The organism is Variovorax sp. SPNA7, from assembly GCF_033807855.1.
Taxonomy (GTDB): Bacteria; Pseudomonadota; Gammaproteobacteria; order Burkholderiales; family Burkholderiaceae_C; genus Variovorax; species Variovorax beijingensis.
In genome coordinates this window covers 673,482-728,844 of record NZ_CP138513.1, presented here as the reverse complement: position 1 = coordinate 728,844, position 55,363 = coordinate 673,482, and the positions used below count along the sequence as shown (strand labels likewise).

Sequence of the window (55,363 nt, the reverse complement as noted above, 5' to 3'; positions counted from 1 at the left end):
TCCAGGTGAGCGACGACACGCTGCAGCGGCTGCAGGAAGAGCGCCGCCTGATGTACGTGGGCATCACGCGCGCGCAGCGCAGCCTGGCGGTGAGCTGGACCAAGAAGCGCAAGCAGGGCCGCGAGATGGTGCCCTGCGTGCCGAGCCGCTTCATCGCCGAGATGGGCCTGGACAAGACCACCACCCGCGAAGACCCGCGCGAGAAGCTCAAGGCGCTGCGCGCCGAGTTCGCGCGCAAGGCGCAGGACAGCGCGGCCGCCAAGGCCGCGGCTGCAGCGGCACCATGACAAGGCTGCTGCCCGCCTTCCTCGCCGTTCTCGTTGCCGCCACGGGCTGTGCCACGGCAACGCAGGGCGGCAGTGCCGGCTGCCCTGCCGATGCGCGCGAGCTGCCGCTGCAGTCGCTCTACGGCCGCTGGGAGGCACGCTTCGACGGCGCCCCCGCCGCGGCCATCGTGCAGCTGGGCAGGCACCCCGACTACGCCGGCGTGCGCGGCACCATCACGCGCCACGCCGCGGACGGCAGCGCCCGGCCCGAGGTGGCGCAGCTCGCGGGCGACGTCGACGACGACGGCGCCCTTTCCATCGACGAATCGCTGGACGGCCGCGCGATCAGCGGCGTCTGGGCCGGCACACTGCAACCCGGCTCCTGCGGCCGGGAATTCAGGGGCACGTGGCGCAACGCCGCGGACGAAAGCACGCATCCGTTCGTGCTGAAAAAAGAGGGGGGGATGCAAGGAAACCAATGACCCAACGTACACACGCCATCTTCTCCGTCTCCGGGCTGGCGGCCCTCGCGGCCTGCCTTGGCGGCGCCGCTGCCGCGCATGCGCAGGCTGTCGACCAGCCGCGCAGCCCGCTGGCCGACGCGCAGCTGACGTGGCAGCAATGCACCGCGCTCGGCAACAGCAACGAAGCGCGCCTGGCCTGCTTCGACCGCTGGGCGCAGCAGCAGACGCTGCCTTCGGTCTCGGTGCCCGTGGCGCCGCCGGTGCTGGCCAACACGCAGCCGGCGCCGCCGGTGGACGCCTCGATACCGGCCACGCGCGTGATTTCGGTCGACACCAACGAAGGCTGCCGCGACCGCCAGTACTCGGCGCTGTCGCGCTTCTGGGAACTGGAGAACGGCACCGATTGCGGCACCTTCGGCTTCCGCGGCTACCGGCCGCTGAACGTGTCGGCCTCGGCCGCCAGCAGCAAGCCCGACACGCCCACCTCGCCGTCCGAAGGCCATACCGGCACGCCCGTGGCCTACCAGGCCAACGAGATGCGCATCGGCCTGTCGGTGCGCACCAAGATCGCGCAGGGCCTGCTCACGCAGAACGAGCCGGCCAAGAAGGACTCGCTGTGGTTCGCGTACTCGCAGCAGTCGACCTGGCAGCTGTTCAACGGCTCGATCTCGCGGCCGTTCCGCACCACCGACCACGAGCCCGAGCTGATGTATGTCTATCCGCTGGACTTCAACCTGCCCGGCGGCTGGCGATGGCGCTATGCGGGCGTGGGCGTGGTGCACCAGTCGAACGGCCAGAGCCTGCCGCTGTCGCGCAGCTGGAACCGCGTCTACCTGATGGGCGGCGCCGAACTGGGCGACCGCTTCACCATCACCGGTCGCATCTGGCAGCGCATGTCGGAAGAGGCCGCGAAGGACGACAATCCCGACATCTCCAACTACATCGGCCGCGCCGAAGTCACGGGCCGCTGGAACTTCAACCGCGACAACACCCTGGGCATCACGGTGCGCAACAACCTGCGCGAGAGCGGCCGCGGTTCGGTGCGGCTCGAATGGCTCAAGGCCATCGGCGATTCGACCCGGAGCAACCTGCGCTTCCATACGCAGCTGTTCCATGGCTACGGCGACACGCTGGTGGACTACAACCGCAAGCGCACCGTGCTCAGCATCGGCCTGAGCCTGGTGGACTTCTGACTTTTCCGAACCACACCATGACCCACGACCTGTCTCCCGTCGACGCCACGCAGCGCGAGATCATCGCGGCGCTGCATGTCGCGCCCGTCTTCGATGCCGCAGCGGAAATCGAGCGGCGCACCGCGTTTCTCGCGGACTACCTGCAGCGCACCGGGCTCAAGGCGCTGGTGCTCGGCATCAGCGGCGGCGTCGATTCGCTGACCGCCGGCTGCCTGGCGCAGCGCGCCGTCGAGAAGCTGCGCGCGCAAGGCTACGGCGCCACCTTCATCGCGATGCGCCTGCCCTACGGCGTGCAGAAGGACGAGGACGAGGCGCAGGCCTCGCTCGCGGTGATCAGGCCCGACCGCATCCTGACCGTCGACATCCGCCCGGCGGCCGACGCCATGCTCGCGGCGCTCAAGACCGGCGACCTGGCCTTCCGCGACGCGGCGCATGAAGACTTCGTGCTCGGCAACATCAAGGCCCGCCAGCGCATGATCGCGCAGTTCGCGGTGGCCGGCGCGCACGACGGCATCGTCATCGGCACCGACCATGCGGCCGAGGCGCTGATGGGTTTCTTCACCAAGTTCGGCGACGGCGCGGCCGACGTGACGCCGCTCACCGGCCTCGACAAGCGCCGCGTGCGCGCCCTCGCGCAGCGGCTCGGCGCGCCCGACGAACTGGTGTTCAAGGTGCCCACGGCCGACCTCGAATCGCTGGTGCCGGGCAAACCCGACGAGGACGCCTTCGGCGTGAGCTACGAGCAGATCGACGATTTCCTCGAAGGCAAGCCGGTGGCCGCCGCGGCGCGCGAGATCATTCTTGCCACGCATCGCAAGAGTGCCCACAAGCGCGCGCTGCCGGTGGAGCCGCCGCACCCGGCCTAGCTTTCCAGTCCGGCTCTGCGACGCGGCTCTACGCCGCCTTGAACCGAGGCGGCTCCAGCAGGCCCTCGAGCAGCGCCGAGAGCTTGTCGACATCGACCGGCTTCGTCAGATGGGCCCGGAAGCCGGCCTCCAGGCTGGTATCCCGGTCGCTGGCCTGCCCGTAGCCGGTGACGGCGATCAGCGGCGGCGGGTTGACCATCTCCGCGCGAACGCGGCGCGCGACTTCATGGCCGCTCAGGTCGGGCAGGCCGATGTCCAGCAGCACCACATCCGGGTCCTGCGCCTTCACCGCCTCGATGGCGGCCAGCCCGCCATGCACGACGCTGGATTTGTAGCCCAGCGCCTCCAGCAGCATGGCCATGGTCTCGGCCGCATCCACGTTGTCGTCCACCACCAGCACGCGCTGCTCGCCGACCGGCCGCGGCTGCGCCTCGAGCATGGCGACCGGCGCCTGGGTGATCGGGAACTGCACCACGAATTCGCTGCCCTCGCCCGGCCGGCCGGTGCTGAACGCGCTGACGCGCCCGCCGTGCAGCGTGGTGAGCTGCTGCACCAGGCTCAGCCCCAGGCCCAGCCCGCCCTGCGTCCTGGCCAGGTTCTGCTCGCCCTGCACGAACAGGTCGAAGATCCGCTGCAGGTCCTGCGGCGGTATGCCGGGCCCGTCGTCGCGCACGCTGATGTCCGCATCCGCTGCAGTCCGCGAGAGCGACACGTGGATGTTGCCGCCGTTGCCGGTGAACTTGGCGGCGTTGTGGATCAGGTTGCTCACGATCTGGATGACGCGCGCGCTGTCGCCGGCGATCCAGGGGTCTGCGTCCTGCGCCTGCAGGTGCAGGGTCTGCGACTTGCCGTCGATCAGCGGTCGCACCGCCTCGATGGCCTCGGCGATGGCGTCGCGCAGTCGGACCGGCTTGTTCTCGAGCTGGATCTTGCCGCTGGTGATGCGGCCGACGTCGAGCAGGTCGTCCACCAGCCGGGTCATCTGGCGCAGCTGCCGGCCGATGATGTCGCGGGTGTGCACGACCGCAGCCGACTCCGTCTTCTCCCGCTTGAGGAGCTCGAGCGCGTTGGAGATCGGCGCCAGCGGATTGCGCAGCTCGTGCCCGAGCATCGCAAGGAAGTTCGTCACTCGGCGCCCTTCGTCCTCCAGCGCGGTCACGCGGCGGCGCTCCGTGAGGTCGCGCGTGACCTTGGCAAAGCCGCGGTGCCTGCCGGTGGCATCGTGCAGCGCGGTGATCACCACGCTGGCCCAGAACCGGCTGCCGTCCTTGCGGATGCGCCAGCCCTCGTCCTCGAAGCGGCCGTCGCGCAGCGCGTTGCGCAGCGCCTGCCCGGGCCAGCCGGTGGCGGCGACCTCCGGCGGATAGAACCTGGAGAAGTGCTGCCCGATGATCTCCGAGGCCTCGTAGCCCTTGTTCTTCTGCGCGCCGAGATTCCAGCTCACGACGTGGCCGCCCGGGTCGAGCATGAAGATCGCATAGTCCTTCACGCCCTCGACCAGCAGCCGGAAGCGCTCTTCGCTCATGCGCAGCATCTCGTCCTGGCGGCGGATCTCGCTGCGGTCCCTGGTGATCAGCGAGAAGCCGCGGACTTCCCCGCCCGCGCCGGTGATCCGCGTGATGACCACGCTGGCCCAGAAGCGGGTGCCGTCGCTGCGCAGGCGCCAGCCTTCCTCCTCCAGGCGGCCATCCCGGCGCGCCGTTTCGAGTGCCTGCTCCGGCCGGTTCTTCTCGAGCAGCTCGGTCGGATAGAAAAGCGAGAAGTGCCGCCCCAGGACTTCGGGGGCGTCGTACCCCTTGAGCTGGCGGGCGCCCTCGTTCCAGCTGATGACGATGCCGCCAGGATCGAGGACGATGATGGCGTAGTCGGTGACCGAATCGACCATCAGCCTGAAATCGGCGTCGGTCAGAGTGCGTTGGTTCAGGGGTGCACTCCCAGCGCCGTGATCTGCCATTGCTCTTTTCCCTTCAGTGGCCGCGCGATCGATGCCACGGCATGCGGTGCCCGCCGTAAAACGGTGGTGCCAATTTAGGCCAGCAATGGTTACTTTTCGCGTAGGACAAGGTCCAGATTGCGCACCGCAGGCGCGGTCCTGCGGGCCTCAGGCGCTGGAAGGCTCTTCGCGCGGCCACGACGCGCCGCCGGGCTTTCCGGATCGGGGCGCCGCCATCATGAAGCGGTTCTTTCCCTCTTTCTTGGCCGCATAGAGCGCGGTGTCGGCGCGCACGAACAAGGACGGGAAATCCTCGTCGTCCTCCGAAATCGCGACGCCGATGCTGGTGGTGGCCTGCAGCGTGCGGCCGGGCAGATGGAAAGCCGGCCGCATGGCAGCCAGCACCTTGCCGGCCACCACCTGCGCCTCGGCGGCGCCGCTGGCGCCTTCGAGAAGGATCACGAACTCGTCGCCCGCGTAGCGCGCCGCCATGTCGGTTTCGCGCACGCTCTCCTTGAGCCGGCGGCCGAATTCCCGCAGCACCGCATCGCCCGCCGCATGGCCCAGCGAATCGTTGATGGACTTGAAGTAGTCGATGTCCAGGAACAGCAGGCAGACCGGCAGGCCGGCGCGCCGGGACCTGGCCATGGCATCGCGCGCGTGCTCATCGAACGAGCGGCGGTTGGGCAGGCCGGTGAGCGCGTCCTCGCGTGCGAGGGCGTCCAGCTTCATCTGCTTCTGCTTGAGCTCGGTGACGTCGTTCGACAGGATGTACAGGCCGGTGACCGCACCTTGCGCGTTGCGCTGGGGCAGATAGGTGGTCTGCAAGGTCCGCTCGCCGATCAGCAGGCTGGCGGCCTGCTCGAAGGAGACCACCTCGCCCGCGAATGCCCGCGCCAGCAGCGGCCTGCGGATTTCGTAGTGCGCCTCGCCGATGGCCTCGTGGATGGGGCGGTCCGTCATGGCATCCGGCGAGACCCCGAGCCAGGCCTGGTACTTGCCGTTGCAGAAGACCACGCGTTCCTCGAGATCCAGCTCGGCAAGAAGCGCCGGCACGTTGTCGGTCAGCCCGCGCAGGCGCCGCTCGCTTCCGGCGCTGTGCATTTCGGCCTGCTTGCGCTTGCTCACGTCGAAGGTCATCACGTAGAAGCCGGCCAATACGCCGTCGTCGCGGAGGTCGGGCGCCAGGTGGCATTCGAAGAAGCCCAGCTTGCCGTTGCGCTCGTAGGTGCCTTCGGTGCGCGTCGGCGTTCCCGCGAGCACCTTGGCGATGCCCGGCACGAGCTGCTGGTAGACGTGGTCGGGCAGCGACTCCTGCATGGTCATGCGCCCGATGTCGGCCACGCTTCTGCCGCGCATGCCGAGCCCGGCCTTGTTCGCGAAAAGGCAGCGCTGGCTGCTGTCGAAGTAGGCAACCACGGCCGGCAGGTTGTCGGTCACATCGCGCAGGAATCTCTCGCTGGCGGCCAGCTTCTCGTTGGCGGCCTGCCGCTCCGTCATCAGAAGGTCGAAGGTTCGCGAGAGATCGCCGACCTCGTCGTCCGGCGGCGCCTCCTGCATGGGCGCATAGGCGCTGGCGGCGCGCGAGACCTGCATGTGCTCGCGCAGGCGCGACAGGGGAGCGAGCTGCGCCCGCGCGGTCATGAAGGCCAGCCCCCCGGCCAGCAGCGTCAGCAGCAGTGCGCCGGCCCAGGCGTAGCGCTCGATCCGGTCGATCCGGGCAAAGGCCTCGTCGCGCGGGTACATCGCACCCAGCACCCAGTTGGTCTGGCCGATGCGCTTGAAGGCGTAGAGGCCGTGGACGCCCGTGGGATCGACGGCCTCCATCGTGCCCTCGAAGCCGGCGATGGCGCGCTCTGTGGCAGGGTTGGCCCCGCCGGCGTCCGCGCGCTGGAGCAGCCGCGACCTGTCGGGATGGTCGATCACGATGCCGTCCGTGTCCGTGATGAACATGTACCCGCTCTTGCCGAACTTCACGTTGGCAAGCTCGCCCAGGAAGTTCTGTTCCTTGAGGTTGACGAAGGCGGAAATGACATAGGCGACGTTGCCGCCGCGATCGAGCACGGGCTCGGTCAGGGCAATCTGCGCCAGGCCGCTGACGCGGTTGCGGAAGGGCTTGGAGATGACGCCCGCGCGGGCGGCGACCGTGCGCTGGAAATACTCGCGGTCCTTGATGTTGACCTTGCCGATCGGTTGCGTGCCATTGAGGTTGGCCACGAGTTCGCCGTCCATGCCGGTGAAGGCCACGTTGTCGAACGCCTCCCTCAGCGACTGGTGCTGCATGACCAGCTCCTGCAGTCCCTCGGGGCCGGCCAGGTTGCGGCTCTCGACGCCGTCGCCAAAGGTCTTGAGCAGGGTGCGCCGGCTCAGGAACTTCTGGTCCACGGCGCCGGCAATGGCGGAGATGCGTTCGAATTCCTCGCTCGCGATGGCCGCCTCCATGCTGCGCTTGAGGAAATGGAGCGCAGCGGCGGTGACTCCCATCGCCGTCAGGAAGACGATCGCCAGCACGCCGGCGGACAGGCGGGCGCGCAGGCTCAGGCGGGGGACGGCGGGGAGTGGAAGGCGCATCGCAGTGGCCTGGTGAGCGCGGCGCGGGTTCAGTTCGCCATCTCGACATCCAGCTGGGCGTCGAACTGTTCGAGCGGCACCGGCCTGCTGAACAGGTAGCCCTGGCACAGCATGGCGCCGTGCGCCTGGAGGAATTCGTACTGTTGCTGCGTCTCGACACCTTCCGCCACGATCTCGAGATCGAGGTTGCGGGCCATGCCGATGATGGCCTGGATGATCAGTTCGACCTTCGGATCGATGCCGATGCTCTGCACGAAGAACTTGTCGACCTTGATCTGGTTCAGCGGCAGCTGGGTCATGTAGGAGAGCGACGAGAAGCCGGTGCCGAAGTCGTCCATGGAAAAGCGCACGCCCAGCGTCGCAAGCGACTGCATCTTGGAGATCGTTTCGCTCACCTTGTCCTGCAGCAGGCTCTCCGTGAGCTCGAGTTCCAGCCGCGTCGGGTCGGCGCCGGTTCTCTCGAGCACGCCGCGCACGCGGTCCACGAAATCGTCGGTGCGGAACTGGCGCGCGCTGACGTTGACCGCCAGCCGCAGGTGCCGGCGCCTCGCGTCGTGGCTCCAGCGCTCGAGCTGGATGCAGGCCGTCTCCAGCACCCACAAGCCGATCGGCACGATCAGCCCGGTTTCCTCCGCCAGCTCGATGAAGCCGCCGGGCTGCACCAGGCCCCGCACCGGATGCTGCCAGCGGATCAACACCTCGGCGCCCACGATGCGGCCTTCCGAGGCCACCTGGGACTGGTAGTGCAGCACGAACTGCCCGCCTGCCAGCGCCGCGTGGAGCTCGCTCTCCAGCGTTGCGCGGGCGGTGATGGCGGTCTGCATCGAGGCCTCGAAGAAGCGCAGCGCGTTGCCGCCCGCGGACTTGGCGTAGTACATGGCGATGTCCGCCTGCTTCAGCAGATCCTCCAGCGACTGGTGCGTGGCGCCGAACACCACGGCGCCGATGCTGCCGGTGCTGTGGTACTCGTGGTCCGCAAGCTGGAAAGACCCGTTCAGCGCCGCGAGGATGGCCTCGCCGGCGGCATTGGCCTGCATCGCGGCAACGCCGGCGTCGTCGCTGAGGTTGTCCAGCAGCACCACGAATTCGTCGCCGCCGAGCCGCGCGACCGTGCCGCCCTCCTTCAGGCTGTCCTGCAGCCGCGCTGCCACCTGCTTGAGCAGCTCGTCGCCCGTGGCGTTGCCGAGCGCATCGTTGAGCGTCTTGAAGGCGTCCAGGTCCAGGAACAGCAGCGCACCATGGCGCGAGCGGCGCACGTTCGAATCGATGGTGGCCTGCAGGCGGTGCAGCAGCAGCCGGCGGTTGGGCAGGCCCGTGAGGATGTCGTAGAAGGCCAGGTGCTCGATCTCGCGGGCGGCGAGCTTGCTCTCGGTGATGTCGCGCAGGATGACGATGAAGCGCGCGGCAGCGCCTTCGCCGATCACCTTGCGGGAGACCGAAATCTCGAACCACGTGACGCCCCGGGCCGTCCGGATCTCGAACTGCCGGCCGGTGGAAAAGCCGGTTTCGAAGGCATCGCGCAGCGCCACCATCACCTCGGCCGCGGCATTCGCCGGCAGCAGGTCCGACATCAGCTTGCCCACCGGCTCCCGCACCTTGAACGCGGGCCTGGGGCGGCGCGGCGAATGGAAGCTGTAGCAACGCCCGTCGATGCCGGCGTCCATCAGCACGTCGGGCAAGGCATCCAGCGTGGCCTGCAGCTGCGCCTTGCCTTCGAGGATGTCCGCCACGTGGCGCTTCCTCTCGGTCACGTCGCGGTAGACGCACACCAGGCCGCCGTCCGGCGTGGGACTGTTCACCGCAACGATCACCTGGCCGTTCAGCAGCGTGAGCTCCTGCTCGCTCTGCGTCAGCAGGTGGCGCGCGTTCTGCTCCACGATCTGCTGGAACGGCACCAGCGGCGCAAGCAGCGGCTGCGTCCAGGGAAAGAAATCGACGAAGCGGCGGTTCCAGGTGACGACGCGGTCATTGGGATCGAGCAGCACGAAGCCGTCCACCATGGATTCGAGCGCCTGGTCGAGCGTGGCCTTGGAGCGCAGCAGTTCCGCGCGCGCACGCCACTGCCGCCGCAGCTGCGCGAGCGCAAAGTAAGTGACCGCAAGGATCATCAGCGTGAAGGCCAGGGCCGCGGCCCCGATGACATTGCGGTCCCTGCGCCAATCCGCGAGGGCGGACTCGAGCGGAATGCTCGCGACGATCAGCAGGCTTCGATGCAGCGTGGGCCGGGCAACCACGATGGCCGGAGCGCCGCTGAGCCGGGAGTGCATGTGCCGGGGACGCCCGTCCGCCTGGTCCGTCAAGGCGGGGCTGATGGTGCGCCCGGCAAGGTCGTCGCGCGGCGGCATGCTGGCCAGCAGCAGCCCGCCCTCGCGCTCCAGCGTGACTTCGAGCCCCCTGATGTTGGCCCCTTGCGCAAGGATCGTGGTGAGCATCGAGACCTGCACTTCGGCCACCGCAACCAGCTTGCCGCCGTCCGCGAGCGTGAGGACGCGCGCCAGATGCAGCACCTGCTGGGAAGTCACCGGGCTGACCGAGGGCGTGCTGATCGACATCACGGATCCCGGATGGGCCAGAACCTCTTGCAGGAATCCCTCGGGCAGCTGTACCGCCAGCTTCGCTCCCCGCCGGTCGGAAGACCCGATCACCCGGCCCTCGGGCGTCAGGAAGGCGACGTACCGTGCCAGCAGGCTCTGGCGAACGCTGGTTTCGATCAGTTGCACGGTCTCGGCCTGCGCGAGGTCGCCCGCGATGCTGCCTTCGCTGGATCTGCGCAGGAACTGCCCCAGGCCCGCCAGCAGCGTGTTGGCGCCGAGCAGGCTGCGGTTGAGCGCAGCCTCCGAGGTGCCGATGAAGCGCACGGCCTGGGCCTCGCTGTCGGCAATCTCCTTCTGGTGCATCTGCCACGCCATCAGGCCGGCAATCGCGAGCACGGCCGCGAGAAACAGCGCCGCAACGCCATAGACGAAGCCGGTGATGCGGCTGGGCAACGGCTTGGTCACTGCCCGACAGGAGCCTTGATCCCGGAGATGGGACCGACGGTCTGGTCCCAGACCTCCGCGCACACGGCCCCGCACCGCTGCACCCAGCGGGTCAGCACGCTGGTGGCAAAAATCTCGCGCCTGCGCCGCTCGTCATCCGCAGAAGGGCGCGCCTCGACCATCGCGCCCTTGGTGCCCTTCATGCAGCTTGCAGCGCCCGTGTTGCATGCAATGCCGTTGCCGGTGTCGCGCTCCGACTCGTTCCAGACCGCGGCCTCGAGTTTCGGCAGCTCGGCTTTCAACAGGACCTTCAGGTCCGCAGGGAGCGCATTCCAGGCATCCGTGTTGGCGCCGAAGATGGCCACGCCCCAGTTGATGGGCATGGTGTAGAGCGAATTCGTCACCTTGTGCAGGCCCAGCGTGTTGCCGGACATCGCGCCGGTGATGGCGCATTCGGTGTTCTCGGAATTCATGTTGGCCATGAGCTCCGCGAATTCGGTGAAGACCGGCACGCCGTTGAGCGCCCGTACGAAGTCGGCCTGGCTGCTGCCCGAAACGCGGACGCGCCGCCCCGCCAGGTCCGAAAGCCGCGTCACGGTCCGCTTGCAGAAGATCACCTGGGCGGGGTAGACATACACCGCGAGGAGCTCGACGCCATGGCGTTCGCGCAGCGTCTTCTCGAGGTAGGGCCGAAAGGCTGCGACCACCCGCCGCATCGTGGGCATGTCGGGATTCAGTCCGGCGATGTCGGGCGTGCCCAGTTCCGGGTACTCGTTGCTGACCTGGCTGAGCAGCGCGGTGCCGAACGGAATGACCCCCAGCCGCATGAGATTGAGCATTTCCTGCCCCGGAACACCGGCCTGGTTGAACGGGACGATGCTCGCGCTGTACTTTCCGCCGCTCAGGCGGCGCAGGTCCTGGCTCCAGAAGCGCTCCTCGTGCAGCGTGTACTGGCTCACGCTCGCCAGCCCGCCCACGATCCGGAGCCCCTGCGCAGACGCCGGCTGCTGAGCCTTGCTGTTCGTTGCAGCGAAAGCAAGAAAAAGAACGGCAACATGCGTCCAGAGCACGCGTCGCCAAGCGGAAGAAACTTCGCCGGACCTCATGGCCCGGATCATGATGCCGAATTGGGCCTTAAGTCACAATTTTTTTACAAAAAGGCCGTTTCTGGCGCCCGCCGGCCGGAATCGCCAAGGCACGTTGCGTACAGGGCACAGGAATACCATCCACAAGCCCGGATTCCCGGCCCCATTCACCCAGATTCCAGACCGATGCCAGCGCCCGAGCTTTCCAGCCGCCAACTGCGCGCGTTCACGGCCTTGGCCGAACAGCGCAACTTCACGCGCGCGGCGCAGACCTGCCATCTGTCGCAGCCCGCATTCAGTGCACTGATCCGCACGCTCGAGGAAACGCTCGGCGCCCGGCTGTTCGACCGTGACACGCGCAGCGTGCAGCTCACGCCCGAGGGCCGGCTGTTCGAACCCTCGGCGCGGCGGCTGCTGGACGACATGCAGGGCGCCATCGGCGACCTGGCCGACCATGCCCAGCGGCGCAAGGGCCGCGTGAGCGTGGCGGCCCTGCCCTCCCTGGCGGCGGGCCGGCTGCCGGCCATCCTGGCGGAGTTCATGCAGGCGTGGCCCGGCATCACGGTCGAGCTGCACGATGCGCTGTCGGACGCCTGCATTGCCCAGCTGCGCAGCCACCAGGCGGATTTCGCGCTCGCGGCAACCGGTGCCGGCGCCGCCGCGGCCAGCGACCTGCGCGGCCGCAAGCTCTGCGGCGACCGCTTTCACCTGGTCTGCCGCAAGGACCATCCGCTCGCCGGCACCGCCAGGCTCACGGCACGGCAGCTCGCGCCGTGGCCCTTCATCCAGATGGCGCGCAACAGCAGCGTGCGCCAGTCGCTGGACGCTGCGCTGCACCCGCTGCGGCTCAATGCGGTGTTCGAGGTCGAGCACCTGGCCACGGTGATGGGGCTGGTCGAGGCCGGCATCGGCATCAGCGTGGTGCCGGAACTCACGCTCTTCCACTTCCAGCGCGAGACGCTGGTGACGCGGCCGCTGCCGCTGCCCGGCCTCACGCGCACCATCTACCTGGTGCAGCGCCGGGAGGGCAGCCTCTCGGTGGCGGCGCAGACGCTGCACGACCTGATCCTCGAGCGGCTGGGCACGCCGGGCTGAGCTGAAAGTCCGCCCGGAAAAAAGAAAACGGCCCGAAGGCCGTTCTGCGTGGAGGCAGCCTTGCGGCTGCGATCCATTCCTTACTTCTTGGCAGCCTTCTTGGCGGGTGCGGCCTTCTTCGCCGGTGCTGCCTTCTTGGCGGCGGGCTTGGCTGCTGCGGCCTTGTCGGCCTTGCGCTTTGCAGCCTTGGGGTCGATGGCGGCCTTGAACGCTGCGCCCGGCACGAACTTGGGCACCTTCTGTGCGGCGATCTTGATCTTGGCGCCGGCTTGCGGGTTGAAGCCGGTGCGTGCGGCGCGCGCCACTTGCTTGAAGGTTCCGAAGCCGATGAGCTGCACGGGGTCGCCCTTCTTCACTGCGGCGACGATGGAGCCCGTGACGGTTTCCAGGATGCGGGCGGCTTCGGCCTTGCTGACGTTGTGGGCGGTGGCGATCTTTTCGACCAGTTCGATACGGTTCACTTGAAAAATTTCCTTTGGTTTGTTCTCGTCATGTTGCCAATGACGGCGCAGCGGCTGAGGGCAGCTGCAAGCGGCGCGGAGTGTAGCGCACGCGCGGATGCCCTCAGGCCGAGGCCTTGATGGCATCCGTCAAAAACCGCACGAATGCCTTGCCTGCATCGGGCAGCGAGCGGCCCGCGAGCGTCTCGACTTCGAGGTGGCGCTCGTTCATTTCACGGTCCTTCAGCGGGATGGCCACCAGCGCCTTCGACTTGAGTTGCGTGCGGATCGACAGCTCGCCATAGAAGGCGATGGTGCCGCCGCCCGCGGCCGCAAAGCTCACCAGCGCATTCGCATGGTTGCTCGACATGGCCTGCACGTACTGCAGTCCCTGCCGGCTGCAGCTGATGTCGAGCAGCTGCCGGATGGAGCTGTCCCGCGGCGGCAGGCCCAGCGGATAGGCCGCCACCTGGCGCAGCGAGAGCTGCCGCTGCCCCGCCAGCGGATGGTCGCTCGCCATCACGGCGAGGATCGGGCTCGGGTGGCGCAGCTCGATCCGGATGCCGGGCTCGGGCACCGAGCTCAGCGTGATGCCCACGTCCGCTTCGCCGTCGCGGATGCGCCCGGGAATCTCGTGGGGCGGGCAGACCTCCAGATGAAAGCGGATGCCTTCATGCTTCGCGCGAAAGCGCGAGATCAGCGTGGGAAGAAAGTCGAACGCAAAGCCCTCGGTGCTCGCCACGCGCACGCGCCCGCTGCGCAGGCCGCGCAGGCCCTGGATCTCGCCGGCCACGCGCTCGATGTCCTGCTGCACCCGCTTGGCATGCGCGGCCAGCAGTTCGCCGGCCGCATTGGGCACCATGCCGCGCGCGTGCCGGTCGAACAGCAGCGTGTCGAGCTCGCGCTCCAGCCGCGCCACCTGCCGGCTCACGGCGGAAGGCGCCACGTTGAGCTTGAGCGCCGCCTCCTTCACCGAACCGGTCCTGACCACCTCCAGGAAGTAGCGGACCGCGGTTTCCTGCAGCGTGTGAAGCGACATGTTTCTTCCTTGTGGCCGCGTGGCGACGCGCGTTCGTCGATTGCCGAATTGGCAATCCACAATTCTAAACATTGCGCTTGTGGCAGCGCGTTGCGGCTCCTAGGATGAACCTGCATCCCCGCTCTGTTCCCCTCCAGGAGTCCTTCATGAAACGCCTCCCCGCACTGGCCCGCATGGTGCTGTTGTTGTCCTGCCTCGGCCTGGCACCGCTCGCGGCCCTGGCCGCCGACACCGGGTTTCCGTCGCGCCCGGTCACGCTCGTGATTCCCTTTCCGCCCGGCGGCGCCACCGACGTGAACGGCCGCGTGATCGCGCAGCGCCTGGGCAAGGAGCTCGGGCAGCCCGTGGTCATCGAGAACCGCGGCGGCGCCGGCACGGTGATCGGCGCGAGCTATGTTTCCAAGGCGGCGCCCGACGGCTACACGCTGCTGATCAGCTCGGGCACCACCTTCACCGTGAATCCCGCGATCCGCCCGAACCTGCCCTACGACCCGGTCAAGAGCTTCGAGCCGATCGGCCTGGCCGGGCGCGTGGGCATCATCCTGCTTGCGAACAGCGAGGTGCCGGTGCAGACCGTGAAACAGTTCGTCGACTACGTGAAGGCCTCGCCCGGCAAGTATTCGTACGCGTCCTACGGCACCGGCACCACCTCGCAGTTCGCCGGCGAGACCATCCTGCATGCTGCCGGCCTCAAGATGACGCACGTGCCCTACAAGGGCAGCGCCCCGGCCATGACCGACCTGATGGGCGGGCAGGTTTCGTTCAGCGTCGACACCGTGAGCGCGGCCATTCCCCAGCTCAAGAGCGGCAAGATCAAGGCCATTGCCGTGACCACGGCCAAGCGCTCGGCGCTGCTGCCCGACGTGCCCACCATGGCCGAGAGCGGCTACCCCGAAGTCAACACCGACACCTGGCTGGTCGTGGTGGCGCCGAAGGGCCTGCCGCCCGAGGTGAAGGCCAAGCTCGAAAAAGCGCTGGCCGCGACCATGGCCGATCCCGACACGCGCGCCAAGCTCAGTGCCCAGGGCATGGAGCCGGGCTACAGCAATTCGGCCGCCGTGAGCGAGCTGATCGCCAAGGAATTGCCGCAGATGCGCGCCATTGCGGCGCGCGCCAACATCACATCCGATTGACGCCCCCCGAAGCGACATGAGCAGCCACAACACCGAATTGATCGAACACTCCGCCGTCGAACTGCGCCGGCTCATCGGCAGCAAGGCGGTCTCGCCGGTCGAGCTGCTCGAAGCCTGCATTGCGCGCATCGAGCGCGTGAACCCCTTCATCAACGCCGTGACCGCCACCTGCTTCGAGCGCGCGTGGGCCGAGGCCCGAGCGGCGGAAGGCGCCGTGATGCGCGGCGATGCGCTGGGCCTGCTGCACGGCCTGCCGCTCGGCGTGAAGGACCTCGAGCCCACCGAAGGCCTGCTCACCACCTGGGGCTCCGCGATCTTCCGCGACCACGTGCCGCAGGAAGACATCGAACTGGTGGCGCGCCTTCGCAGGGCCGGCGCCATCGTGGCGGGCAAGACCAACGTTCCGGAAATGGGCGCCGGCGCCAACTCGCGCAACGAAGTGTGGGGCGCCACCGGCAACCCCTTCGACCCGAACCTCAATGCCGGCGGTTCTTCCGGCGGCTCGGCCGCCGCGCTGGCCTGCGACATGCTGCCCGTTTGCACCGGCTCCGACACCGGCGGCTCGCTGCGCATTCCGGCCGCCAAGTGCGGCGTGGTGGGCTTCCGGCCTTCGCCGGGCATCGTGCCGAGCGTGCGCAAGCTGCTGGGCTGGACGCCGATCTCGGTCGTGGGCCCGATGGGCCGCACGGTGGAAGACGCCTGCCTGCAGATGGCGGCCTCCGCCGGCATGCACGCGGGCGATCCGCTGAGCTATCCGCTCGATCCGCTCAGCTTCCTGAAGCCGGCCGGCATCGACCTGAGCAACCTGCGCGTGGCGTGGACCGAAGACTTCGGCACCTGCGCGGTGGACGACGGCATCCGCGCCACCATGCGCAGCAAGATCAGCGCGATGCAGCACCTCTTCAAGCGCTGCGACAAGATCGAGCTCGACCTCGGCGAAGCGCACCGCTGCTTCGACGTGCTGCGCGCCGAGGCCTTCGTGGCCGGCATGCATGCCGCCTACCAGCGCGACCCGGCCAGCCTGGGCCCCAACTCCCGCGCCAACTACGAGATGGGCGCGCAGATGAGCCTGCTCGACAGCGCCTGGGCCCAGGCCGAGCAGACCCGGCTCATCAAGCGCTTCCAGGCCGCCTTCGCCGACTACGACCTGATCCTCTCGCCCACCACGCCCGTGTCGCCTTTTCCGTGGACGCAGCTCTATGCGGACACCATCAACGGCGAGAAGCAGGCCAACTACTACCGCTGGCTCGCGCTGACCTACGTGGTCACGCTGACGACGCATCCGGCGCTGTCGCTGCCCTGCGGGCTCGACCATGCGGGCATGCCGTTCGGGCTGCAGATCGTGGGCGCCTTCAGGGCCGACCACCAGGTGCTGGGCGCGGCGCACGCCATGGAACAGGCCTTCGCGGCCGATGCGCAACTGCGCCGCCCGCGGCCCGACATCGCAACGCTGCGCGCTGCCGAACCTGCGCTCACATCGATCGTTACGGCGCCACCAGGCGCGCCTGGCGGCGCCGCTGCGGACGCGGAGGTCTCTGCCGTCTGAAGAAGAAAAACCGGGCCCGGCGTTCAGCGGGCCGCGGATGCGGCGCGACTCTCCGCCGCCGTCAGGGACACCGCCGGAAAACGGATGAGCGGGCGCCCGTTGAGCGCCTGCAGGCTGCGGTTGTTGTGGGCATAGCGCGCACGGAACTGCGCAATCTGGGCGGGCGCCAGCGGCACGGGCACCTGCAGCACGTACCACTCGACGTTCTCCGTCAGCGGCGGCGTGGTCAACGAGCCCAGGTAGTGGAAGTAGGCCTTGTCCCTGGGCAGGAGCACGGAGATGTCGGTTGCCGGCAGCTCGCCGCGGCCTTCCTTGCCGAGCGCGCCCAGTAGCTTGGCCGCCAGCGGATTGGCCGCCCCCTCGCTGTACATGACGCCGACCACTGCCAGGCAGCCGTCCGCGGCACGGAACACGAAGTGCCCCTCCAGCGGGAAATGCTTTCCGTTCAGCGTGTGCTCGCTCTCGGCATGGAAGTGAAACTGCATCAGCTTGAAATGCCGCCCGCGGATCATGGCCTCGGGCCCCTTCGCCTCGACCTCCACCGCATGCCCGTTGTCGACCACTTCGAGCTTTGCGCGGGCGTGGTTCAGGCGGATGTCCTGCGGCTCGAGCGCATCGCCCGCCCGGGCCTCGTGCGTGGGAATGTCGATCGGCGACTGGGCGCTGTCGTGCACTGCCTTCCAGCTGTCCTGGTGGTCGTAGTCGAGCGTCTGGGCATGGAGGGTTGAGGTCGCGAGCAGCGCAACGGCCAGGAGATGGCGAAAGACGGGAGGCATGGGCAGGAATTCCGGCAAGAAAGAAGTTGTGAGATGGGCCTGCCGCACGCCTCTTGACCTTGCCACGATGTCAACCCTGAAACTGAAGCCCGCTTTCAATGAAGGGGACCCTATGCAAGAGTTCGAGATTCAGTCGATGACCTGCGGCGCGGCCATTCTCCGGCGGCCGTCCTGACCCGAAGCTGACCGCCATGAACCACACGCACTCCCACGACACGCACTCCCACCACGCGCCGCACCGGCATGCGCCCACGGCCGAGGCGCCGGCCCAGCCCGCCGGCACCATCTACACCTGCCCGATGCATCCGGAGATCCGGCAGGACCATCCGGGCAACTGCCCCAAGTGCGGCATGACGCTGGAACCCCTGATGCCGACGCTCGACGAGGGCGAAGACCCCGAACTGCGCGACTTCAAGCGGCGCTTCATCTGGACGCTGCCGCTCACCCTCGCGGTCACCGTGCTCGCCATGGCGGGACACCGGCTGCAGTGGTTCGAGATGGCCACGCAGAGCTGGGTCGAACTGGTTCTTTCGGTGCCGATCGTGCTCTGGGCGGGATGGCCCTTCTTCAGGCGCGCCGTGCAATCGGCCGCCAACCGCAGCCCCAACATGTGGACGCTCATCGGCCTGGGCACCGCGGCCGCCTTCGCCTACAGCGTGGTGGCCACGGTGGCGCCGCGCGTGTTTCCCGAATCGTTCATGTCGATGGGCCGCGTGGCGGTGTACTTCGAGGCGGCCGCGGTGATCATCTCGCTCACGCTGCTGGGCCAGATCCTCGAACTCAAGGCGCGCTCGCAGACCTCGGCGGCCATCAAGTCGCTGCTCGGCCTTGCGCCCAAGACGGCGCGGCGCATCGGCGCCGATGGCACGGAAGAAGACGTGCCGATCGCCCACGTGCACGTCGGCGACAAGCTGCGCGTGCGGCCCGGCGAGAAGGTGCCGGTGGACGGCGTGGTGGTCGAGGGCGCGAGCGCGGTCGACGAATCCATGCTCACCGGCGAGCCGCTGCCCGTGACCAAGCGGGCCGGCGACAAGCTCATCGGTGCCACGCTCAACACCAGCGGCGCGCTGGTGATGCAGTCGGAAAAGGTCGGCTCGCAGACCGTGCTCGCAAGCATCGTGCAGATGGTGGCGCAGGCCCAGCGCTCCCGCGCGCCGATGCAGCGCATGGCCGACCACGTGGCCGGCTACTTCGTGATGGCCGTCATCGGCATCGCGGTGCTGACCTTCTTCGCATGGGGCTTCTTCGGGCCGGCGCCGAGCTGGACCCACGGACTCATCAATGCGGTGGCGGTGCTCATCATCGCCTGCCCCTGCGCGCTCGGCCTGGCCACGCCGATGTCGATCATGGTGGCCACGGGCAAGGCGGCCACGCAGGGCGTGCTGTTCCGCGATGCGGCCGCCATCGAGAATTTCCGCAAGGTCGACACGCTCATCGTCGACAAGACCGGCACGCTGACCGAAGGCAAGCCCGGCTTCGAACGCGCGGTGGCGCTGCCCGGCTTCAGCGAGGACGAGGTGCTGCGCCTCGCGGCGAGCCTCGACCAGGGCAGCGAGCATCCGCTGGCGCATGCCATCGTGCGTGCGGCACGCGAGCGTGGGCTTGCGCTGGCCGCGGCCGACGAGTTCGAGTCCGCCAGCGGCATCGGCGTGAGCGGCAGCGCGGGCGGCCGCCGGCTGGCGCTCGGCAACACCGCGCTCATGGACCAGCTGGGCGTGCCGGTCGACGCGCTCAGGCCGCAGGCCGAGGCGCTGCGCGCCGAAGGAGCCAGCGTGATGTTCCTGGCGGTCGACGGGCAGCCCGCCGGCCTGCTGGCCGTGTCCGATCCGGTCAAGGCCACCACCGCGGAAGCGCTCGCGGCGCTCAAGGCGTCGGGCATGCGCGTGATCATGGCCACGGGCGACGGCCTGACCACCGCGCGCGCCGTGGCCGCCAGGCTGGGCATCGAGGAGGTGCACGGCGAGGTCAAGCCGGCCGACAAGCTGGCGCTGGTCGAGAAGCTGCAGCGCGAAGGCCGCATCGTCGCCATGGCCGGCGACGGCATCAACGATGCGCCCGCGCTCGCCAAGGCCGACGTCGGCGTGGCCATGGGCACCGGCACCGACGTGGCGATGAACAGCGCCCAGGTCACGCTGGTCAAGGGCGACCTGCGCGGCATTGCACAGGCGCGCATCGTCTCCGAGAAGACCATCGCCAACATGAAGCAGAACCTGGGCTTCGCGTTCGTCTACAACGCGCTCGGCGTGCCGCTGGCCGCGGGCGTGCTGTTCCCGTTCACGGGCTGGCTGCTGTCGCCGATGATCGCGGCGCTGGCAATGAGCCTGAGCTCGGCATCGGTCATCACGAATGCATTGCGGCTGAGAGCGGAGGGCACGGGCGGCAAGCCGGGCTGACCTGCCGCCCCATCGGGCGCGGGGCCGGCAGCATTCGAATTCGGCCTACATACATCTGGCGCGGGTTCATGCAAGTTGAGCGGATGACACAGCCCATCGAACTCATCATCGAGGAGCCAGCCCTCGGTTCATTTGTCTGGCGCCTGCTCGAAACGGATGCGAACGGAGCGAACCCCAAGGTGCTTCGCGACGCCTTCGATCCGGCGGACACCTATGAAGCCGCACTGGCCGCCGGACAGCGCGCGCTCCACAGCGAGATTCGCCGGCGCGCGCCAAGCCAGGCCCAGGCTCAGAGCGCCTGAGCGAAACCAGCCCTTCGACGCACGGCCCGCGGGCCGTTGCTACAAGTGCTTCGGCCGTGCCGGCTCGGAGATCCTTCCGAGCGGATCGGCCGCCGCACCGGCCTCGCCCTTGGCCGCCACGTCGCCGAGCGACAGGATGCCCACGAGGCGCTTGTCGCGGTCGACCACCGGAAGCCTGCGGATCTGCACCGCGCTCATCTGGCTGAGCGCCTCGTCGACCGTGTCGTCGGCATAGCACCAGTACGCGTCGGCGGTCATGATCTGCTTGACCGGCGATGCGCCCAGGTCGATCTCCCGGGCCACGCCGCGCACGGCAATGTCGCGGTCGGTCACCACGCCGACCAGCCGGCTGCCGTCGCACACCGGCAGCACGCCCACTTCGAGTTCTTCCAGGGCCTTGGCGGCCTGCACGATGGTGTCGCCCGGCGCCACCGTGCGCACGCCGCGCGTCATCACTTCATGAACTTGAGTCATCGCATGTCCTTTCTGCAGCGAAGCCGGATGGAAAGCCCCCTGCAGATCCGAGCTTAGGCAGGCGCCGGCCGGGCCATGTCGGCAGTCTCGCGGAACGCGAGTCAGCCATGTCGCACTTGGCACGGCGGGCGCGGATGCCGCGGGCGGATACGTAAGATCGCGTGCGCCGATTTCCGCAACGACACAAGGAGATTCACAGATGCAGAACGCAACCCTCAAGCCGCGCCGGCGCTTCCTGAAGAATGCCGCGGGCTCGGGTCTGGCCGCCTTCGCCGGGCTGGCCGGCGCGCAGTCCTTCGACTTCAAGCCCAACCAGCGCTACCCGGACCCCTCGGTGCTGATCCTGGATCCGAGCTTTGCCAGGTACCGCATCTACAGCAGCAGCGTCGAGCAGCTGGGCACCGGCATGCGCTGGGCCGAGGGACCGGTGTACTTTCCGGAAGGCGGCTACCTGCTGTGCAGCGACATTCCGAACAACCGGCTCATGAAGTACGACGAGAAGACCGGCAAGTTCACGGTGCACAAGCAGAACGCCAACTATGCCAACGGCAACACGCGCGATCGGCAGGGCCGCCTCGTCACCTGCGAGCATTCGGTCACGCGCCGCGTGGTGCGCACCGAGAAGAACGGCCGCATGACCGTGCTGGCCGACCGCTACGAGGGCAAGAAGCTCAATGCGCCCAACGACGTGGTCGTGAAGTCCGACGACAGCGTGTGGTTCACCGACCCGACCTTCGGCATCAACGGCGAGTGGGAAGGATCGAAGGCCACGCCGGAGCAGGCCACCACCAACGTCTACCGCATCGCGAAGGACGGCAAGCTCAGCGCCGTCATCACCGATCTCGTGAACCCGAACGGGCTCGCGTTCTCGCCGGACGAGAAGAAGCTCTACGTGGTCGAGTGGAAGGGCACGCCCAACCGCAGCATCTGGAGCTACGACGTTGCAGCCGATGGCGCCAGCGTGTCGAACAAGACCAAGCTGATCGACGCGGACGGCCCCGGCGCGCTCGACGGATTCCGCGTCGACCGCGACGGCAACCTCTGGTGCGGATGGGGCTTCAGCGGCGCATTCGCGCCCGAGCCCACCGACGTGGGCGGCGGCCTGAAGGCCCACCTGCCGCTCGGAAAATCCGAAGAGATGGACGGCGTGAAGGTCTTCAACCGCGACGGCAAGCCGATCGGCTTCATCCGCCTTCCGGAACGCTGCGCCAACCTGGAGTTCGGCGGACCCAAGCGCAACCGCCTCTACATGGCGAGCAGCCATTCGCTCTATGCGCTCTACGTGGAGGCGCACGGGGCGGTCTAGCGTTCGGCCCTACACCAGCGCTGCAAGCTCCGCGGCACCCAGCGCGCCCTGGTAGATGCGGAAATCGCCGAGGCGGCCGCGCAGCGGCGGATCGTTCGGATACTGCGAACGCCCGAGCAGGTTCCGCGTCGTCTCTCCGAGTTCGCAGGGCCCGAAGCTCATCTGCGCATTGCTGCCGGCCGCCACGCCGTCGATGTACAGCGTGCCGAGCGTGCCGGACAGGGTCACCGCCACATGCACCCAGCGGCCGGTCGGCAGCGGCGACGCGCCTTCGATCATCTGCATGTTGTAGCCGTGGACCGGCGAGATGGCGTAGCGCACCTTGCCGGTGTCGCTGCGCGGCGTGAGCATCATGTAGCGGCGCTCGCCGGAGCCGAAGTCGAAGACGCGCGACCAGGTCGAGATCTCGTCCAGGAACACCCGGCAGGCGATGGTGAAGTCGGCCACGTCTTTCACCACGCCCACGGGAAGTTCGGCGTAGTCGGCGGCCGCCTGCGTCTCGCTGAAGTCGCGCTGCAGCAGCAGTTCGGACTTGATGGCGGCGCGGGCCTCGTCGGAGGGGTTGCCTTCCCCGGCCGCGGTCAGCGCCACCACCGCGTAGTGGTACACCACGCCGGGCGCGACGGTGGTGTCGGTGAAGGTCAGCGTATCGCTGATGCCCGAGGCCACCGTGGCATACGGGCCGCCCGCCATGGTGGCGCGCTTGACCGAATAGCTCAGCGCGCCGGTGCAGCCCCACCACGACAGCTCGACCTGCGGTCCGTGCACGCGCGCGGTGAGCCCGCTCGGCCGCACCGGCGTCGCGACCGGATCGCGTGTGAAGGTGAGCGTTCCGAAGCCGAGCTGGTCGCCGTTGTTGCCGTCCGTCTCGGGCCGCAGCTGCTCGGCCTGCAGTGCGGTGTAGGGCGTGGCAATGCCCAGGCGGTTGGCATAGTGGTGGTGGACGCTTTCCCAGATGCCGCGTCGGTGGCCGAGGCCGTCCGCCAGCACGGTCTTTATTCCCTGCCGGTTGGCGCTGGTGAGAAAGGGCACGGTGTAGAAGTTGCCGCTGCCGTCGCGCAGGTTGGACTTGGCCACGTACTCGGCGCCGGCAAGGAAGCGGTTGTTCTCGTAGCCGTAGATGTCGTCGCCCTGGTTCCACGCCATCTCGCAGAACGCGCCCGCCAGGCCGATGCCCAGCGTGCAGTGGCCCTGGTCGCGGCCGCTCTCCTGCCATTGGCCGAGATAGCCGGGATGCACGTGGTAGACCGCCTGCAGGCCCGCGCCGTTGCCCTGGCCCGCCTTGTAGTAGCTGATCGCCTCGTCGTAGAGGTCCGGCCGGTCGCACAGCACGCCGATGGCCAGGATCGAGCCCAGCGCGCACTGGTCCCAGTTGGCCCAGTAGTTGGTGATCACCGCACCGTTGTGCCTGGTGAGGAAGTCGTGGTTGAGCGGGTAGAACACCGTGAGCATCATGTTCTGGAAGCGCGCGAAATCGCTGGCCGCCCATCCCGCATAGGACCGCATGATCTCGGCCGCGTTCGCGAACTGCTGGCCGTAGATGCCCGCCGCCAGGAAGCGGTCGGCATTGCCCTCGATCGCGGTCAGCGTGGACGACCACTCGTTGAGGAACACGACCGCGAGGTCGGCATAGCGCGTGTCCTCCGACACCTTCCAGCGCAGCGCGAGCTGGTAGGCGCGCGCGATGTCGATGTACATCTGCGCGAAGTTCTGCCCGTCGCCGCCGCGGATCACCGTGGCCAGCGGCCGCGGCCTGGCGCCGAGCTGCGAACGGCCGTTGGACGTGAGTGCGTTCCAGCCGGCGACCCAGGGCTGCGCATTGGCCGCGACCTTCTGGCGCATGCGCTCGAAGTCGGCCTCGGTATGCAGCAGGCCGGGGTGCGCGAACTTGCGCGCCTGCGGTTCGGCAGGCGCCGCATCGAGTACGGCTGATGCCTCGGGCGCGGCGGGCGGGGCGTCCGCGGGGGCCGATGCATCCGCCTGCGGCACATTGCCCAGCGCGCCGAAGCCGCCCACCGCGCCGCCGCCACCACCACCACCTCCTCCGCACGCGGTGGTGCCGAGGGCCGCGAGACTCACGGCGCCCACGCAGAATGCGCGGCGGTCCAGGGGATTGCTGTTGTTGTTTTGGTTTTGTGACTGATGCATGTCGGGATCGAGTTTTGTTAGCCCTCGTTACCGCAACATGCGTGCCCAATCCGCGATGCATTCTTTTCCATTCACCGAATCGCCGGCGCGGGACGCGGCGGCACCGCGAAGGTGCAGGAAGCCGCGCGCCAGATGACATTCAGTGTCACCCCGGCGCGCCGATGCGCTCAGAAATGTCATGCCAGCCCGCCGCGGGCCGCCGCGCTAGAGCTGCAGGTTGACCTGGACACCGGGCGTGCCGGGCGCTGTTTGCGCGACCACCACGATGCGCTCCTCGAGCCGCTGGAAATGCAGGTCCACCCGCGCCTGGCCCACCTGCAGCCGCTGCACATGCAGCTGGTCGATGTCGGCCGGCAGCCGCGGCTGCACGATCTTCACCTCGCGCCGGATGCCATCCACCTGCAGGCCGAGGCAGGCCTGCAGCAGCATGAACACCGACCCCGCGGCCCAGGCCTGCGGCAGGCACGCCACCGGATAGGCCACGGGCGACTGGCCCGGCTCGCGGTCGAAGCCGCAGAACAGTTCCGGCAGCCGCATGCCGAAGTGCGAGGCCGACTCGAACAGGTTGTCCAGGATGCGCACCACGCCGTCGCGCTCGCCGTAGCGGGCGAGGCCGGCCGCGCACAGGGCGGCGTCGTGCGGCCACACCGATCCGTTGTGATAGGACATCGGATTGAACCGCACCGCTTCGGCCGGCAGGGTGCGGACCCCCCAGCCCGATGCAAAGGCGGACGACAGCAGCTGGCGGCCCACGGCCTGGGCCCGCTCGGCGCTCGGCAGGCCGGTGAACAGCAGGTGGCCCGCATTGGAGGCGCGCACGCGGCAAGGCTGGTTGGCGCCGTCGATGGCCAGCGCATAGAAGCCCAGGTCGTCGAGCCAGAACCGGCTCTCGACCGCAAGGCGCATGGCCGCCGCGCGCTGGCGCCAGCGGCTCGCGCCCGCATCGCCGCGCCACTCGGCCATGGCCGACATCGCGAGAAAGGCCGCATAGGCATAGCCCTGGACCTCGACCAGCGCGATCGGCCCCTCGGGCGTGCGGCCGTCGGCGTGGAAGATGGAATCGTGGCTGTCCTTCCAGCCCTGGTTGACCAGGCCGCTGGTCTCGCCGCGCTGGTAGGCGAGCAGGCCGTCCGGATGGCGCGCCATGTTCCGCTCCATCCATTCGCAGGCCGCGCCGAGCGCGGGCCAGATGCGGTCGATGGTGGCGCGGTCGCCGGTGCGCCGCGCATAGGCGCCGGCCAGCGCCACGAACAGCGGCGTGGTGTCGACACCGCCGTAGTACTGGCCGAAGGGCAGTTCGTCGACAGCGGCCATCTCGCCCTTGCGGGTCTCGTGCATGATCTTTCCGGGCTCCGCATCGCGGAAGCTCGAGGTCTGGTGCGCCTGCCGCGCCGCCAGGAATTCGAGCACGCCCTGCGCCAGCCTCGGGTCGATCCACAACGTCTGGAAGGCCGTGACGATGGCGTCGCGCCCGAACGGCGTCGAGAACCACGGGATGCCCGCATAGGGATAGGGGCCGGTGGGCAGGTCGGTGGTGAGCAGCGCGAGATCGGCGCGCGAGCGGTCGAGCCAGGCCTGGAACAAGCGCCCCGAAGCCTGCAGCCGCGAGCCCCGCCGCTGGCGTGCGCGCATGCGCCAGCGCGCGAGCACGCCAGCCTCGCGGAAACGCTGGGCACCGGGCCGCGCGGGTGCCGTGCCCACCTCCAGATAGAGCGTCCAGTGGCCGTGCGCCGCCAGCGGCACCGTGAATTCGGCAGTGCCCGCATCGAGGCGCTGCGGCGCCTCGGAAAAATCGATGCAGGCCAGCCGCGTGACCGTGTCCAGCCCCTGGTAGCGCAGCACCACGCCCTGCGCGGCGACCTCGGGTGCGCCGATGTCGCCGCGCCGCGCGCGCCGCTGGCCGCGCACCTCGAACATGTCGCGGAAGTCGGCGCCGAACTGCAGCGCGAGCGGCGCCTGCGCGGGCTGGTCGCCGTAGTTGACCAGCCGGATGCGCTCGAACAGCCGCGCACCCCAGAGAAAGCGCTTGCGCTCCATGTGGATCACGCCCTGCGGCATGGACGTCGACCCGAGCACCGGCAGCGGCCGGTTGGTGAGGTTGGCGGTGAAGAAGACGTTGTCGTGGCTCACGCCGCTGGACAGGAGCGGCGGCCGCGCGCCGTCCAGCCTGAGCACGAAGGTCGACAGCATGCGCGTGTCGTCGTGGAAGAGACCGTCCACGCCGCCGCCCACGTCGCCGTGGCCGTCCATGACGAAGTAGGTGTCGCCCTCCTTGAGCACGAAGGCATGCTGCACCGCGCGCTCCGGCGCGGGCTCGGCCTGCTCGGCGGCAGGCACTTCGGCGCTCATGTTCATGCTCAGGCGGCCTCGCGGTAGAGGGGCTCTTGCAGCTCTTGCGACTGCTGCGGCGGGAGCTCGCCGCCGCCGGCCAGGCGCGCGTACTGCTCGACATAGGCACTGGCCATGGCCTGCGCCGTGTAGCGCCGCTCGAAGGCTTGCCGCACGCGGCGGCGGTCGAGCCCGCCGATGGCGTGCACCGCTTCGACGGCCTGCGCCTCGTCCTCGACGATGAGCCCGCTCACGCCCTGCTCGATCACCTCGGGCACCGAGCCGCAGCGCCACCCGATCACCGGCGTGCCGCAGGCCATGGCCTCGATCATCACCAGGCCGAAGGGCTCCGGCCAGTCGATCGGGAACAGCAGCGCGCGCGCACCGCCCAGGAAGGCGGCCTTGTCGGCGTCGCCGATCTCCCCGATGAACTCGACCAGCGGATCGTCCAGCAGCGGCCTGATCTTCTGCGCGAAGTAGCTTGCATCCGCCGCATCGACCTTGGCCGCGATCTTCAGCGGCAGCCCGGCGCGCCTGGCGATCTCGATGGCGCGGTCGGGCCGCTTCTCGGGCGAGATGCGGCCGAGGAAGGCCAGGTAGCCACCGGGGTTCGGCTCGAAGGCGTAGGGCGTCTCTTCGAGTCCGTGCGGAATGGTCGCGAGCCAGTTGGCAAAGGGCAGCGGCTTGCGCTGGTGCCGCGAGATGGAGACCAGCGGAAACTGGTTCCAGCGCATGTACGCGCCGGGCAGGTCCGCAATGTCGAGGCGCCCGTGCAGCGTGGTGAGCGTGCGGCCGGCCATGTCCTCGAAGAACGGGAAGTGAAGCAGGTCGACGTGGAAATGCAGCACGTCGAACTCGTGCGCTCGTCGTCGCACTTCGTGGAGCATGCAAAGGTGGCTGGCCAGGTCGGACTTCAGCGGCGCCGGGTCCAGCCGCAGGGCCTGGGCCCGCATGGGCGCCAGACGGGCCCGGGTCTGCGTGTCCGCGGAGGCGAACAGCGTGACCTCGTGGCCCTGGTCCACCAGCGCATTGGCCAGGTGGGCAACGACCCGTTCGGTGCCGCCATAGAGCCGCGGCGGAACGGCTTCGTACAGGGGCGCGATCTGCGCGATCTTCATCGTCAAGACAATCTCCTCGAAAGGGAATGAATGAACAAGGAACAAGGCGAAGAATGGAGGCGGCACGGCCTCCGGCGCATATTTTGGGGTGGGCCTTCCCGCTTTCAAGAGCCGCTTGCGCCGCTTGCGGGAACGCGCTGTAGCGGTCCTAGTGCTTGGCCGTGACCTCCGCCTGCTGGCGCGCAAGAAAGTCCTGCGTGATGACGGGCAGCTGCTCCAGCAGCCAGGCCGCCATCGCCTCTTCCTCGACCAGGATGGCTTCGCACACGCGCTGCGTCTCCTCGTCTCCGGCCACCCTGGCGGCGGCGATCAGGATGCGGTAGGAGGCGATCTCCATGTGCTCGAAGGTGTACGAGGACAAGGCCGCCTTCACCACTTCGTCCGACACGAACAGGCCGCTGAGGCTCTGGGCCGCGGCGGTGATGCGCGCGGTGAGGTCCTTCACCACGGAGACATCGCCGCCGCGCCGCCGGATGCAGTCGCGCACCTGCCTTGCCTGGATGCGCGTCTGGTCGAGATGCGCGAGGATGCGTTCCTTGAGCACGGGATAGTTCTTCAGCCGGTCGGCGGTGCCGCTCAGCATTTTTTCGGCCTGCTCTTCCATGGCATGCGCATCGCGCAGCCAGTCCATCAGGTTTTCTTCGGCGGGCGAGGTGGTCAGTTTCCTGTCGGGCATGTGGCTCTCCTTCCTTGGGTTCACAGGGCGGGGGGAATGCGGATCTCGATCGGATGCGTGCGCTCATGGCGCTGCTGGCACTCGAGGCAGCGCGCCGAGGCCGGCATGGCCTCGAGGCGATCGAGCGGGATCTGCACGCCGCAATCGATGCAGGTTCCGAACTCGCCGGTGCGCAGGCGCTCGCGCGCGGCCTCGATGTCCCGCAGCTCGGACACGTCGCGCTCCACTTCCGCGCCCCGGAGCGCGCCGCGCAGCCGCTCCTCGGCCGCGTCCACCGTGTCCGGCACCTGGACGTGCGGGGTGCTGCGGGTGGGCGCCTCGTCCTCGTCGGCCCTGGCGGTCCTCAGTTCGCTTTCGAGTTCGGCCGCCCGCTCGTCGAGCTTGCGGTTCCATTGCGCTTTTTCAGTGTTGTTCATGGCGATATCGTGGGCAATCCGCATGCCCGCCGGAGGGCCGCGCCACCTGCGCCAAGGCGCCCGAGGGCGTAGAGTGGACGGCGGCTTCCGCCCCGAAACCCGAGGGCATCCAGCAGCAGGATTCGAATGGATTTGCAGCAGCAGCAACAACAGCATCACCTCGACGCGCTTCTCCTGGCTGCCTTGCGCACGGCGCCACGCAGGTACCGCCTGCCGCCGCTGCCGGCCGATGCCGAGGCAGCCGTGGCGGGCGGCACCGAAGCCACGCTCGCGTTTGCGATCGAGGCCGCACGCATCGAGAAGGCATCGCCCGCGGCGCTGCCCGGCCACGGCGGCATCCAGGCGCTTTTCACCCGCGCGCTGGCGCAGCTGATCCGCGAGGCGCTCGCGCCCGAATACGGCGACCCGGCGTTCCAGGCCGCCATGCTGCAGGCGCGGGACGCGCAGGTGCATGAACATGTGCAGCTGTCCCGGCAGCGCGCGGCCGATCGGCGCACGCTGAGGATGGCAGTCGATGCCATCGCGCACCCGGGCAAGCTGCGGCGCGAGGCGGCCGGCGCCGCGCGCGACGCGCTGGGCCGGCTGCACGGCCTTGCGGCAGCGGGCGCGTGGGCGGAACTTGCAGAGGCCGTCGGGCAGCTGCTCGCGCAGGAACTACCCGACGCCGAGAACTTTCGCGCGCCGCTGGAAGCGATCCACGCAAGCCCCGCGCTGCAGCGGCTGGTGCGCGGCAGCGAGCTGCTCCGGCTCGAGAGCGTGCAGCACTACCTGGCGCTGTGCGAACGGCGCGGACCGCTCGCGGGCAGCGATGCGGCAGCCGCCGAAGGGCGCGCATCGGCGCAGCAGGGCCGGATCGCCGAACACGCCGCGGTCGAGGCCTTCCGCAAGATCGCCGGCATGCTGAACCGCCATCGCAAGGAAGCCGCCACCTACCGCGTCGCACGCGGTCTTCGCACGCCGCGCGGATTTCCGGGAGAAGCGAACAAGGCCAAGGAAGAATGGGACGCCGCCATCGTGCGCGGCGATGCACGCGACGAAGCGGGTGGCGGCGCCGACCTCGTTCTTCTTGCCGAAACCAAGGCCTCGCCCGCCGCAGCCACGTCCGACTTTCCGCGCCTGCTGCGCGGCCTGCGGCGCCTTGCGCAGGCCCGCGCCGAAGCGGTCTACGCCTTTGCATCGGCCGACGGCGAGCAGCGCATTGCCGGCGCATCGCTGCAGGGCCTGCGGCCGGTCCGCCGCCTGTTGCCGCCCCACGTGATCTATTGCTGCTCGGCACCGCCCGAAGCCTTGCCGCAGCCGCTGGGCGCCGCAACCAAGGCCGTGCTGCTCGCCGAGCCCGCGAGCCTGGCCTTCGCGCAGCAGCTCGCGCGCGGCGAGGCGCCATCGCATGCCGAGCTGGCTCCGGTCTGGCATGCGCTGGCCACGGCACCGCGGCTGCAGGCCGCATTGCACCAGTACGAGACCGCGCAGAAGGCACGCGCAGCCATGCTGCATCCGGACGACCTGCTGGCCTCGGTGGCACAGTGCCTGCAGCGCTCCTACTCTTCCTGAGTGGCCAGTTCCTTCTCCACCGCGCGCCGGCCCTCGGGCGGCAGCACATGCAGGGTTCGCGCCGGAATCGCGAACTCCACGCCCAGGCGCGCGAACTCGCGCATCATCTGCAGGTTGAGGCGCTGCTGCTCGTCCATGTAGAGCCCGTAGTCCGGCGTGGTCACGAAGTACACCACCTCGAAGTCGAGCGAGCTTTCGCCGAAGGCCTGGAAGTGCACGCGGTCCAGCCGCAGCGACGGCCGCGACTCGATCAACCGCTTCACGATGCCCGGTATGGCTTCCAGCTGTTCGGGCGTGCTGCGATAGCTCACGCCAAACTTGAAGGCGATGCGGCGCTCGTCCATGCGGCGATAGTTCTTCACGGTCTGCTTGAGCAGGTCGGTGTTGCCGATCACGATCTGTTCGCCGCTCAGGCTGCGCAGCCGCGTGGTCTTGAGGCCCACGTGCTGCACCGTGCCCGAGAGACCGCCAACACCGATCGCATCCCCCACCTCGAACGGCTTGTCGACCGCGATGGACAGCGAGGCGAACAGGTCGCCCAGGATGTTCTGCATCGCAAGGGCAATCGCAATGCCGCCCACGCCCAGGCTGGCCACGAACGCGGTGATGTTGACGCCCAGGTTCGACAGCACCGCCAGCAGAATCACCGCCCACAGCACGGTGCGCAGCGACCACGACATCAGCGTGGCCGATGCGCTGACCTGCGTCATGCTCGCGGAGGAATGGCGCTGCTCGTAGCGGCGCAGCCCGAAGCCGATGGCCCGGGTGAACCACAGGCCCGCCTGCAGCGCGAGCGCAATGAACCACAGCTGCCCGACGCGCTGGTTCCAGCGCTCGGGCAGGTCGAGCATGCCCACGCCGACGAGCAGCGCGGCCAGCACCAGGAATGCGCGGTTGGTGCCGGCCAGCACTTCGACCACCGTGTCGTCGACGCGATTGCTCGTGTGCTGCGCGATGCCGCGCATCCGCCCGATCATGTAGCGCAGCACCAGCCGCATCGCCAGGTAGGTGGCAAGGGCGGCAGCCACGGCGAGCGCCAGGTCGGGCACGGCCAGGCCCATCAGCGTTGCATCGGCCAGCGCCTCGAGCGCTTCATTCATCAGGGAAGGCCTTTCCGGGCTTGGCGTGAAGGAGGGTCATCGCTGCGGCTTGTGCGGCAAATATTGCCGCACGTGCGAGAGCGCTATCCGGCGGCTCGCTCAGCTCTTCGGGCGGACATGGATTTCCGGCAACCTGTCGTCGTAGAAAGCCATGCGGCCCTTCAGCGCCTGGTGCTCGTCGTACGGATCCTCATACGACCAGATCGCGTCGTCGAGTTGCCGTTCGCCCACGTTCAGGCTGTAGTAGCTCGCGGTGCCCTTGAACGGGCATTCGGACGTGGTCTGCGAACGCTTGAGCTTGTCCGTGCGGACGTCGGTGCGCGGAAAGTAGTAGCGCACCGGCGACTTGTCCTCGACCACCTTGATCACGTCCGCCGAACTCGCGACGACCACGCCTTCGACCTCGACCTCCATCGGCTGGCGAAGCGGTTCTTCGCGCACCTGGTGGTCGGGCCATTTCTGGTGTCCGGGTGATTTGCTCATTTCTTCGTACTCCTGGAGGGATCGAGATGGTCCCGAAACCAGTCGCGCGCCAGCTTCGACACCGCGCCCAGTGCTTCGGGCTCTTCGAAAAGATGCGTTGCGCCGGGCACGAGCGAAAGCCGCTTCTCGCCGCGCAGCGCCGCAAGGGCTTGCCAGTTCATGTCGATCACCGGCCCATCGTTGCCGCCGACGATCAGCAGCGTCGGCGCACGCACGCGCTCGAGCGCCTGCCCGGCCAGGTCGGGCCGCCCGCCGCGCGAGACCACGGCGTGCACCGCGTCGGGCCGCTGTGCCGCCGCCACCAGCGCGGCACCAGCGCCGGTGCTCGCGCCGAAGTAGCCGATCCTCAGGCCGGCGGCGGCCTCGTAGTCGCACAGCCAGTCGGTCAGCCCGACGAGCCGGTCGGCCAGCATGTCGATGTCGAAGCGCAGCTCGCGCGTGCGCTCGTCGATGGCCTCCTCCTCGGAGGTCAGGAGGTCGACGAGCAGCGTGGCCAGCTTCGCCTCGTTGAGGCTCTCCGCGACCTGGCGGTTGCGCGGGCTGAAGCGGCTGCTTCCGCTGCCATGCGCAAACAGCACGATCCCGCGGGAGACCGCCGGCAGGCTCAGGTCGGCCTCCAGCGTCACGGAAGAGCGCAGCGGAATTCGGAGCGCACGGCGCTCGAAGGGTCTGGATGGGGGGTCCAATTTGGCTTCCTTTGCGCGAGGCACTTCACACATTGCTCGGCCTCGCCATCGGTCACCTTATTTTTTTGCAGCGGTTCTTCTGTAGGGCGATGCTCACATTCGCGTAGGTGCAGTGGAGCGTTGCATATTGAAAGAAACTGCGCCGCAGGTGGGTCAATGTCGCCGAGTGCTCATGGTGTGAGGCGCTCCATGCCAAGATCGATTGGCAAGCGCAACATCGCGTCCTGCAAAGGAGGCCCCCATGAAAGTCGAGATCACGAAAGCACCCGTCGCCCAAACGGAGATGCTCATCCGCAAGCCCGTCGCAGAGGTGTTCGGGGCGTTCATCGATCCCCGTGTGACAACCAACTTCTGGTTCACCAAAAGCAGCGGCCGGCTCGAGACCGGCCGTGAAGTCAGATGGGACTGGGAGATGTATGGCGCATCCACATCGGTGCTCGTGAAAGACATCGAGCCCGACAAGCGCATCGTGATCGAGTGGGACGGGTACAGCGGCCGCACGACGGTCGAATGGAAGTTTTCCGCACGCAAGGATGGAACGACCTATGTCGTCATCACGGAGTCTGGCTGGACAGGAGATGGCGACGAACTCTTCAAGTACGTTGCCGAGTCGACCCAAGGCTTCACCTGGACGCTTGCAGGGCTCAAGGCGTTCCTCGAGCATGGCATCAAGCTGAATCTTGTCGCGGACAAGAACCCCGATGCGCACAAGGCGGGCTGGCAGCCGGCCTGACCGTTCATTGCCTCTTGCGGCCGGCGCGCACGCACGGGCTTAGAAAGTCTCCCAGTCTCCGCTGGCGGCGGACGTGCCCGCGATGGCCGTCACTGGCTTGCGCTGCGGTGCGGCGCCAATGACACGGCGAGCCGGGGGGACCGGCTGCACGACACGCGCCTGGATGGGCGCAGGCCTGGGCGGTGCCGCGGCGGGTTCCTCCTCGTCGTCGTCGAGCTTGAAGGTCGCCACCACCTGCGAGAGGCTGTCGGCCTGCTCCTGCAGCGACTGGGCCGCGGCCGCCGCCTCTTCGACCAGCGCCGCGTTCTGCTGCGTCACCTGGTCCATCTGCGCAATTGCCTGGTTCACCTGCTCGATGCCCTGCGCCTGCTCGTGGCTCGCGGCCGTGATCTCGCCGATGATGTCCGTCACGCGCTTGACGCCGCTCACGATCTCTTCCATCGTCTGGCCGGCCTCGCCGACGAGCGCGCTGCCCGCGTCGACCTTGCCCACCGAATCGTCGATCAGGCCCTTGATCTCCTTGGCCGCCGCGGCCGAGCGCTGCGCGAGGCTTCTCACTTCCGACGCGACCACCGCGAAGCCGCGGCCCTGCTCGCCGGCGCGCGCGGCTTCGACTGCGGCATTGAGCGCCAGGATGTTGGTCTGGAACGCGATGCCGTCGATCACGCCGATGATGTCGACGATCTTCCGGGAAGAAGCATTGATCGACGCCATGGTGTCGACCACCTGGCCCACGACGCTGCCACCCTTGACCGCCACTTCGGAGGCCGAGAGCGCGAGCTGATTCGCCTGCCGCGCGTTGTCCGCGTTCTGCTTGACGGTGCTCGTGAGCTCTTCCATCGAGGCCGCGGTCTGCTCGAGCGAGCTGGCCTGCTCTTCTGTGCGCGAGGACAGCTCCTGGTTGCCGGCAGCGATCTGCCCGGATGCCACCACGATCGAATCGGTCGATGCCTTGATGCGCGTCACCACATCCGTCAGCGTGTCCTCCATCTCGCCCATGCCGCGCAGCAGCCGCCCGAAATCGCCGCCGCGCTCGGTCTCGAATTCCTTGCTGAGGTCGCCCGAGGCCACGGTCTCCGCGATGAAAATCGCCTCGCCAAGCGGCTGCATGATGCTGCGCGCAAGCCAGGCGCTGCAGCCCACGCCCGCCAGCAGCGCGGCGAGCCCGAAGCCCGCCATGAGGTTGCGAGTCGAAGCGATATGCCCTGCGAGCTCCGGGGCGACGCCGCTGCCGGCGACGTCCTGAAGGCCCGCGATGCCGATCGCGAGCCCCGTCGCCATCAACAGCAACACGATCCCGAACGCCGCGCCCAGCTGGGCGCTGATCTTCCAATTGCGCATGTGCTTTTCCCGTGACGGCCGCCGACGCGGAGGCCAGGTTGCCTGGTATATCGGCAGTGCTGCGGCGGAACTTGAGGGTGTGGGACTAGGCGTAAACCCGAGGTTTTCCTTCGCACGTTTTGGTACTAGTACCTAGTGCTTCCGGTGATTGCTCTGGTTCAATTTCATGTGTTCTTCGTTGAAAACATGACGGCATCGACCCTGCACCGCTATTCGATCAACACGGCACCCGTCAGCCCTGAGCGGCGTGTGAGCTATTGGGAAGAAGAGTGCCGCGCCAACCTGGTCGGCTTTCGGTGCTCGTCCCATTCCGACGATGGCCTGCTGGCCCACCAGACCTGCCTGGACGTGGACCAGCTGCGAATCGGGCAAACCACCGCCAACGCCCACGTGATCGAGCGCACGCCGGACATGATCCGAGCATTCCCGCGCGAGTCGATCTTCGTCAACGTGATTCTGTCCGGCGAGACGTTCGTCTACCAGCGGGGCCACTGCGCCAAGCTGCAGCAGGGCGACGTGCTGATCTACGACGCGCGCTACCCGTACCTGGTCGGCGGCGCCGACACCTTCAACCTGCTGCACATCGACATCCCCGCCGAGGTCTTTCAAACCCAGCTGGCCCGCGCCGATGTGAAGAAGCCCATCCACATCGCCATGGCGCACAGCACCAGCCGCCTCTACAACCGCACGCTGAGCCGTTTGCTGCTCGGCCTGATCGACGGTCCGGCCGAAGCACGGTGCAGCAACGAGGTGCTGCACCAGCAGGTCTGCGACCTGCTGGGCGCGATGATGGGCCAGTCGGAAGGCGGCCCTGCCCTGTCGGCCTTGAGCGCGGGTCATTTGCTGGCCGCCAAGGCCTACATCAGCGAGCACCTGGATGATGAGGAACTGCATGCCCTGGCCATTGCACGGGAGGTCGGCATTTCCGAGCGCCATCTGCGCCGGCTGTTCGCGGCACAGGGCGAATCCATCTCCGACTATGTGCTGGCACGCCGCCTGGACCGTGCCCGGCAGGCGCTGCTGGACCCGCGCCTGCGCCGGTGCACCGTGGCCGAAACAGCCTACCGCTGCGGCTTCGCCAGCCATGCGCACTTCTCGCGGGTGTTCAAGCAGCGCTTCGGCGTCACGCCCGGCGAACTGCTGCGCGGCTCGCAGCACTGATCCTGTGGTGGCTGGCGCCGCCAAGATCGCCAACGGCGGCTGAGCGTCCTCTTCAGCAGGCAACGTCGGCGAACGGGTCCACCAGCACCTTGCACTGCGTGGTGCGCTGGCGCAATGCCTCGAAGGCCGTGGGCAGTTCGGCCAGCGAGATCGTGTCCGAGATCAGCGCCTGCGGTGCATAGCGGCCGCCGTCCAGCGCGTCGATGGCGCTGCCGAACTCCTGCATGCTGAAGAACACCGACATCACGATGCGCACCTCTTTCGAGATGGCCCGGAAGGCATCGAAGTGGTCGCGTGCGGTACACAGGCCCAGCACCAGCACCGTACCGCGCGGGCGGACCAGACCGATGCAGTGGTCGATCAGGCCGGGCTTGCCGACGCATTCGAACACCACGTCGGCCTGGCCGCCGAAGTGCTCATTGGCCTGGCGGGCAAGGTCCTCGCCCGCCACCAGGAAAGCTCCGGCGCCCAGGTCCATGGCGCGTGCTTCCTGATGGCGGTTCAGGTCGCTCACTGCCACCGCGCCGGCACCCATGCGGCGGGCCCAGAAGGCCACGGCCAGGCCGATGGCGCCGGCCCCCACCACCAGCACCTTGTCGCCGGGCTTGAGGCCGGCCTGCATCACGCCGTGCAGCGCCACGGCCAGCGGTTCGGCCAGTGCGCCATCGGCCGCCGAGATGCCCCAGGGCAGCTTGCGGCACTGGCGCGCGGCCACGGCGGCGTACTGCGCGTAGCCGCCGCCGGTCAGCTGCATCTGCGTGCACCATGCCGGCTCGCCGCGCCGGCAGCTGTCGCATTGGCCACAGCCAAAGAGCGGCGCGGCAGTGACCTGGTCGCCCACCTTCAGGCCGGCCACTTCGGCGCCGACCTCCAGCACCTCGCCCGAATATTCATGGCCCAGCACGTCGCCCTGGCGGGCGCCAAACACCGGATCTTCGGTGATGTGCAGGTCGCTGCCGCAGATGCCGCAGCGGCACACCTTGAGCAGCACCTGGTAGCGGTCGGGCTCGGGCGTGGCCAGTTCGGCCAGGCGAAGGGGCTGACGCAGCGCGTCGAAGATGGCGGCTTGCATGCGCATGGGGGTGTCCTTCAGTCGACGCGGCCCAGCATCTGGCCGCCATCGATCACGAGTTGGGCGCCCGTGACGAAGGACGAGGCCTGCGAGGCCAGGAACAGCGCCAGCGGCTTGATCTCTTCGGTGTCGGCCACCCGATGCATGGGCACGCGGACCTGGAAGGCTTCGCGGTCGGCAGGGTTGCGCAGCCGGCCGCCCGCAATGTTGGTGACGAAGGGCCCCGGCGCAATGGCATTGACGCGGATGCCGTAGCGGGCCAGTTCCATCGCCGCCTGGCGCACCAGCGAAGCTGCGCCGGCCTTGGCCGGCATGTAAGGCGTACCGACGATGGCCTCGTTGATGATCGCGGCGTTGGAGGTGGTGACGATGATGCTGCCCGAGCCTTTGGGCTTCATCAGGCGTGCGGCGGCGCGCAGGCTGGTGAAGACGGAGGTCAGGTTGGTGGCGATCACGGCATCCCAATGCGCCTCGTCCAGGCCTTCGAGCGAGCCTGCCGGGTTGCGCTCGTTCCCGGGCGTCAGAAAGCCGGGCCCGGCGTCGATGCCTGCGTTGGCGAACAGCACGTCCAGCCCACCGTGGGCGCTGGCGCTGCGCTCGAAGGCAGCCTGCAGGGCTGCGCGGTCGGTCACGTCCACCACCGCGGTGCGCACATCGGCCCCTTGCGCGCGCAGGCGCTGCCCGGCGGCTTGCAGGCCCGTGGCGTTCAGGTCGAACAGGCTGACGCGTGCGCCATGCTCGGCCATCACCTCGGCGTAGGCCAGGCCGATGCCGCTGGCCGCGCCGGTGACCACGCAGGCCAGGCCGCGCACATCGAAGCGTTGCAGCGTGGCGCTCACAGGAACAGCGCCTGGTTGATGGGCAGGCCCTTTTCGCGGCAGTAGCCGACGTAGTGGTTGATGAACCAGAACACGTCGAAGGTGTCGGTGAGCTTGCCGGCGTCGTCGAAGAACTCGATCGCGCCGTTGATCCAGAACATGGCCTTCATGCCGTTCGGATCGTCCGAATACAGCGTGTGCGCGGTGCCCGGCGTTTCGTGGACGAAGCTGCCGGGGCGGGCGACCCAGTCGTACTCGTAGTAGCCCCAGCTGCCTTCCAGCGTGACAGCCGAGACGGCGCCGCGGTGGCGGTGCGTGCCGATGCGCCCACCGCCCTTGACCCACAGCACGTTGGCCACGGCGCCGGTGCGCACGTCGAACGACAGGTGGCGGATGGCCGCGCTGTCGCCGAACGGCACCCAGGGCGACTCGGCCTCGGACGGGCCGACGTGGCCGCCGGTCAGGCCGAACTCCGCGATCGTCGGTGCATAGGGCTCGGCGGGCAACTGGATCATGGCCGGATTGAACGGCGCGACGGGTGTCTTGCTCATGGGTGCCTCATCGTGGTTTGTCATCGGGAGAAAAAGAAGAAGGCGGCGGCCGGCGCAGCAGGTGGCGGCGCAGCGGGAACCAGGGGGTGTCGAAGCGCTGGCGCCACAAGCCCCACAGGCCACCGCGCGCGAACAAGGCCATGCCCAGCGTCATCAAGCCCAGCAGCACCATGTAGGTGGCGCCAAAGCGGCCGAACAGTCTGTCCGCGGCAAAGAACAGCAAGGCGCCGATCAGCGGCCCTTCGATGGAGCCGATGCCACCCACCATGACGATGAAGATGCAGATCGACGACCAATTGGCATCGAAGCCAGCCGCGGGTGAGATGCGCAGCGCGCTGAGGTAGTACACCGCGCCCACCATGCCGGTGCCGACCGCAGCGGCCAGGTAGATCAAGAAGCGCAGGCGCTTCACGTCCACCCCCTGGCTCGAAGCGGCCACCGGGTTGTCGCGCATGGCCATCAATGCAAGGCCGTAGCGCGAGCGCAGCAGCGCGCAGCAGCCGCCCACCGCCAGCAGCAGCATCGCGGCACTGAGCCACAGCGTACCGAACTCGCGCTCCTCGAGGCTGTACTTGCTCATGGCGCGCAGCGTCATGCCCGAGCCGCTGCCCACGTAGTCGAAGGTGGAGGTGAACAGGCGGCAGACCTCGGCCACCACCCAGGTTCCGATCGCGAAGTACGGCCCGTCCAGCCGGTGCAGCAGCGCATAGGCCGGCACCGCCAGCAGGGCCGGCACCACCAGGCACAGGACCGAGGCCAGGTAAGGGTCCACGCCAAACTTGTTGGCCAATACGAACAGGGCATAGCCCGCAACGCCGATGTAGGCCTGCTGTCCCACCGACACCAGGCCGGCATAGCCCGCCAGCAGGTTCCACATCTGCGCGACGACGACGTAGCAGCTCAGCTCGATCACCGAGCGGATCAGGCCCGAGTCGGCCCACCAGGGCATGCTCAGCATCACGGCCACGGCCAGCACGCACAGGCTCAGCGCGACGCGGCTGGACGCGGTGTGGCGCTGGACCTGTGCGGGCGATCCAGCGACTGCGAGGGGAGCCGAGGCGGAGGTGTTCATCGCGGCACTGATTGCATTCATGGCGCTCTACCCCTTGCGGGACATCAGCCCTTGCGGGCGCACGGCCAGCACGGCCAGGAAAACCAGATGGCCGCTGAGCACGCCCCAGCCGGCATCGATCCGAAAGCCCACGGCCTGGGCCACGCCCAGCACCATCGCGCCGAGGAACGCGCCCCAGGTCGAGCCCATGCCGCCGATGATCACGGCTTCGAAGGCGTAGATCAGTTGCGCCGGGCCGTCGGCGGGCGCCACCGTGGCGCGCAACGACTGGCATACCGCCGCCACGCCCAGCATGCCCACCGCCAGCGCGGTGGCTGCGGCATAGACGCGCCGTGGGTTGACGCCGGTGATGGCGGCCGCCTCGGGGTCGGCCGAAGCAGCACGCAGGGCGCGGCCGAAGGCGGTGTAGCGCAGGGTCAGGTCCAGGCCTGCGCTCATCAGCAGCGCAGCAACAAATATCTGCAAGGGCAGCACGCCGACGAACAGATCGCCGAGCGCCACGCTCGCCGACTCCAGGCCCTGGCCCGGCAGCGAGCGCGTGTCGGCCGACCAGACCTGCAGCATCAGGTTCTGCAGCGCGATGGACAGGCCATACGTGGCAATCAGCGAAGGCAGCGGGTCGTTGCCCAGCACACGGTTCAGCACCGTGCGTTGCAGCAGCCAGCCCAGCACCGCCGCGACCGGCACCATCATCGCAACCACCGCATAGGGCCCGATGGCCAGCGCGCCGGCCAGGCTGATGCCCATCAATGACAGCAGGATCATGATGTCGCCCTGGGCCGTGTTGACGATGCGCATCACGCCGAACATCAGTGCCATGCCCAGCGCGTACTGGGCGTACATGCCGCCCAGCAGCAGGCCTTGGACAAGGGCGTCAAGCCATGGCATGGCCGGCTCCAAAGTAGGCGCGGGCGATCTCGCCACGCTCGATCTCGCTCGAGCGGCCGGTCAGGGTGATGCGGCCTTCGAGCATGCAGTAGAGCCTGTGGGAAGCACGGCGGGCCAGGGCCACGTCCTGCTCCACCAGCACGATGGCGGTGCCGGCGGCCGCGATGTCCGGCACCGCGGCGTAGATCTCTCGGATCACCAGCGGGGCCAAGCCCAGCGACAGCTCGTCGCACAGCAACAGACGCGGCTGGCAGAGCAGCGCACGGCCGATGGCCACCATCTGCTGCTGCCCGCCCGACAGCGACTCCACCGGCACGCGGCGCTTGGTCTTCAGGATGGGGAACAGCGCGTGCAGACGCTCCAGCGTCCAGGTCCGGGCGCTGCTGCCCGCACCGGCGGCAGGCGCCTGGTCGATGGCCACGCGCAGGTTGTCGTCCACCGACATGCCGGTGAACAATCGCCGGCCCTCGGGCACCATGGCCAGCCCGCGCCGCACCATCTGGTGCGGGGCGCTGCCGCCCACCGGCTGGCCGTTGAAGCGCACCATGTCGGCGGACACCGGCAGCAGGCCGCTCAGGCTTTTTAGCAAGGTGGACTTGCCGGCGCCGTTGGCCCCGATCAGCGCCACCACCTCGCCTGCAGCGATCTCGAAATCAATGCCGAACAAGGCCTGGAAGTCGCCGTAGCGAGCGTCGAGAGCCTGGGTGGACAGCAAGGCGGATGAAGGACTCATGCCTCGATTCCCATGTAGACGCGTTGCACTTCGGGGTTGTTCATCACGGCTTGCGGCGGGCCCTCGGCAATCATCTCGCCGAAGTTCAGCACCAGCAGCCGGTCGGCCACAGCCATCAACGCATTGAGCACGTGCTCGATCCAGACCACGGTGACCTGGCGTTCGCGGATGCGCTTCACCAAGCTCACCAACTGGTGCGACTCCTCGTCCGTCAGGCCGCCGGCGATCTCGTCGAGCAGCAGCAGCTTCGGTCCGCTGGCCAGCGCACGGGCCAGTTCCAGCCGCTTGCGGTCCAGCAGCGTCAGGCCGCCCGCCAGGTGGTTGGCTTTCAGGCCGAGGCCGCAGTCGTCCAGGATCTGGGCGCAGCGGTCGTTGGCGGCGCGCTCGGGCTGTTGGCCACCGAACATCGCCGCCACCAGCAGGTTCTCGAAGGCCGTCATGCCGCCATAGGGACGCGGCACCTGGTAGGTGCGGCCGATGCCGAGCCGGCAGCGCTTGAACGGCGGCTCGCCCTTCAAACGTTCGCCGGCAAAGATCACCTCGCCCTGGTCCAGCGCCACGTCGCCGCTGATCAGGTTGAACAACGTGGTCTTGCCCGCGCCGTTGGGGCCCAGCACGCCCAGCACCTCGCCGGTGTGGACCTCGAAGCTGAGTTCGTGGATCACCCGCACGGCGCCGAAGGACTTGCTCAGGCCGCGCGCGGACAGCATGGGTGAGGCACTGACTGTCATGGGTTCAGATCAGCAGCAGCTTGCCTTCGGTGGGCACCAGCTTGCCCACGCTGTTGTCGACGATGCGAAGGTCATAGCGGTGCTTGGCACCCTTGACCCACTGGCCGCCGACGATGGGCGTCTTGCAGATATTGGGTGTAGGACCACCCTTGAAGCTGATCGGGCCGGCGATGGTGTTGACGCTGGTCTCGGTGATGGCCTGGCGAATGGCGTCCCGGCTCAGCGGGTCCTTGCTGCGCTTGAGCACGTCGATGGCCACTTCCCACAGCGCATGCGCATAGCCCAGCGGCTGGGTCCATTGCTTTTTGGTCTCCGCCTCCCAGTCGGCGGCCATCCTGGCTCCGTTCTCGCCGGTGAGCGAGGATTTGAACGGGAAGGCCGGCGTCCACCAGACCTCCGTGCTCATGCCCAGGCCCAGCTCTCCCATGGCCTCCACGCCGGAGGGAAACAGCAGCGCGGCCGCCACGGTCACGACCTTGGGCTTGTACTGCTGCTGGCGGCACTGGGTGATGAAGGTCTTCAGGTCCGCCGGGTAGCCGATGCCGCCGATGATCTCGCAGCCGGCCTTCTTGTAGGCCGAGATCTGCGCCGAGAAGTCGTTGGTCAGCGGCTGGAACGAGCTCGGAATCACCGTCTCGAACTTCGCCTTGGCGACGGCCGGCGGCAGGCCCCATTCCTTGTTGCCCCAGGCTTCGCCATCGGCATTTCGCGGGAACAGCATGCCCACCTTGCGGTTGGTTTCCACCGAGTTCCACATGCTGGTGAAGGTGCCCAGGACATCCTCCAGGCCCCAGAAGAAGTGGTATGTCCACTTGAACGGCTTCTCGGCCGAGCCGCCGCGCGGGAACACGAAGCTCTGCCACGGCGCCTGGCTGGACAGGCAAGGCACGCCATTGAGCTCGCACTGGTCCGACACCGGGTTGATCGCGTCGGTGGTGGATGCCGGCAGCATCAGGTGCACCTTCTCGTTCAGGATCAGGTTGCCCGCCAGTTCGGCCGCCTTGTTGGGATTGCTCTGGCTGTCGCGCACCAGGATCTCCACCGCGTACTTCTGGCCGTTGACCGTAAGGCCATCCTTCAGCAAGGCCTGGATCCTTGCCACCATGTACTTGTCGGTCTCGCCGAACGGCGCCTGCGGGCCGGTCATCGGGCTGATGAAGCCGATGCGGATGGTCTTGCCCTGAGCCAGTGCCAGGCCCGGCAGGCCCGCCGTGGCGGCAGCGGCGCCCAGGCCCTTGAGAACGTGGCGGCGTGAGGTGTTGTTCATGTTGTCTCCTGCGGTGATTGGATGGCCGAGGCGCTTCGCACGAGAGCGCGCCCTCTGGTCCTCGATCCAGATTCACTTTAGGGGAGGCACCGCGTGTCGCCTTGCCTGAGGCGGCCACGAGTCTTGATTGGGGAGGACACGGCTTTCTGGCCGCTTCGTGCTGGCCTGCGCCAGCGGCATCTGGATCGAAGCTGCCCCTCCCACAAGTGACCGGCTTCGCGCGGGAAACTACGGACTGCTCTGGAATGAAAAAAGCCCCAAGTAGTTGATTTACTTAGCGCTTTTTTGATCTTGATGGTCGCCTGCGGACGACCTCAAATGATGAATGGTGGCCTGGGGCGGAATCGAACCACCGACACGCGGATTTTCAAACCATGGCACAACTCAACAGCCATGCGGCCCGCAGGCCTTCTGAGGGAATATTCAGCGACGCGTAGGCCTCTCCCCTCGCGAGCTTGAAGGGCGACGTTCCCACGAGTACGACCTATCGTTTGCGCGAAATGTCACTTACAACAAGTGAAGTTTTTGTCATATGCGCAGGCCGTAGATGACAACTTCGGTACTTGCGAGTTACTTCGCACTTTGCTGAAATAGCCTGCGCGCGCACGCGCATGGGCGCGCCCGAATGCCGCGAGCGTTGGCCGGCGCCAATCCGGAAATCCATGTGTGGGCATAGATGCATGTCGTTGGAATACTTGCCGGCGATGAGCAAGTCAATGAAGCCCAAATGGACCGAGGAACAGATGACCCTGCTCCGAGAGCTCTATCCGCTCGGCGCGATTGATGAGATCGCCCAGGGCACGGGCCGGAGCCGCCAGGCTGTCAAGCACATGGCCATCGCGCTAGGCCTGAGCGGCAAGTACCACTGGCGCGGCACACCGCTTCCTCTCGGTGCTGAAGTCCGTCGACAAGGGGAAAACTCCTATCCGATGGTGAAGATCCTCGACGACGCCAGCAAAGCGATCTGGATACGCAAGCACCACTTGGTTTGGAAAGAGCACACCGGCACCCTTCCGGCCAAGGGGACGCGCGTGCTCTTCAAGGACGGCGACCGAGGCAACTGCGCCTTTGGAAACCTCGAACTCATCACCGACGCCGAGGCCGCTACCCGCATGACCGAACTCCGGTCATACCCACCTGCGCTGCAGGAAACCATCCGCCTGTTGGGCGACCTTAAGAAAGCTCTGTATGACCATGAAAAACATGGCCGACCTTCGCAACGAGTTGTTTGAAGTGATGCACGAACTGAGAACGTCCGCAAAGCCCGACATACCCAAATTGCGCATGTACTGTGAGGTCGCGACGGTCGCCGTGAACGCCATCCGCACACAGGTCGCCTACGCGAGCATCATCAAGGGCGACCTTGATCTTCCCTTTATGGAAGAACCTCTTCCAGAGCCGCAGCAGCCGCGCGGCCCCGGATCTACGCTCAACCCACTGGAGAGCGGGCCGTCTCCGGATCACCCTTGGAGGCGTGTGCATCGACTCGGGCGCTGACGGGTCGCCATCCTATGGCAGTAGCATGCCGCTCAGCCAAACTCGAGGAAAAAACGGTGACCCATTATTTAAAATTTGTGCTCCTGTTCTACGCGCTATTCATATCCTCTTTGTCGCTAGCGGCAGACAAGTGGAGCATCGGCTTCAACGAGCCGTTCATCTCTGGATACATGAAATCCAAAGGGCATTGGTGTGCCGAGTGCCCTACAAACACCTACCAAGCAGATGCGGCACTCATTAATGGTCGAATATTGGACCTTGCCAGCCAACGACATGTTGGCGCTTTTAGGGAGATCATTCCTCTTGCCGCACTGCGACCGAATTCAAGCACCAATCACTATGACGACGTCATTGACATCATTTCGATTTACTCGAACTACAACCTAAAATTAACGCTGACATTTGGATTACCCATCCCGTCTTGGATATCGCCAAACGGAAGCACATGGACCCCAATGCCGACGTCCGATCAAGAATGGGCTACGCTAAAAAACTCACTCGCCCTCGAAATGGGGAACCTCGTTCAAGCTCTGTGGAATAGCCCACGCGTAAACCGCACTTGGATGACGACTCATCTCTTTATCGAAGGATTCAATGAATTCGACTCACTTCAAAATACCTCAGGGTCAACAGTCAACTCATCGCCTACGCGAGCCGCTGACTTACAAAACGGGATCCAATGGTACTTGAATCTGTATGGCACAAGCGTGCAGACATTAATGCCATCGGTTGTAGGAGCGTATGCAGGATATGGGTCGGGCGTCGCAGATCCGCAGGCGCAGTACATCTCGGATTATTACCAACTCTACGGGACCGGACTGCCCAATGCTCACATTTATGTGAGGAACGATTTTGAGTTTCAAGGGTATGGGGATTTGCTAAATAAGCTACGAATCCGCGTTCTTGCCATTGATCAAATCCTCCCCTCTGCACTAAAGGGAAAGTTGGTTATAGGAGAGACGGGAGCGGCGGACCGTGTTCCGCCTAACTGCACTGCGCAGAGTCCCGGAGGAAGCTTGGCTATAGCTCAACGAGACTCCTACTATGCTGCTGTCGCGTTCGACAGTGAGATAAATTCAAGAGTGGGAATGATTTTATTCTGGCGCCTCATGAACTTGCCCGCAAACCAGCTTCCCTCGTGCGAAGCATATTTCGGGGTTGTTCACGACGATAACTCCGGCTACAAGGCAGTCGGCCTAAATCTATTCAACTATCTAGGAAATTGAAGCGTCACACGGAGGCGTGAGTTCGGTCAATGAGGTCTTCTATCTTCGGCGACCAAACCCATGCCAAAAGCTGGACAGCCGCGTTATCAGGCCGGCCTTTCACGCGGCGGCGCTCAGATGCCGATCCCGGGCACAGGCTCCTGCACATGGGGATGCCACACCTCCCCCGCCCTGCTTGCCTTGGCAAGTCGCTCTAGGAATTGCTGCGGTAGTTGCCCACCTGGCGGATGAGAACAAAGCATCCCAGCAGGCGAGGTCTGCGTAACCACGATCCCTGCGCCGTATCCTGCGAGCCGGTCGAAAGCTTCAGCCACAAACAACGGCATACCTCGCAGAGTCACTTCGATCCACACGGTGACATTCTGGTCCGAGCGGTTAGCCGCATCGATGGCGGCAGACAACAGCTCAGCCGCCCTTCCCGTGGTGATGGCGGCCGCGGACCCGGCCGTACCGATGGTCATACGCAAAACCGGGAAGTTGCGATCCAATGCGTCGCTCCAAATTTTTGGATCAAACATGTCAGCTACTGCGTTGAGTGCGGCTGCGTCGGTCGCGTTGAATCCCATGGACACCCTTTAGTGATGAAGAACCGCTATGGTATTTGATGAATCGAATGGGGCGCCTTTTGTTCTTGCCGAAAGCCTCAATTAATCAACGTCGTTAATTAGCTGGCCCCGCGACGCACTTCGTTGATCGGCCGCAGCCATTCCACTGCTGCTGTAGCCGGTGCGCTCAGGTGGCCGGGAAAGCGCTGCAGCGTTGGGCGTCGCGCCGCGGCAGTCTCACGATCCCAGTGGAAGTGCACGGAGCCTTTGCCGAACTCGAGGCAAATCACTCGGCGCGTTTACGCGCGGTGATCTTGCGAATCGCCCCTTTTGAAGCCGGAACCTTGGGAGCTTTGCGCGCCGTATTAGCCGGTGTCACTGCGGATACGCCTGTGATGCTGACGGGAACGGGTTCCGCATTGCGCGAGGCATCAAACACCATATCTCCGCCTTGAGAAACCTCATAAACAGCCACCTTATCCACCCCAACCATACCTGTTGGCATTGCCTGGTGGACTTGGCCGGGCTCCGCCATGCGTGTCGTGATCGCAGCAAAACGCAGCTGGACCCCCAGGCGCCACCATCCACTCTTGATTCCATTGGCAGCAAAAAGCGCGGCAGCGACCTGCTGCCAGCTGAAAAGATGAGCCGGTTCGGCGACTTCGGCGCGCTTTGTAGGCCTAGGTTCCTTCATGTAAACATTTCCTTGCTCTGCGCCGAATCGGCCGCATCAAAAACAAACTCTTCTTCGTCGGCCGCCGACACGGTGACGATGGTCTTAAAGCCCTCAAGGCCACCGCGGTCCATCGCCTCAATAAGGGCCTGAGCCAACCGCTCGTCGGCTCGCCGCACGGCGAGCGCCTGCGCGAACGCGATGTCTTCGCGCCAACCTTCACCTTCGACAAAGCGCATCACATAGTCACAAGGCACTGCTTCCGTGGATTCAACGATGAACGCACGCACAGCGGCCGCAAGATAGCGCTTGTTGAAGCGCTCCAACCAGATCAATCGAAGCATGTTGCTCTCAGCCAGTGGCACTGGCGCGGAGCCCTTTTCCCACTTCGCGGCAATCTGGCTGCTCTTATCCCCGAGACGCCCAACGTCTTCCTGTGTCATGTCCAAGCTTTTGCGCAGGAAACGCAATTCCGGACCCGTCAAGGCGCCAGAGCGCATCGCGATTGCCCCCGCAAGGGCTTGATAGAGCCCATCGAGATCGCGATATGCGATCGCCCCATCCGGCCGCTCAAGCACCCCATCGAGCAAGTAGACATTGGGCAGGCCTACGCCCTTGAGTCTTCGCATTTCAGTTCACCTTCATGACCGTTATGACCGAGAAAGACGAGAGCTGGTCCCAGTCCCCATTGCAATCGTCAAGTCCGCCAACTGCAACGCGGATGTGAAGTCCTCGGTGTACTACGTTCGCACGCGACTCAGGGGGATTGCCTTGTTGCTCTGGACCGTAAGCAGTGCCTCTGCGAAGGCAGGTCAGAACATCATCATGGTCAAATCCGTCGTTGTCCATTTCGTCCTCGGCGTGCGGGATAAAAAAAACATTCAGGGAATCCCGCGCAACACGCTTGATAGCCTGTGTGAGCTTGGGATTCTCCTGACCGAACGTTGTTGCCATTCTATACAAATTATAGGTTCACCTTCTACAAAATCGGCAATCCCTCAAAGATTTATGAGGTCACCACTCTCGACGCGGCGTTCTGCAGACGCCCCCATCTAGGATCGAAAACCGCACCTAACGGCGTGTCTCTCGACTAGGGCTCGGGTCTCAGCCGCAGCCCGCGGTCATTCATCATGGCGCCCAGCGGGAGACTCACTTCAGCGGCACGTCCTTCAACAACGAATCGACCTCGTTCAAGTAGCTCTCGACTTCGCGAAGCCAATCCTGCGAGAACCGGGGATCGATCAGCATCCCTGCACTAGCCAGAGCGATCGGCTTGAGTTCGAAGGCATCAGCATTCACTTGTCGATTCTTGGCAATGGGCCACGACGAGCGTCAGCGTATGGTGCAGCACCAGATTGACAGGCAATCCTCCCCCAGCGTACAAAGCAGGCGCCAGGCAGATCGTCGACCCCAAAACGCCGCATACAAACCGAGCTTGGCCGCAAGGAGGATCACTTCATCGGAGAGATCCATGGCCTTCATTTGGAACCGCGTTCATGTGGTGCGTATCGCCTGCGCCTTCATCATCTCACTGCTCGGCGCATCGGGGCTCGCCTGGACGCAGGAGGCCGGGTCACCAGCGTCGGTTGCGCCTGCCGGCGAAGTCGACCCGATTGCCACCGCGCTGGCAATCGGGTCGTACAAGGAGTGCCTGACCAATAACGGACGCGTCACGTTCGCGTGCGGGGCGCAGAGCTGCCCGGGCGGCACGAAGTACCTTCGCACGATTAACAGGTCAATTCCAGAGTGCAACTCCTCGTCGTGCGTCAACATGAAAGCGCTGGGATGGAAAAAGGGCAACAAGACCAAGTTCTGCAGAAATCGAGGGTACGACGGGGTAAGGGCGGCATCAAGGCATGACTATGGCAAGGGCGGGTGCTGCTTCAAGAACAGCTGATCGCGCGCATTGCGCGAGCGCCCGTCATCGCCGCCGCCGTAGCTGAGCCCTATGGCGTCAGGGCATCGTACGTGCGCTCGCAGGCGATGCCGGCAATCCGGAGCCGGTCAGCGTATTCCGCCAGATCCCCCGCTCGTTGGTCAATCCGGCCGAGCACGTCAACGAGCAGCCCAATGGGGTCTTCACCAGACTTGCCCGGGCTTGGGGCGACAGAGCAGGCACGCGCGCGGGCTCGACTGGCGGCACCGGCGGCTGCATCGCGCACCCCGTCAGAAGCAGTGCGAGCAAGGCGAAGTGAATCTTCGAGGGACGCGATTCTGGCTTGAGCATGTTGAGCCTCCTGTGCGGTTGCCGCAGCGCGGCGCTGTTCTTCGGCGCGCTGTGCGCGATCGGCGAGGATGCGCAACTCCTGCTGTGCGATCTTGTAGGCGTCGAAGTCCTTGCGAACTTCAGCCTTTCCGGACCTGTAGACGAAGAAGTTTGAGAAGGTCAGCGCCGCAGCTAGTGCGATAGCGGCCCAAACCTTCGGATTGAGAAGTGCGGTCATACCGTCCTCCGGCCGGAGCAAAGTCGGCACTGAATGCGCGTAGGGATGCCCAGGAACACTCGGGTGCAGTCGCCGCAGCCCGAGACGTTCGCGGCGTTCCTTGCATGGTTGAACACGCAAGGCCCACAGCGCAAGGTCATCGGCTTGATGGCCGAGTTCGCAGCGATGGCCGGCTCTCGTCGCATCGAGTTCATTCGCCTCACCCTGCCGCAGATCGACGACGAGCTCGGCCGGATTCGACTGATGCGCGCGAAACAGCACGGCGGGTCAGTGCGCGTCGAAAAGGTGATGATCACCGCGGGAATGGAGGACTTGGTGCGGCGACTTCGTGCGCTTGAGCGACCCGATGGCTGCCTGCACGTCTTCACCACGCGGGACGGAAATCCGTACACCGATGACGGCTTCGCGTCGACCTGGCAGCGCGCGATGACCAAGGCACTCGAGGACAAGATCATCCCGAGGCGCTTCACCTTCCACGACCTTCGGGCCTACTACACGACTCAGCACAAGGACCAGTATGGCGGACTGCCAGAACTACACGCAGACATGAAGACCACTGCCAGGGTTTATGACCGCTCACGAGTCTCGACCCGAAAGGGGCTCAAGTAACCCCAGCCAGTGCCTCATGCCTCGATTTGGCCCGAAATAGGCGTGGCAGGCGACAATCGAAAGCCTATGACCATCAACCGAAGCCACGAATTTCTAACCAGCCTGGTGCGCGAATTTTGCAAGCTGAGCGAGGAGATGGAATGGCTTGAGTTCAAGCAGAACAAGGCTGAAGCACAGGAGATTGGTGAATACATCTCCGCCCTCGCAAATTCGGCAGCCTTCGCTGGCAAGGCGTTCGCGTACATGGTCTGGGGCGTCTCCGATGGCGATCACGAGGTCGTAGGAACAACTTTTCGATTCGCATCTGCCAAAGTGGGCAACGAGGAGCTAGAAAGCTGGTTGCTCCGAATGCTTCTGCCCAAGATTCATTTCCGATTTTTCGAGATCGATTTTGATGGGAAGTTGGTCTCCATTCTGGAGATTGAGCGGGCCCAGCACACGCCCGTGAGATTTTCCGGACATGAGTACATCCGCGTCGGATCGAACAAGAAGTTGTTGAAGGATTTTCAGGAGCGAGAGCGGGCACTTTGGCGAATCTTTGACAAGAGCCCCTTCGAAGCTGGTGTGGCAGCAGAGCGCCAGGCGGACTCGGAAGTCTTGGCCCTTCTTGACTATCCCAGTTACTTTGAACTTTTGGGCTTCCCTCTGCCAGAGGGAAGGGATGCAGTGTTGCAAGCGCTCGCAGCCGACAAGTTGATCGTAAAGTGCGATGCCGGTGGATGGAACATCACAAACTTGGGGGCTCTTTTGTTTGCCAGGCGCCTGGACGATTTCGCCAACCTCAAGCGCAAGGCAATGCGCGTGATCCTGTATCGCGCAAACGATCGAGTGGAGACCGTGCGCGAACAGGTCGGGGCGAAAGGATATGCCTCTGGCTTCGAAGGCCTCATCAGCTATGTCAACGGCTTGATCCCTGCCAACGAAGTCATCGGGCAAGCGCTCAGAAAAAGTGTTCCCATGTTTCCAGAGCTTGCCGTCCGCGAGTTAGTGGCGAACGCACTGATACACCAAGATCTTTCTGTGCATGGCAGCGGCCCGATGGTCGAGATTTTTGCGAATCGAATCGAGATTACGAATCCCGGCTCTCCTCTGATGGACACAAACAGGTTCATCGATACGCCTCCCTCCTCTAGAAACGAAGAGCTGGCCTCCCTGATGAGGCGCATCGGCATTTGCGAGGAGCGAGGGTCCGGCTGGGACAAGGTTGTCCACGAAACAGAGTTCTATCAACTCCCCGCTCCAGTCGCGGAAATCGCTGGCGATAACACGCGAGTAGTCCTCTTCGCACATCGCCCACTGTCTAGCATGGACAAGGGGGATCGGATACACGCGTGCTACCTGCACGCCTGCCTGAAGTACGTGATGCGGGACAACCTGACAAACGCCTCTTTGAGGGTCCGCTTCGGGGTAGAGGAGAAGAACAAGGCCGCAGTCTCTCGTTACATCAAGGAGGCTGTCGAGGCGGGAATGATCAAGGCATACGACGCCGACGCCGCCCGCAACCAGATGCGATACGTGCCGTTCTGGGCCTAGGTCATTGATGACAAGTGTTTTCGCTTGACATCTAGCTGCCGTCACCAAAGCTAAGTGCTTGATTTTGTTGCACAAAATCAGCTTGATTCTCATTGATGGTCAATTGACAGCACCGTCAACAAGCCAAACCGTTAGTAGCGTCCTAACAGCGTAGCACTGCTAACAGCAAGCTCTGCGCCTCTGCAAGTACTGACGCCATCGCTGACACTGCTAGTAGCAGCCCCACTCTGCGCGATCGTAGTAGCAGGTTTCTGTCACGGCGGCGGTAGTAGCGATCGCCCTCGCCCCACCCGTTATTAACGCGTTTTAATTGCGAAGAGAAAGTAGGAGCAGAACTCGGAGCAAAAGTAGCTCACCGAGCCTCGCCGACAACACAAATCCCACGGTGGGAATAAAACGGAAAAGGCGCTACAACTTTCATAGCTGTAGCGCCTTTTGGGTATTGGTGGCCTGGGGCGGAATCGAACCACCGACACGCGGATTTTCAATCCGCTGCTCTACCAACTGAGCTACCGGGCCTTGGTGTGCAGCCTTAAATTATACAGCGCTTCTGCGCCCTCTCGAAAGATCGACGCCAAGTTGTTTGAGCTTGCGGTAGAGATGGGTGCGTTCCAGGCCGGTCTTCTCGGCGACGCGGGTCATCGAGCCGTTCTCCATGGCCAGGTGGAATTCGAAGTAGGCCTTCTCGAAACCGTCGCGCGCGTCGCGCAGCGGGCGGTCGAGGTCGAAGCTCTGGGTCGACTGCGGGCCGGCGTCGGGCACCGGCACGGAGGCGAGCGAGGCCAGCAGCAGGCTGTCGCCGGTGGTGGTGATGGCGGCCGAGGGGTTGATGCCCGGGGCCGGGGGCACCACGCCGGCTGCCGCGCGCCTGGCGTTCTCGCGCGCGAGGCCCTGCTCCACGGCCTTCAGGAGCTTCTGCAGCGTGATGGGCTTCTCGAGGAACGCGAAGGCGCCGATGCGGGTGGCGTCGACGGCGGTGTCGATGGTGGCGTGGCCGCTCATCATGATGACGGGCATGCTCAGCAGCCCGGCGGTGGACCATTCCTTGAGCAGCGTGACGCCGTCGGTGTCGGGCATCCAGATGTCGAGCAGCACGAGGTCGGGCCGTGCGCGCTGCCGCGCTGCGCGTGCCTCGGCCGCGTTTTCCGCCAACTCCACGTTGTGGCCTTCGTCATTGAGAATTTCGAAGAGCAGGTCCCTAATGCCCAGCTCGTCATCGACCACGAGAATGTTTGCCATGAGTGCTGCTTGTTGTATGCGCCGGTATCTGCAATGTGTGTAGGGTCCGCCAGCCGCCCCATCGTCTGTGCGCGACGGGTTTCTTTCACGCTCAGGCGGCGGAAGACTTCGGATCTTCGGTGTGAGCGACCGCTGTTTGCGGCTCGCCTGCCAGCGCGAATGATAGCGAGACTTGCGCCCCTGCTACAGCCCCATCGACAACGCGGTTGGAAAGCTCGATGCGGGCGCCGTGCTCGTCGGCGATCTTCTTGACCACGGCCAGCCCCAAACCTGTACCTTTTGTTTTCGTGGTGACGTAGGGCTCGAAGGCGCGCTTGAGAATGTTCTCGGCAAAACCCGGCCCGCTGTCCTGCACGGTGAGGCGCACGCGCTGGCCCGAATCGCCCAGGCGGGTGCGGATGACGACCTCGCCGGCGCGGCCGGTGGTGCTGGCGGCGGCCTCGGCGGCGTCCTGGGCGTTCTGCAGCAGGTTGTGGATGACCTGGCGGATCTGCTGGGCGTCGCCGCGGATGGGCGGGCAGCGCTCGTCGAGCTCGGAGCGCAGCGCGATGGGCGCGTTCTCGGCGCTGTAGAGCTGGAGCACGTCGGCCAGCAGCGCGTTGAGGTCGACCGGCTTCAGGTCGGCCGCGGGCAGGCGGGCGTAGTCGCGGAACTCGTTGACCAGCCGCTTCATGGCGTCGACCTGGTCGACGATGGTCTTGACCGACTTGACGAGCACGGCCTGCTCGGACGGCGCGACCTTGCCCGAGAGCTTCATCTCGAGCCGCTCGGCCGAAAGCTGGATGGGCGTGAGCGGGTTCTTGATCTCGTGGGCCAGGCGGCGCGCCACTTCGCCCCAGGCCTGCGCGCGCTGTGCGGAGACGATCTCGGAAATGTCGTCGAACACCAGCAGCCGCGCGGCCCCCGGCAGTTCCGCGCCGCGCGCGACGATGTTGATGGCGCTGTCCTGCTGCGGCAGGTCGTTGCCGGTGGCGTGCAGCTCGAAGGCGTGCTGCCAGTGGTCCAGGCCGTGCTGCAGCCGCTCGACCTGGAATTCGTCGAACTGCTGCTGCACGCTGGTGCCGAAGTCGGCCAGCCCGGGCACCTGGGCGAGCGGCATGCCCTCGTAGGCGGCGAGTGGCGCACGCAGCACGCGGGTGGCGCCGGGGTTGGTGGAAAGGATGGTGCCCTTGGCGTCGAGCACGATCACGCCGGAGGTCAGGTTGTCCAGAATGGTCTGCAGGTTGGCGCGGGCGGCATCGAGCTGGCCCATGGTTTTTTCGACGGCGCCGCGGGCATCGGCCAGCTGCTGGGTCATGACGGCGAAGGAGCGCGTGAGGCCGCCCAGCTCGTCCTTGCCCTGCAGCACGGCGGTCGGCCGCAGGTCGCCGCCGGCCACCTGGCGAACGCCGTCCGCCAGCACGAGCAGCGGCCGCGCGAGCTGGTTGCCGAACAGCACGGCCAGCAGCACGGCGCCGAACACGGCCAGGAAAAGGCTCAGCGTGAGGGTGCCGATGTACATGCGCCGCAGGCCCTCGCGGGCCAGCGCCCGCTCCTGGTATTCGCGGTTGGCCTCCTGCACGGCGAGTGCGTTGGCCACCACCGCGGGCGGCAGGGGCTGCGTCACCTGCAGGAAGCGCGGCGCCGTGTCGAAGTCGAAGCCCGGCCGCTGCACCATCGCGAGGGCGCGCACGCTGGCGGGCGGCAGGTTGGCGCCCGGCGCGGCGGTTTCGTCCAGGCCTTCGATATGGGCGATGGCGCGGTCGGCGCGCACCTGCCGCAACTGCTGGGTGGTCGGCCGCTCGGGGTTGAGCTGGAAGCGCGAGGCGCCGGCGCCGGCCACCAGCTGACCGGTGCCGGTCCAGAGCACGACGTCGCTGGCCTGGAGCTGGTCGCGGATGCGCTCGAGGACAAGGCCGGCGCTCGCATCGGGCACCTGCACCAGCTGGGCGCTGGCCACGCGCGTCTTGGCGGCCAGGTCGTCCGCGAGCGAGTCGAGCGTGGCGCGGCCGAGGTTCAGGCCGGCGTCGAGTGCGCCCTCCACCTTGACGTCGAACCAGCTTTCGATCGAACGCGCGACGAACTGGTAGGACACCACGTAGACCAGCGCGCCCGGCACCACGCCCACCAGCGCGAAGATGGCCGCAAGCTTGATGAGCAGGCGGCTGCCGAACTTGCCCTGGCGCAGCCGCCGCAGCAGCCGGAAGGCGACCCAGCCGATCACCAGCACCAGCAGCACCGCCACCACCACGTTGATGCCGAACAGGCGCACGTAGTAGCGCTCGTACAGCGCGCGGTTGTTGGTGGCCTGGGCCAGCAGGAACATCAGCACCAGGCCGATGGCCGTGACCAGCGCGGCGCCCACGCCCACGGCCCAGCGGACCGCGCGCGAGCGGCGTGCGGCGGGCGTGGCCGCTGCGCCGCTGCGCGGCTTGTTGCTCACCGCTGCTTCTCCAGCACCAGCTTGGCGCTGCGCTCGGCCACGATGTTCCAGTCGGCCTGGCCGACCACGCCGATCTGGAACGGGCGCGGCAGCTGCGAGGTGTCGAGCCGGAAGCGGAACACGACCTGGTGCAGCGGCTCGTCGCCGACCTCGGCCACGTCGCCCAGCCGCAGCCGGCCGACGCGCTTGACGGCGTCCATGGCGTCGGCAAGGCTGTCGAAGTTCTGGTTCAGCGAGACGCCGAATCCCGCGGTGCCGGTGATGGGCACCGGCGACACGTTGAGCCGCCAGCGGCGCGTGAGCGGCTGGTAGGCCAGGCGCATGTGGCGCGTGACCTGCGCCACCTTGCGGTCGGTCCAGTACCAGCGCTCCTGGAAGACCTCGGCCTCGGCCACGAAGTAGATGGCAATGCCCTTGTCGAGCACCTCCTCGACCAGCGAGG

53 protein-coding genes and 1 tRNA gene (2 of these 54 only partly in view) are annotated in these 55,363 nt (G+C 66.6%); 19 read left to right on the top strand and 35 right to left on the bottom strand.

Annotation, left to right across the window (positions count from 1 at the left end):
• The 4 genes in view from RZE77_RS03285 to nadE are tightly spaced (at most 17 nt apart) and all read left to right on the top strand, a layout consistent with a single transcriptional unit that may run on beyond the window.
• A protein-coding gene (locus tag RZE77_RS03285) for an ATP-dependent helicase (protein ID WP_319440675.1) crosses the window boundary here: on the top strand, positions 1–287 show its final stretch. It extends 1,819 nt beyond the left edge of the window; 287 of the gene's 2,106 nt are visible here — the last part of the coding sequence; its start codon lies beyond the left edge, outside the window; its stop codon occupies positions 285–287.
• Complete coding sequence (locus RZE77_RS03280; protein WP_319440674.1) at positions 284–748, top strand: hypothetical protein; 465 nt, start codon at positions 284–286, stop codon at positions 746–748. The genes RZE77_RS03285 and RZE77_RS03280 overlap by 4 nt, the downstream gene beginning before the upstream one ends.
• Positions 745–1,923: a phospholipase A gene (locus RZE77_RS03275; protein WP_319440673.1), complete on the top strand. Its 1,179-nt coding sequence runs from the start codon at positions 745–747 to the stop codon at positions 1,921–1,923. The genes RZE77_RS03280 and RZE77_RS03275 overlap by 4 nt, the downstream gene beginning before the upstream one ends.
• Positions 1,924–1,940: 17 nt before the next feature.
• Positions 1,941–2,789 (top strand): ammonia-dependent NAD(+) synthetase, encoded by an 849-nt coding sequence (gene nadE, locus RZE77_RS03270; protein ID WP_319440672.1) that lies wholly within the window; start codon positions 1,941–1,943, stop codon positions 2,787–2,789.
• A gap of 28 nt (positions 2,790–2,817) precedes the next feature.
• Here nadE and RZE77_RS03265 read toward each other — a convergent pair whose 3' ends face one another.
• From RZE77_RS03265 to RZE77_RS03250, 4 genes are all read right to left on the bottom strand, one after another.
• On the bottom strand, positions 2,818–4,743 hold the full coding sequence (locus RZE77_RS03265) for a PAS domain-containing hybrid sensor histidine kinase/response regulator (RefSeq protein WP_319440671.1): 1,926 nt from the start codon (positions 4,741–4,743) through the stop codon (positions 2,818–2,820).
• A gap of 147 nt (positions 4,744–4,890) precedes the next feature.
• Positions 4,891–7,293 (bottom strand): sensor domain-containing diguanylate cyclase, encoded by a 2,403-nt coding sequence (locus RZE77_RS03260; RefSeq protein WP_319440670.1) that lies wholly within the window; start codon positions 7,291–7,293, stop codon positions 4,891–4,893.
• Between the two features lie 29 nt (positions 7,294–7,322).
• Complete coding sequence (locus RZE77_RS03255; protein ID WP_319440669.1) at positions 7,323–10,292, bottom strand: bifunctional diguanylate cyclase/phosphodiesterase; 2,970 nt, start codon at positions 10,290–10,292, stop codon at positions 7,323–7,325.
• Entirely contained in the window at positions 10,289–11,389 is a 1,101-nt protein-coding gene (locus RZE77_RS03250) for a TRAP transporter substrate-binding protein (RefSeq protein ID WP_405546917.1), read from the bottom strand. The genes RZE77_RS03255 and RZE77_RS03250 overlap by 4 nt, the downstream gene beginning before the upstream one ends.
• A 153-nt stretch (positions 11,390–11,542) precedes the next feature.
• Here RZE77_RS03250 and RZE77_RS03245 point away from each other — a divergent pair, with 153 nt between their 5' ends.
• Entirely contained in the window at positions 11,543–12,451 is a 909-nt protein-coding gene (locus RZE77_RS03245) for a LysR family transcriptional regulator (RefSeq protein WP_319440667.1), read from the top strand.
• An 80-nt stretch (positions 12,452–12,531) separates the two neighbouring features.
• On the opposite strand, the gene RZE77_RS03240 is transcribed toward RZE77_RS03245, so the two are convergent.
• Together RZE77_RS03240 and RZE77_RS03235 are read right to left on the bottom strand one after the other, a co-directional pair.
• Complete coding sequence (locus tag RZE77_RS03240) at positions 12,532–12,912, bottom strand: HU family DNA-binding protein (protein ID WP_018903798.1); 381 nt, start codon at positions 12,910–12,912, stop codon at positions 12,532–12,534.
• 103 nt (positions 12,913–13,015) lie between these two features.
• A complete protein-coding gene (locus tag RZE77_RS03235; RefSeq protein ID WP_319440666.1) occupies positions 13,016–13,930 on the bottom strand; it encodes a LysR family transcriptional regulator in 915 nt (304 codons plus the stop codon).
• 146 nt (positions 13,931–14,076) lie between these two features.
• Here RZE77_RS03235 and RZE77_RS03230 point away from each other — a divergent pair, with 146 nt between their 5' ends.
• Both RZE77_RS03230 and RZE77_RS03225 read left to right on the top strand, forming a co-directional pair.
• Positions 14,077–15,063 (top strand): Bug family tripartite tricarboxylate transporter substrate binding protein, encoded by a 987-nt coding sequence (locus RZE77_RS03230; protein ID WP_319440665.1) that lies wholly within the window; start codon positions 14,077–14,079, stop codon positions 15,061–15,063.
• 16 nt (positions 15,064–15,079) lie between these two features.
• Positions 15,080–16,609, top strand: a complete 1,530-nt coding sequence (locus RZE77_RS03225) for an amidase (protein WP_319440664.1) — start codon at positions 15,080–15,082, stop codon at positions 16,607–16,609.
• Positions 16,610–16,632: 23 nt separating this feature from the next.
• Here RZE77_RS03225 and RZE77_RS03220 read toward each other — a convergent pair whose 3' ends face one another.
• Complete coding sequence (locus RZE77_RS03220) at positions 16,633–17,385, bottom strand: carbonic anhydrase family protein (RefSeq protein WP_319440663.1); 753 nt, start codon at positions 17,383–17,385, stop codon at positions 16,633–16,635.
• A 191-nt stretch (positions 17,386–17,576) separates the two neighbouring features.
• On the opposite strand from RZE77_RS03220, the gene RZE77_RS03215 reads away from it, so the two are divergent.
• Entirely contained in the window at positions 17,577–19,778 is a 2,202-nt protein-coding gene (locus RZE77_RS03215; RefSeq protein WP_319440662.1) for a copper-transporting P-type ATPase, read from the top strand.
• A gap of 68 nt (positions 19,779–19,846) precedes the next feature.
• Positions 19,847–20,080, top strand: a complete 234-nt coding sequence (locus RZE77_RS03210; protein ID WP_319440661.1) for a hypothetical protein — start codon at positions 19,847–19,849, stop codon at positions 20,078–20,080.
• Between the two features lie 39 nt (positions 20,081–20,119).
• Here the strand turns inward: RZE77_RS03210 and RZE77_RS03205 are convergent, their stop codons facing one another.
• Positions 20,120–20,554, bottom strand: coding sequence for a CBS domain-containing protein (locus RZE77_RS03205; RefSeq protein ID WP_319440660.1), 435 nt, complete (start codon positions 20,552–20,554; stop codon positions 20,120–20,122).
• Positions 20,555–20,753: 199 nt separating this feature from the next.
• On the opposite strand from RZE77_RS03205, the gene RZE77_RS03200 reads away from it, so the two are divergent.
• Positions 20,754–21,860 (top strand): SMP-30/gluconolactonase/LRE family protein, encoded by a 1,107-nt coding sequence (locus tag RZE77_RS03200; RefSeq protein ID WP_319440659.1) that lies wholly within the window; start codon positions 20,754–20,756, stop codon positions 21,858–21,860.
• 9 nt (positions 21,861–21,869) lie between these two features.
• Here RZE77_RS03200 and RZE77_RS03195 read toward each other — a convergent pair whose 3' ends face one another.
• The 5 genes from RZE77_RS03195 to RZE77_RS03175 form a co-directional block, all read right to left on the bottom strand.
• A complete protein-coding gene (locus RZE77_RS03195; protein ID WP_405546913.1) occupies positions 21,870–24,008 on the bottom strand; it encodes a LamG-like jellyroll fold domain-containing protein in 2,139 nt (712 codons plus the stop codon).
• A 204-nt stretch (positions 24,009–24,212) separates the two neighbouring features.
• Positions 24,213–26,363, bottom strand: coding sequence for an amylo-alpha-1,6-glucosidase (locus RZE77_RS03190; protein WP_319440657.1), 2,151 nt, complete (start codon positions 26,361–26,363; stop codon positions 24,213–24,215).
• Between the two features lie 2 nt (positions 26,364–26,365).
• Positions 26,366–27,454, bottom strand: a complete 1,089-nt coding sequence (locus tag RZE77_RS03185) for a glycosyltransferase family 4 protein (RefSeq protein WP_319442294.1) — start codon at positions 27,452–27,454, stop codon at positions 26,366–26,368.
• 148 nt (positions 27,455–27,602) lie between these two features.
• Positions 27,603–28,130: a ferritin-like domain-containing protein gene (locus RZE77_RS03180; protein ID WP_319440656.1), complete on the bottom strand. Its 528-nt coding sequence runs from the start codon at positions 28,128–28,130 to the stop codon at positions 27,603–27,605.
• Positions 28,131–28,150: 20 nt separating this feature from the next.
• A complete protein-coding gene (locus RZE77_RS03175) occupies positions 28,151–28,546 on the bottom strand; it encodes a TraR/DksA family transcriptional regulator (RefSeq protein ID WP_319440655.1) in 396 nt (131 codons plus the stop codon).
• Positions 28,547–28,672: 126 nt separating this feature from the next.
• Between RZE77_RS03175 and RZE77_RS03170 the strand changes: the two genes are divergently transcribed.
• On the top strand, positions 28,673–30,097 hold the full coding sequence (locus RZE77_RS03170; RefSeq protein ID WP_319440654.1) for a hypothetical protein: 1,425 nt from the start codon (positions 28,673–28,675) through the stop codon (positions 30,095–30,097).
• Here the strand turns inward: RZE77_RS03170 and RZE77_RS03165 are convergent.
• The 3 genes from RZE77_RS03165 to RZE77_RS03155 all read right to left on the bottom strand — a co-directional run bounded on the left by RZE77_RS03165 (position 30,085) and on the right by RZE77_RS03155 (position 32,399).
• Positions 30,085–31,197 carry a mechanosensitive ion channel family protein gene (locus RZE77_RS03165; RefSeq protein ID WP_319440653.1) on the bottom strand — a complete coding sequence of 371 codons (1,113 nt, stop codon included), beginning with the start codon at positions 31,195–31,197 and terminating at the stop codon, positions 30,085–30,087. The two genes, RZE77_RS03170 and RZE77_RS03165, sit on opposite strands and share 13 nt — an antisense overlap.
• Positions 31,198–31,296: 99 nt before the next feature.
• Positions 31,297–31,680 carry a DUF427 domain-containing protein gene (locus RZE77_RS03160; protein WP_319440652.1) on the bottom strand — a complete coding sequence of 128 codons (384 nt, stop codon included), beginning with the start codon at positions 31,678–31,680 and terminating at the stop codon, positions 31,297–31,299.
• Entirely contained in the window at positions 31,677–32,399 is a 723-nt protein-coding gene (locus RZE77_RS03155; RefSeq protein ID WP_319440651.1) for a dienelactone hydrolase family protein, read from the bottom strand. Before RZE77_RS03155 ends, RZE77_RS03160 begins: the two co-directional genes overlap by 4 nt.
• A 208-nt stretch (positions 32,400–32,607) precedes the next feature.
• On the opposite strand from RZE77_RS03155, the gene RZE77_RS03150 reads away from it, so the two are divergent.
• A complete protein-coding gene (locus tag RZE77_RS03150) occupies positions 32,608–33,099 on the top strand; it encodes an SRPBCC family protein (RefSeq protein ID WP_319440650.1) in 492 nt (163 codons plus the stop codon).
• Between the two features lie 39 nt (positions 33,100–33,138).
• Here RZE77_RS03150 and RZE77_RS03145 read toward each other — a convergent pair whose 3' ends face one another.
• Positions 33,139–34,440: a methyl-accepting chemotaxis protein gene (locus tag RZE77_RS03145; protein WP_319440649.1), complete on the bottom strand. Its 1,302-nt coding sequence runs from the start codon at positions 34,438–34,440 to the stop codon at positions 33,139–33,141.
• 186 nt (positions 34,441–34,626) lie between these two features.
• Here RZE77_RS03145 and RZE77_RS03140 point away from each other — a divergent pair, with 186 nt between their 5' ends.
• A complete protein-coding gene (locus RZE77_RS03140; protein ID WP_319440648.1) occupies positions 34,627–35,601 on the top strand; it encodes a helix-turn-helix domain-containing protein in 975 nt (324 codons plus the stop codon).
• A 52-nt stretch (positions 35,602–35,653) separates the two neighbouring features.
• Here the strand turns inward: RZE77_RS03140 and RZE77_RS03135 are convergent, their stop codons facing one another.
• Genes RZE77_RS03135 through RZE77_RS03100 form a run of 8 tightly spaced genes read right to left on the bottom strand, consistent with a single transcriptional unit; the run spans position 35,654 to position 42,733 of the window.
• A complete protein-coding gene (locus RZE77_RS03135; protein ID WP_319440647.1) occupies positions 35,654–36,679 on the bottom strand; it encodes a zinc-dependent alcohol dehydrogenase in 1,026 nt (341 codons plus the stop codon).
• A gap of 11 nt (positions 36,680–36,690) precedes the next feature.
• Positions 36,691–37,512, bottom strand: a complete 822-nt coding sequence (locus RZE77_RS03130) for an SDR family NAD(P)-dependent oxidoreductase (protein ID WP_319440646.1) — start codon at positions 37,510–37,512, stop codon at positions 36,691–36,693.
• Positions 37,509–38,042 (bottom strand): 2,4'-dihydroxyacetophenone dioxygenase family protein, encoded by a 534-nt coding sequence (locus RZE77_RS03125; RefSeq protein WP_319440645.1) that lies wholly within the window; start codon positions 38,040–38,042, stop codon positions 37,509–37,511. Before RZE77_RS03125 ends, RZE77_RS03130 begins: the two co-directional genes overlap by 4 nt.
• 7 nt (positions 38,043–38,049) lie before the next feature.
• A complete protein-coding gene (locus RZE77_RS03120) occupies positions 38,050–39,135 on the bottom strand; it encodes a branched-chain amino acid ABC transporter permease (RefSeq protein WP_319440644.1) in 1,086 nt (361 codons plus the stop codon).
• Positions 39,136–39,141: 6 nt separating this feature from the next.
• Complete coding sequence (locus tag RZE77_RS03115; RefSeq protein WP_319440643.1) at positions 39,142–40,002, bottom strand: branched-chain amino acid ABC transporter permease; 861 nt, start codon at positions 40,000–40,002, stop codon at positions 39,142–39,144.
• Positions 39,989–40,735, bottom strand: a complete 747-nt coding sequence (locus tag RZE77_RS03110; protein ID WP_319440642.1) for an ABC transporter ATP-binding protein — start codon at positions 40,733–40,735, stop codon at positions 39,989–39,991. Before RZE77_RS03110 ends, RZE77_RS03115 begins: the two co-directional genes overlap by 14 nt.
• Positions 40,732–41,445 carry an ABC transporter ATP-binding protein gene (locus RZE77_RS03105; protein WP_319440641.1) on the bottom strand — a complete coding sequence of 238 codons (714 nt, stop codon included), beginning with the start codon at positions 41,443–41,445 and terminating at the stop codon, positions 40,732–40,734. The genes RZE77_RS03110 and RZE77_RS03105 overlap by 4 nt, the downstream gene beginning before the upstream one ends.
• A 25-nt stretch (positions 41,446–41,470) precedes the next feature.
• Complete coding sequence (locus RZE77_RS03100) at positions 41,471–42,733, bottom strand: ABC transporter substrate-binding protein (RefSeq protein ID WP_319440640.1); 1,263 nt, start codon at positions 42,731–42,733, stop codon at positions 41,471–41,473.
• A 716-nt stretch (positions 42,734–43,449) separates the two neighbouring features.
• Between RZE77_RS03100 and RZE77_RS03095 the strand changes: the two genes are divergently transcribed.
• From RZE77_RS03095 to RZE77_RS03085, 3 genes are read left to right on the top strand one after another with little or no spacing between them, the layout of a single operon-like run.
• Positions 43,450–43,965: an HNH endonuclease signature motif containing protein gene (locus RZE77_RS03095; RefSeq protein WP_319440639.1), complete on the top strand. Its 516-nt coding sequence runs from the start codon at positions 43,450–43,452 to the stop codon at positions 43,963–43,965.
• On the top strand, positions 43,922–44,230 hold the full coding sequence (locus tag RZE77_RS03090) for a hypothetical protein (protein ID WP_319440638.1): 309 nt from the start codon (positions 43,922–43,924) through the stop codon (positions 44,228–44,230). Before RZE77_RS03095 ends, RZE77_RS03090 begins: the two co-directional genes overlap by 44 nt.
• A 56-nt stretch (positions 44,231–44,286) precedes the next feature.
• Positions 44,287–45,456, top strand: a complete 1,170-nt coding sequence (locus RZE77_RS03085; protein WP_319440637.1) for a hypothetical protein — start codon at positions 44,287–44,289, stop codon at positions 45,454–45,456.
• A gap of 113 nt (positions 45,457–45,569) precedes the next feature.
• Here RZE77_RS03085 and RZE77_RS03080 read toward each other — a convergent pair whose 3' ends face one another.
• From RZE77_RS03080 to RZE77_RS03060, 5 genes are all read right to left on the bottom strand, one after another.
• Positions 45,570–46,022, bottom strand: coding sequence for a hypothetical protein (locus tag RZE77_RS03080; protein WP_319440636.1), 453 nt, complete (start codon positions 46,020–46,022; stop codon positions 45,570–45,572).
• Between the two features lie 265 nt (positions 46,023–46,287).
• Positions 46,288–46,695 (bottom strand): hypothetical protein, encoded by a 408-nt coding sequence (locus RZE77_RS03075; RefSeq protein ID WP_319440635.1) that lies wholly within the window; start codon positions 46,693–46,695, stop codon positions 46,288–46,290.
• Complete coding sequence (locus tag RZE77_RS03070) at positions 46,692–47,303, bottom strand: hypothetical protein (RefSeq protein WP_319440634.1); 612 nt, start codon at positions 47,301–47,303, stop codon at positions 46,692–46,694. Before RZE77_RS03070 ends, RZE77_RS03075 begins: the two co-directional genes overlap by 4 nt.
• Before the next feature lies 1 nt (position 47,304).
• Positions 47,305–47,628, bottom strand: a complete 324-nt coding sequence (locus tag RZE77_RS03065; protein WP_319440633.1) for a hypothetical protein — start codon at positions 47,626–47,628, stop codon at positions 47,305–47,307.
• Positions 47,629–47,823: 195 nt separating this feature from the next.
• On the bottom strand, positions 47,824–47,973 hold the full coding sequence (locus RZE77_RS03060) for a hypothetical protein (protein ID WP_319440632.1): 150 nt from the start codon (positions 47,971–47,973) through the stop codon (positions 47,824–47,826).
• 172 nt (positions 47,974–48,145) lie between these two features.
• Here RZE77_RS03060 and RZE77_RS03055 point away from each other — a divergent pair, with 172 nt between their 5' ends.
• Entirely contained in the window at positions 48,146–48,571 is a 426-nt protein-coding gene (locus tag RZE77_RS03055; RefSeq protein ID WP_319440631.1) for a hypothetical protein, read from the top strand.
• Positions 48,572–48,620: 49 nt separating this feature from the next.
• On the opposite strand, the gene RZE77_RS03050 is transcribed toward RZE77_RS03055, so the two are convergent.
• Positions 48,621–49,118 carry a DUF2514 family protein gene (locus RZE77_RS03050; protein ID WP_319440630.1) on the bottom strand — a complete coding sequence of 166 codons (498 nt, stop codon included), beginning with the start codon at positions 49,116–49,118 and terminating at the stop codon, positions 48,621–48,623.
• Positions 49,119–49,181: 63 nt separating this feature from the next.
• Here RZE77_RS03050 and RZE77_RS03045 point away from each other — a divergent pair, with 63 nt between their 5' ends.
• Positions 49,182–49,727 carry a tyrosine-type recombinase/integrase gene (locus RZE77_RS03045; protein WP_319440629.1) on the top strand — a complete coding sequence of 182 codons (546 nt, stop codon included), beginning with the start codon at positions 49,182–49,184 and terminating at the stop codon, positions 49,725–49,727.
• 66 nt (positions 49,728–49,793) lie between these two features.
• Positions 49,794–51,260: an ATP-binding protein gene (locus tag RZE77_RS03040; protein ID WP_319440628.1), complete on the top strand. Its 1,467-nt coding sequence runs from the start codon at positions 49,794–49,796 to the stop codon at positions 51,258–51,260.
• A gap of 443 nt (positions 51,261–51,703) precedes the next feature.
• On the opposite strand, the gene RZE77_RS03035 is transcribed toward RZE77_RS03040, so the two are convergent.
• The 4 genes from RZE77_RS03035 to RZE77_RS03020 all read right to left on the bottom strand — a co-directional run.
• Positions 51,704–51,779: transfer RNA gene (locus RZE77_RS03035), tRNA-Phe, on the bottom strand.
• A gap of 18 nt (positions 51,780–51,797) precedes the next feature.
• Positions 51,798–52,499 (bottom strand): response regulator, encoded by a 702-nt coding sequence (locus RZE77_RS03030; RefSeq protein ID WP_012745757.1) that lies wholly within the window; start codon positions 52,497–52,499, stop codon positions 51,798–51,800.
• A 91-nt stretch (positions 52,500–52,590) separates the two neighbouring features.
• Positions 52,591–54,921, bottom strand: coding sequence for a sensor histidine kinase (locus RZE77_RS03025; protein WP_319440627.1), 2,331 nt, complete (start codon positions 54,919–54,921; stop codon positions 52,591–52,593).
• Positions 54,918–55,363, bottom strand: partial view of a DUF4390 domain-containing protein gene (locus RZE77_RS03020; protein WP_319440626.1) — the 3' portion only. The gene runs 202 nt beyond the window's last position; only the last 446 of its 648 coding nucleotides appear in the window; the start codon falls outside the window, past its right edge; its stop codon occupies positions 54,918–54,920. Before RZE77_RS03020 ends, RZE77_RS03025 begins: the two co-directional genes overlap by 4 nt.

What these genes read in the sequence shown, in the direction of transcription:
- RZE77_RS03235 (WP_319440666.1), bottom strand. Translation starts at nt 13,930, where the DNA reads ATGTCGCTTCACACGCTGCAGGAAACCGCGGTCCGCTACTTCCTGGAG.
- RZE77_RS03210 (WP_319440661.1), top strand. Translation starts at nt 19,847, where the DNA reads ATGCAAGTTGAGCGGATGACACAGCCCATCGAACTCATCATCGAGGAG.
- RZE77_RS03245 (WP_319440667.1), top strand. Translation starts at nt 11,543, where the DNA reads ATGCCAGCGCCCGAGCTTTCCAGCCGCCAACTGCGCGCGTTCACGGCC.
- RZE77_RS03195 (WP_405546913.1), bottom strand. Translation starts at nt 24,008, where the DNA reads ATGCATCAGTCACAAAACCAAAACAACAACAGCAATCCCCTGGACCGC.
- RZE77_RS03200 (WP_319440659.1), top strand. Translation starts at nt 20,754, where the DNA reads ATGCAGAACGCAACCCTCAAGCCGCGCCGGCGCTTCCTGAAGAATGCC.
- RZE77_RS03120 (WP_319440644.1), bottom strand. Translation starts at nt 39,135, where the DNA reads ATGAATGCAATCAGTGCCGCGATGAACACCTCCGCCTCGGCTCCCCTC.
- RZE77_RS03190 (WP_319440657.1), bottom strand. Translation starts at nt 26,363, where the DNA reads ATGAACATGAGCGCCGAAGTGCCTGCCGCCGAGCAGGCCGAGCCCGCG.
- RZE77_RS03100 (WP_319440640.1), bottom strand. Translation starts at nt 42,733, where the DNA reads ATGAACAACACCTCACGCCGCCACGTTCTCAAGGGCCTGGGCGCCGCT.
- RZE77_RS03230 (WP_319440665.1), top strand. Translation starts at nt 14,077, where the DNA reads ATGAAACGCCTCCCCGCACTGGCCCGCATGGTGCTGTTGTTGTCCTGC.
- RZE77_RS03145 (WP_319440649.1), bottom strand. Translation starts at nt 34,440, where the DNA reads ATGCGCAATTGGAAGATCAGCGCCCAGCTGGGCGCGGCGTTCGGGATC.
- RZE77_RS03125 (WP_319440645.1), bottom strand. Translation starts at nt 38,042, where the DNA reads ATGAGCAAGACACCCGTCGCGCCGTTCAATCCGGCCATGATCCAGTTG.
- RZE77_RS03225 (WP_319440664.1), top strand. Translation starts at nt 15,080, where the DNA reads ATGAGCAGCCACAACACCGAATTGATCGAACACTCCGCCGTCGAACTG.
- RZE77_RS03180 (WP_319440656.1), bottom strand. Translation starts at nt 28,130, where the DNA reads ATGCCCGACAGGAAACTGACCACCTCGCCCGCCGAAGAAAACCTGATG.
- RZE77_RS03165 (WP_319440653.1), bottom strand. Translation starts at nt 31,197, where the DNA reads ATGAATGAAGCGCTCGAGGCGCTGGCCGATGCAACGCTGATGGGCCTG.
- RZE77_RS03215 (WP_319440662.1), top strand. Translation starts at nt 17,577, where the DNA reads ATGAACCACACGCACTCCCACGACACGCACTCCCACCACGCGCCGCAC.
- RZE77_RS03095 (WP_319440639.1), top strand. Translation starts at nt 43,450, where the DNA reads ATGAAGCCCAAATGGACCGAGGAACAGATGACCCTGCTCCGAGAGCTC.
- RZE77_RS03175 (WP_319440655.1), bottom strand. Translation starts at nt 28,546, where the DNA reads ATGAACAACACTGAAAAAGCGCAATGGAACCGCAAGCTCGACGAGCGG.
- RZE77_RS03205 (WP_319440660.1), bottom strand. Translation starts at nt 20,554, where the DNA reads ATGACTCAAGTTCATGAAGTGATGACGCGCGGCGTGCGCACGGTGGCG.
- RZE77_RS03220 (WP_319440663.1), bottom strand. Translation starts at nt 17,385, where the DNA reads ATGCCTCCCGTCTTTCGCCATCTCCTGGCCGTTGCGCTGCTCGCGACC.
- RZE77_RS03080 (WP_319440636.1), bottom strand. Translation starts at nt 46,022, where the DNA reads ATGGGATTCAACGCGACCGACGCAGCCGCACTCAACGCAGTAGCTGAC.
- RZE77_RS03055 (WP_319440631.1), top strand. Translation starts at nt 48,146, where the DNA reads ATGGCCTTCATTTGGAACCGCGTTCATGTGGTGCGTATCGCCTGCGCC.
- RZE77_RS03275 (WP_319440673.1), top strand. Translation starts at nt 745, where the DNA reads ATGACCCAACGTACACACGCCATCTTCTCCGTCTCCGGGCTGGCGGCC.
- RZE77_RS03150 (WP_319440650.1), top strand. Translation starts at nt 32,608, where the DNA reads ATGAAAGTCGAGATCACGAAAGCACCCGTCGCCCAAACGGAGATGCTC.
- RZE77_RS03160 (WP_319440652.1), bottom strand. Translation starts at nt 31,680, where the DNA reads ATGAGCAAATCACCCGGACACCAGAAATGGCCCGACCACCAGGTGCGC.
- RZE77_RS03155 (WP_319440651.1), bottom strand. Translation starts at nt 32,399, where the DNA reads ATGTGTGAAGTGCCTCGCGCAAAGGAAGCCAAATTGGACCCCCCATCC.
- RZE77_RS03110 (WP_319440642.1), bottom strand. Translation starts at nt 40,735, where the DNA reads ATGAGTCCTTCATCCGCCTTGCTGTCCACCCAGGCTCTCGACGCTCGC.
- RZE77_RS03050 (WP_319440630.1), bottom strand. Translation starts at nt 49,118, where the DNA reads ATGACCGCACTTCTCAATCCGAAGGTTTGGGCCGCTATCGCACTAGCT.
- RZE77_RS03140 (WP_319440648.1), top strand. Translation starts at nt 34,627, where the DNA reads ATGACGGCATCGACCCTGCACCGCTATTCGATCAACACGGCACCCGTC.
- RZE77_RS03185 (WP_319442294.1), bottom strand. Translation starts at nt 27,454, where the DNA reads ATGAAGATCGCGCAGATCGCGCCCCTGTACGAAGCCGTTCCGCCGCGG.
- nadE (WP_319440672.1), top strand. Translation starts at nt 1,941, where the DNA reads ATGACCCACGACCTGTCTCCCGTCGACGCCACGCAGCGCGAGATCATC.
- RZE77_RS03030 (WP_012745757.1), bottom strand. Translation starts at nt 52,499, where the DNA reads ATGGCAAACATTCTCGTGGTCGATGACGAGCTGGGCATTAGGGACCTG.
- RZE77_RS03135 (WP_319440647.1), bottom strand. Translation starts at nt 36,679, where the DNA reads ATGCGCATGCAAGCCGCCATCTTCGACGCGCTGCGTCAGCCCCTTCGC.
- RZE77_RS03105 (WP_319440641.1), bottom strand. Translation starts at nt 41,445, where the DNA reads ATGCTGTCCGCGCGCGGCCTGAGCAAGTCCTTCGGCGCCGTGCGGGTG.
- RZE77_RS03090 (WP_319440638.1), top strand. Translation starts at nt 43,922, where the DNA reads ATGACCATGAAAAACATGGCCGACCTTCGCAACGAGTTGTTTGAAGTG.
- RZE77_RS03265 (WP_319440671.1), bottom strand. Translation starts at nt 4,743, where the DNA reads ATGGCAGATCACGGCGCTGGGAGTGCACCCCTGAACCAACGCACTCTG.
- RZE77_RS03250 (WP_405546917.1), bottom strand. Translation starts at nt 11,389, where the DNA reads ATGATCCGGGCCATGAGGTCCGGCGAAGTTTCTTCCGCTTGGCGACGC.
- RZE77_RS03170 (WP_319440654.1), top strand. Translation starts at nt 28,673, where the DNA reads ATGGATTTGCAGCAGCAGCAACAACAGCATCACCTCGACGCGCTTCTC.
- RZE77_RS03075 (WP_319440635.1), bottom strand. Translation starts at nt 46,695, where the DNA reads ATGAAGGAACCTAGGCCTACAAAGCGCGCCGAAGTCGCCGAACCGGCT.
- RZE77_RS03065 (WP_319440633.1), bottom strand. Translation starts at nt 47,628, where the DNA reads ATGGCAACAACGTTCGGTCAGGAGAATCCCAAGCTCACACAGGCTATC.
- RZE77_RS03115 (WP_319440643.1), bottom strand. Translation starts at nt 40,002, where the DNA reads ATGCCATGGCTTGACGCCCTTGTCCAAGGCCTGCTGCTGGGCGGCATG.
- RZE77_RS03260 (WP_319440670.1), bottom strand. Translation starts at nt 7,293, where the DNA reads ATGCGCCTTCCACTCCCCGCCGTCCCCCGCCTGAGCCTGCGCGCCCGC.
- RZE77_RS03070 (WP_319440634.1), bottom strand. Translation starts at nt 47,303, where the DNA reads ATGCGAAGACTCAAGGGCGTAGGCCTGCCCAATGTCTACTTGCTCGAT.
- RZE77_RS03040 (WP_319440628.1), top strand. Translation starts at nt 49,794, where the DNA reads ATGACCATCAACCGAAGCCACGAATTTCTAACCAGCCTGGTGCGCGAA.
- RZE77_RS03280 (WP_319440674.1), top strand. Translation starts at nt 284, where the DNA reads ATGACAAGGCTGCTGCCCGCCTTCCTCGCCGTTCTCGTTGCCGCCACG.